The 57,052-nt window shown below is 70.1% G+C and carries 51 protein-coding genes and 1 riboswitch; of the genes, 28 read left to right on the top strand and 23 right to left on the bottom strand.

Going from position 1 to position 57,052, the window contains the following annotated elements; translation table 11 throughout:
* The first annotated feature begins 55 nt into the window (after positions 1-55).
* Together NQ151_RS13320 and NQ151_RS13315 are read left to right on the top strand one after the other, a co-directional pair.
* A complete protein-coding gene (locus tag NQ151_RS13320) occupies positions 56-1,645 on the top strand; it encodes an acyl-CoA carboxylase subunit beta (protein ID WP_257509360.1) in 1,590 nt (529 codons plus the stop codon).
* Positions 1,642-1,872 carry an acyl-CoA carboxylase epsilon subunit gene (locus NQ151_RS13315; protein WP_257528383.1) on the top strand — a complete coding sequence of 77 codons (231 nt, stop codon included), beginning with the start codon at positions 1,642-1,644 and terminating at the stop codon, positions 1,870-1,872. The genes NQ151_RS13320 and NQ151_RS13315 overlap by 4 nt, the downstream gene beginning before the upstream one ends.
* Before the next feature lie 204 nt (positions 1,873-2,076).
* On the opposite strand, the gene NQ151_RS13310 is transcribed toward NQ151_RS13315, so the two are convergent.
* Genes NQ151_RS13310 through NQ151_RS13295 form a run of 4 tightly spaced genes read right to left on the bottom strand, consistent with a single transcriptional unit; the run spans position 2,077 to position 6,427 of the window.
* Positions 2,077-3,153 carry a hypothetical protein gene (locus tag NQ151_RS13310; RefSeq protein ID WP_257528382.1) on the bottom strand — a complete coding sequence of 359 codons (1,077 nt, stop codon included), beginning with the start codon at positions 3,151-3,153 and terminating at the stop codon, positions 2,077-2,079.
* Entirely contained in the window at positions 3,150-4,400 is a 1,251-nt protein-coding gene (locus NQ151_RS13305; protein ID WP_257509357.1) for an ATP-binding protein, read from the bottom strand. The genes NQ151_RS13310 and NQ151_RS13305 overlap by 4 nt, the downstream gene beginning before the upstream one ends.
* Positions 4,390-5,055 (bottom strand): response regulator transcription factor, encoded by a 666-nt coding sequence (locus NQ151_RS13300; protein WP_257509356.1) that lies wholly within the window; start codon positions 5,053-5,055, stop codon positions 4,390-4,392. The genes NQ151_RS13305 and NQ151_RS13300 overlap by 11 nt, the downstream gene beginning before the upstream one ends.
* A 10-nt stretch (positions 5,056-5,065) precedes the next feature.
* Positions 5,066-6,427, bottom strand: coding sequence for a class I SAM-dependent RNA methyltransferase (locus NQ151_RS13295; protein WP_257528381.1), 1,362 nt, complete (start codon positions 6,425-6,427; stop codon positions 5,066-5,068).
* A gap of 47 nt (positions 6,428-6,474) precedes the next feature.
* Between NQ151_RS13295 and NQ151_RS13290 the strand changes: the two genes are divergently transcribed.
* Positions 6,475-7,116, top strand: a complete 642-nt coding sequence (locus NQ151_RS13290) for a Maf family protein (RefSeq protein ID WP_257528380.1) — start codon at positions 6,475-6,477, stop codon at positions 7,114-7,116.
* 78 nt (positions 7,117-7,194) lie between these two features.
* Positions 7,195-8,958: an acetyl/propionyl/methylcrotonyl-CoA carboxylase subunit alpha gene (locus tag NQ151_RS13285; protein ID WP_257528379.1), complete on the top strand. Its 1,764-nt coding sequence runs from the start codon at positions 7,195-7,197 to the stop codon at positions 8,956-8,958.
* A 181-nt stretch (positions 8,959-9,139) separates the two neighbouring features.
* On the opposite strand, the gene NQ151_RS13280 is transcribed toward NQ151_RS13285, so the two are convergent.
* Complete coding sequence (locus NQ151_RS13280) at positions 9,140-10,591, bottom strand: NAD(P)H-quinone dehydrogenase (protein WP_257528378.1); 1,452 nt, start codon at positions 10,589-10,591, stop codon at positions 9,140-9,142.
* Positions 10,592-10,671: 80 nt separating this feature from the next.
* Here NQ151_RS13280 and NQ151_RS13275 point away from each other — a divergent pair, with 80 nt between their 5' ends.
* The 3 genes from NQ151_RS13275 to NQ151_RS13265 all read left to right on the top strand — a co-directional run bounded on the left by NQ151_RS13275 (position 10,672) and on the right by NQ151_RS13265 (position 14,637).
* Positions 10,672-11,505: a purine-nucleoside phosphorylase gene (locus NQ151_RS13275; protein WP_257528377.1), complete on the top strand. Its 834-nt coding sequence runs from the start codon at positions 10,672-10,674 to the stop codon at positions 11,503-11,505.
* Positions 11,502-13,178, top strand: a complete 1,677-nt coding sequence (locus NQ151_RS13270) for a phospho-sugar mutase (protein WP_257509350.1) — start codon at positions 11,502-11,504, stop codon at positions 13,176-13,178. The genes NQ151_RS13275 and NQ151_RS13270 overlap by 4 nt, the downstream gene beginning before the upstream one ends.
* 61 nt (positions 13,179-13,239) lie before the next feature.
* Positions 13,240-14,637 (top strand): MFS transporter, encoded by a 1,398-nt coding sequence (locus NQ151_RS13265; protein WP_257528376.1) that lies wholly within the window; start codon positions 13,240-13,242, stop codon positions 14,635-14,637.
* Between the two features lie 3 nt (positions 14,638-14,640).
* Here the strand turns inward: NQ151_RS13265 and NQ151_RS13260 are convergent, their stop codons facing one another.
* From NQ151_RS13260 to NQ151_RS13240, 5 genes are all read right to left on the bottom strand, one after another.
* On the bottom strand, positions 14,641-15,534 hold the full coding sequence (locus NQ151_RS13260; RefSeq protein ID WP_257528375.1) for an ATP-binding cassette domain-containing protein: 894 nt from the start codon (positions 15,532-15,534) through the stop codon (positions 14,641-14,643).
* Positions 15,527-16,339, bottom strand: a complete 813-nt coding sequence (locus NQ151_RS13255) for an ABC transporter ATP-binding protein (protein WP_257528374.1) — start codon at positions 16,337-16,339, stop codon at positions 15,527-15,529. Before NQ151_RS13255 ends, NQ151_RS13260 begins: the two co-directional genes overlap by 8 nt.
* Entirely contained in the window at positions 16,336-17,181 is an 846-nt protein-coding gene (locus NQ151_RS13250) for an ABC transporter permease (protein ID WP_257528373.1), read from the bottom strand. Before NQ151_RS13250 ends, NQ151_RS13255 begins: the two co-directional genes overlap by 4 nt.
* Positions 17,178-18,137, bottom strand: a complete 960-nt coding sequence (locus tag NQ151_RS13245) for an ABC transporter permease (protein ID WP_257509345.1) — start codon at positions 18,135-18,137, stop codon at positions 17,178-17,180. Before NQ151_RS13245 ends, NQ151_RS13250 begins: the two co-directional genes overlap by 4 nt.
* An 86-nt stretch (positions 18,138-18,223) precedes the next feature.
* Positions 18,224-19,792, bottom strand: a complete 1,569-nt coding sequence (locus NQ151_RS13240) for an ABC transporter substrate-binding protein (RefSeq protein WP_257528372.1) — start codon at positions 19,790-19,792, stop codon at positions 18,224-18,226.
* Positions 19,793-19,925: 133 nt separating this feature from the next.
* On the opposite strand from NQ151_RS13240, the gene NQ151_RS13235 reads away from it, so the two are divergent.
* Positions 19,926-20,504, top strand: a complete 579-nt coding sequence (locus tag NQ151_RS13235; RefSeq protein ID WP_257509343.1) for a GNAT family N-acetyltransferase — start codon at positions 19,926-19,928, stop codon at positions 20,502-20,504.
* Between the two features lie 281 nt (positions 20,505-20,785).
* On the top strand, positions 20,786-21,739 hold the full coding sequence (locus NQ151_RS13230; RefSeq protein ID WP_257509342.1) for a hypothetical protein: 954 nt from the start codon (positions 20,786-20,788) through the stop codon (positions 21,737-21,739).
* A 131-nt stretch (positions 21,740-21,870) separates the two neighbouring features.
* Here the strand turns inward: NQ151_RS13230 and NQ151_RS13225 are convergent, their stop codons facing one another.
* Positions 21,871-23,784 (bottom strand): BglG family transcription antiterminator, encoded by a 1,914-nt coding sequence (locus NQ151_RS13225; RefSeq protein ID WP_257509341.1) that lies wholly within the window; start codon positions 23,782-23,784, stop codon positions 21,871-21,873.
* Between the two features lie 143 nt (positions 23,785-23,927).
* Here NQ151_RS13225 and NQ151_RS13220 point away from each other — a divergent pair, with 143 nt between their 5' ends.
* The 9 genes from NQ151_RS13220 (at position 23,928) to NQ151_RS13180 (ending at position 32,930) form a co-directional block, all read left to right on the top strand.
* On the top strand, positions 23,928-24,245 hold the full coding sequence (locus NQ151_RS13220) for a PTS sugar transporter subunit IIB (RefSeq protein WP_257509340.1): 318 nt from the start codon (positions 23,928-23,930) through the stop codon (positions 24,243-24,245).
* Positions 24,242-24,517 (top strand): HPr family phosphocarrier protein, encoded by a 276-nt coding sequence (locus NQ151_RS13215; RefSeq protein WP_257509339.1) that lies wholly within the window; start codon positions 24,242-24,244, stop codon positions 24,515-24,517. Before NQ151_RS13220 ends, NQ151_RS13215 begins: the two co-directional genes overlap by 4 nt.
* Positions 24,518-24,534: 17 nt before the next feature.
* On the top strand, positions 24,535-26,208 hold the full coding sequence (gene ptsP, locus NQ151_RS13210) for a phosphoenolpyruvate--protein phosphotransferase (protein WP_257509338.1): 1,674 nt from the start codon (positions 24,535-24,537) through the stop codon (positions 26,206-26,208).
* Positions 26,205-27,764 carry a PTS mannitol transporter subunit IIBC gene (locus NQ151_RS13205; RefSeq protein WP_257509337.1) on the top strand — a complete coding sequence of 520 codons (1,560 nt, stop codon included), beginning with the start codon at positions 26,205-26,207 and terminating at the stop codon, positions 27,762-27,764. Before ptsP ends, NQ151_RS13205 begins: the two co-directional genes overlap by 4 nt.
* Before the next feature lie 169 nt (positions 27,765-27,933).
* Complete coding sequence (locus NQ151_RS13200) at positions 27,934-28,374, top strand: PTS mannitol transporter subunit IIA (protein ID WP_257509336.1); 441 nt, start codon at positions 27,934-27,936, stop codon at positions 28,372-28,374.
* The gene (locus NQ151_RS13195) at positions 28,371-29,522 is read left to right on the top strand and encodes a mannitol-1-phosphate 5-dehydrogenase (RefSeq protein ID WP_257528371.1); all 1,152 of its coding nucleotides are present in this window, start codon (positions 28,371-28,373) and stop codon (positions 29,520-29,522) included. The genes NQ151_RS13200 and NQ151_RS13195 overlap by 4 nt, the downstream gene beginning before the upstream one ends.
* A 134-nt stretch (positions 29,523-29,656) precedes the next feature.
* Entirely contained in the window at positions 29,657-30,997 is a 1,341-nt protein-coding gene (locus tag NQ151_RS13190) for a flavin-containing monooxygenase (protein ID WP_257528370.1), read from the top strand.
* Positions 30,994-31,959, top strand: coding sequence for a bile acid:sodium symporter family protein (locus tag NQ151_RS13185; protein ID WP_257509333.1), 966 nt, complete (start codon positions 30,994-30,996; stop codon positions 31,957-31,959). Before NQ151_RS13190 ends, NQ151_RS13185 begins: the two co-directional genes overlap by 4 nt.
* The gene (locus NQ151_RS13180) at positions 31,956-32,930 is read left to right on the top strand and encodes an SDR family oxidoreductase (RefSeq protein ID WP_257528369.1); all 975 of its coding nucleotides are present in this window, start codon (positions 31,956-31,958) and stop codon (positions 32,928-32,930) included. Before NQ151_RS13185 ends, NQ151_RS13180 begins: the two co-directional genes overlap by 4 nt.
* Before the next feature lie 27 nt (positions 32,931-32,957).
* Here the strand turns inward: NQ151_RS13180 and NQ151_RS13175 are convergent, their stop codons facing one another.
* The 9 genes from NQ151_RS13175 to NQ151_RS13135 all read right to left on the bottom strand — a co-directional run bounded on the left by NQ151_RS13175 (position 32,958) and on the right by NQ151_RS13135 (position 43,196).
* Positions 32,958-33,398: a hypothetical protein gene (locus NQ151_RS13175; protein WP_257509331.1), complete on the bottom strand. Its 441-nt coding sequence runs from the start codon at positions 33,396-33,398 to the stop codon at positions 32,958-32,960.
* Positions 33,399-33,758: 360 nt separating this feature from the next.
* Entirely contained in the window at positions 33,759-34,874 is a 1,116-nt protein-coding gene (locus NQ151_RS13170; RefSeq protein WP_257509330.1) for an adenosine deaminase, read from the bottom strand.
* A 27-nt stretch (positions 34,875-34,901) separates the two neighbouring features.
* The gene (locus NQ151_RS13165; protein ID WP_257528368.1) at positions 34,902-36,200 is read right to left on the bottom strand and encodes a thymidine phosphorylase; all 1,299 of its coding nucleotides are present in this window, start codon (positions 36,198-36,200) and stop codon (positions 34,902-34,904) included.
* The gene (locus tag NQ151_RS13160) at positions 36,197-36,598 is read right to left on the bottom strand and encodes a cytidine deaminase (RefSeq protein WP_257509328.1); all 402 of its coding nucleotides are present in this window, start codon (positions 36,596-36,598) and stop codon (positions 36,197-36,199) included. Before NQ151_RS13160 ends, NQ151_RS13165 begins: the two co-directional genes overlap by 4 nt.
* A gap of 2 nt (positions 36,599-36,600) precedes the next feature.
* Entirely contained in the window at positions 36,601-37,884 is a 1,284-nt protein-coding gene (locus NQ151_RS13155; RefSeq protein WP_257509327.1) for an ABC transporter permease, read from the bottom strand.
* On the bottom strand, positions 37,881-39,197 hold the full coding sequence (locus NQ151_RS13150) for an ABC transporter permease (RefSeq protein WP_257509326.1): 1,317 nt from the start codon (positions 39,195-39,197) through the stop codon (positions 37,881-37,883). The genes NQ151_RS13155 and NQ151_RS13150 overlap by 4 nt, the downstream gene beginning before the upstream one ends.
* Positions 39,194-40,708: an ABC transporter ATP-binding protein gene (locus tag NQ151_RS13145; protein ID WP_257509325.1), complete on the bottom strand. Its 1,515-nt coding sequence runs from the start codon at positions 40,706-40,708 to the stop codon at positions 39,194-39,196. Before NQ151_RS13145 ends, NQ151_RS13150 begins: the two co-directional genes overlap by 4 nt.
* A 118-nt stretch (positions 40,709-40,826) precedes the next feature.
* Positions 40,827-41,942, bottom strand: coding sequence for a BMP family lipoprotein (locus tag NQ151_RS13140; RefSeq protein ID WP_257509324.1), 1,116 nt, complete (start codon positions 41,940-41,942; stop codon positions 40,827-40,829).
* Between the two features lie 138 nt (positions 41,943-42,080).
* Entirely contained in the window at positions 42,081-43,196 is a 1,116-nt protein-coding gene (locus NQ151_RS13135; RefSeq protein WP_257509323.1) for a mannose-1-phosphate guanylyltransferase, read from the bottom strand.
* Positions 43,197-43,378: 182 nt separating this feature from the next.
* On the opposite strand from NQ151_RS13135, the gene sdhC reads away from it, so the two are divergent.
* The 7 genes from sdhC to trpS all read left to right on the top strand — a co-directional run bounded on the left by sdhC (position 43,379) and on the right by trpS (position 50,131).
* Positions 43,379-43,813 (top strand): succinate dehydrogenase, cytochrome b556 subunit, encoded by a 435-nt coding sequence (gene sdhC / locus NQ151_RS13130; RefSeq protein ID WP_257509322.1) that lies wholly within the window; start codon positions 43,379-43,381, stop codon positions 43,811-43,813.
* A complete protein-coding gene (locus tag NQ151_RS13125) occupies positions 43,813-44,268 on the top strand; it encodes a succinate dehydrogenase hydrophobic membrane anchor subunit (protein WP_257509321.1) in 456 nt (151 codons plus the stop codon). The genes sdhC and NQ151_RS13125 overlap by 1 nt, the downstream gene beginning before the upstream one ends.
* A 41-nt stretch (positions 44,269-44,309) precedes the next feature.
* Entirely contained in the window at positions 44,310-46,115 is a 1,806-nt protein-coding gene (gene sdhA / locus NQ151_RS13120; RefSeq protein ID WP_257509320.1) for a succinate dehydrogenase flavoprotein subunit, read from the top strand.
* 2 nt (positions 46,116-46,117) lie between these two features.
* Positions 46,118-46,888 (top strand): succinate dehydrogenase iron-sulfur subunit, encoded by a 771-nt coding sequence (locus tag NQ151_RS13115; protein WP_257509319.1) that lies wholly within the window; start codon positions 46,118-46,120, stop codon positions 46,886-46,888.
* A gap of 65 nt (positions 46,889-46,953) precedes the next feature.
* Positions 46,954-48,177 carry a YihY/virulence factor BrkB family protein gene (locus NQ151_RS13110; protein ID WP_257509318.1) on the top strand — a complete coding sequence of 408 codons (1,224 nt, stop codon included), beginning with the start codon at positions 46,954-46,956 and terminating at the stop codon, positions 48,175-48,177.
* Between the two features lie 54 nt (positions 48,178-48,231).
* On the top strand, positions 48,232-49,080 hold the full coding sequence (locus NQ151_RS13105; protein ID WP_257528367.1) for an exodeoxyribonuclease III: 849 nt from the start codon (positions 48,232-48,234) through the stop codon (positions 49,078-49,080).
* Between the two features lie 46 nt (positions 49,081-49,126).
* A complete protein-coding gene (trpS, locus tag NQ151_RS13100; protein WP_257509316.1) occupies positions 49,127-50,131 on the top strand; it encodes a tryptophan--tRNA ligase in 1,005 nt (334 codons plus the stop codon).
* Between the two features lie 69 nt (positions 50,132-50,200).
* On the opposite strand, the gene NQ151_RS13095 is transcribed toward trpS, so the two are convergent.
* Positions 50,201-51,055 (bottom strand): type IV toxin-antitoxin system AbiEi family antitoxin domain-containing protein, encoded by an 855-nt coding sequence (locus tag NQ151_RS13095; protein WP_257528366.1) that lies wholly within the window; start codon positions 51,053-51,055, stop codon positions 50,201-50,203.
* Between the two features lie 310 nt (positions 51,056-51,365).
* On the opposite strand from NQ151_RS13095, the gene NQ151_RS13090 reads away from it, so the two are divergent.
* Together NQ151_RS13090 and NQ151_RS13085 are read left to right on the top strand one after the other, a co-directional pair.
* Entirely contained in the window at positions 51,366-51,932 is a 567-nt protein-coding gene (locus NQ151_RS13090; RefSeq protein ID WP_257509314.1) for a GNAT family N-acetyltransferase, read from the top strand.
* A 39-nt stretch (positions 51,933-51,971) separates the two neighbouring features.
* Positions 51,972-52,847, top strand: coding sequence for an Fpg/Nei family DNA glycosylase (locus NQ151_RS13085; RefSeq protein WP_257509313.1), 876 nt, complete (start codon positions 51,972-51,974; stop codon positions 52,845-52,847).
* 5 nt (positions 52,848-52,852) lie between these two features.
* Here the strand turns inward: NQ151_RS13085 and glpK are convergent, their stop codons facing one another.
* Together glpK and NQ151_RS13075 are read right to left on the bottom strand one after the other, a co-directional pair.
* The gene (gene glpK / locus NQ151_RS13080) at positions 52,853-54,391 is read right to left on the bottom strand and encodes a glycerol kinase GlpK (RefSeq protein WP_257509312.1); all 1,539 of its coding nucleotides are present in this window, start codon (positions 54,389-54,391) and stop codon (positions 52,853-52,855) included.
* Positions 54,376-56,100: a glycerol-3-phosphate dehydrogenase/oxidase gene (locus NQ151_RS13075; protein WP_257509311.1), complete on the bottom strand. Its 1,725-nt coding sequence runs from the start codon at positions 56,098-56,100 to the stop codon at positions 54,376-54,378. The genes glpK and NQ151_RS13075 overlap by 16 nt, the downstream gene beginning before the upstream one ends.
* Positions 56,101-56,227: 127 nt before the next feature.
* Positions 56,228-56,370: riboswitch (FMN riboswitch) on the top strand.
* A 60-nt stretch (positions 56,371-56,430) separates the two neighbouring features.
* On the opposite strand from NQ151_RS13075, the gene ribD reads away from it, so the two are divergent.
* A partial coding sequence (gene ribD / locus NQ151_RS13070) for a bifunctional diaminohydroxyphosphoribosylaminopyrimidine deaminase/5-amino-6-(5-phosphoribosylamino)uracil reductase RibD (protein ID WP_257528365.1) occupies positions 56,431-57,052 on the top strand: 622 nt, incomplete at its 3' end.

Genomic DNA, 57,052 nt, shown 5'->3' with positions numbered 1-57,052 from the left:
ACCCCTTGTGCGCACCCTCCAAGGCCCGCGGGGGTGTGGTCGCTAGGGTGGAACAGTGACGGATCAACCCGACCTATCGACGACCGCCGGCAAAATCGCCGACCTGCGCAATCGCTACCAGGAGGCGGTCCTCGACGCGGAATCCGCCGCGCGCGAGAAGCAGCACGCCAAGGGCAAGCTGACCGCGCGGGAGCGCATCGAACTGCTGGTGGACCCCGGCTCCTTCGTCGAGCTCGATGAGTACGTGCGCCACCGCACCACGGCGTTCGGCATGGACCGCTCGCGGCCGTACGGCGACTCCGTCGTCACCGGCACCGGCACGATCCACGGCCGCACCGTCGCGGTGTACGCGCAGGACTTCTCGACCTTCGGCGGGTCGCTGGGCGAGGTGGCCGGCGACAAGATCATCAAGGTGATGCAGTTCGCCCTCCGCGGCGGCATGCCCATCATCGGCATGCTCGATTCCGGCGGCGCGCGCATTCAGGAGGGCGTCGTGGCCCTGGGCAAGTACGGCGAGATCTTCCGCCTGAACACCGCGGCATCCGGAGTCATCCCGCAGATCTCCCTCATCATGGGCCCGGCCGCCGGTGGTGCGGTGTACTCCCCCGCCCTGACCGACTTCGTCATCATGGTCGACAAGACCAGCCAGATGTTCGTCACCGGCCCCGACGTGATCAAGACCGTCACCGGCGAAGACGTCGGAATGGAAGAGCTCGGCGGCGCCTACACCCACAACACCCGCTCGGGCGTGGCGCACTACCTCGCCGAAGACGAGGACGACGCCCTCGACTACGCCCGGACGCTCATCGGCTACCTCCCCGACAACAACATGGCCGAGCTCCCGGTGTACGAGAACGGGTTCGAGTGGGAGACGACGGATGCCGACCGGTCGCTGAACACGATCATCCCGGATTCCGCGAACCAGCCCTACGACATCCACCAGGTCATCTCCCACCTGGTCGACGGCGGCGACTTCCTCGAGGTGCAGCCGCTGTTCGCCCCCAACATCGTCATCGGCTTCGGCCGGATGGAGGGGCGCACCGTCGGCATCATCGCCAACCAGCCGTCGCAGATGGCCGGGACGCTGAACATCGAGGCGGGTGAGAAGGCGAGCCGCTTCGTACGGTTCTGCGACGCGTTCTCGATCCCGATCGTGACCCTCGTGGACGTGCCAGGGTACCTCCCCGGCACCGATCAGGAGTGGACCGGCGTCATCCGCCGCGGCGCGAAGCTGCTGTACGCGTATGCCGAAGCGACGGTGCCGCTGGTGACCGTGATCCTGCGCAAGGCCTACGGCGGGGCATACATCGTGATGGGCTCCAAGCAGCTGGGCGCCGACGTGAACCTGGCCTGGCCCACCGCCGAGATCGCGGTGATGGGCGGTCAGGGCGCGGTGAACATCCTCTACCGAGGCGAGATCAAGCGTGCCGAGCAAGCAGGCGAAGACGTCGCCGCGGTGCGCACGCGCCTGGCCACGGAATACACCTACAACGTCGCCTCCCCCTTCCTCGCGGCCGAACGCGGCGAGCTGGACGGCATCATCGAGCCGGCCCAGACCCGGGTGTCGATCGCGAAGGCGCTGCGGTCGCTCCGCGGCAAACGTGCGAGCCTGCCGCCCAAGAAGCACGGGAACATCCCGCTATGAGCGCCCCGGCCATCGAACCGGCGGGGATCCGCGTCGACCTGTCGCGCGGCGCTCCCAGCGACCTGGAGCTGGCTGCAGTGGTCGCCGTCGTCTCCGAGGCGTACGAACGTGAAGCGGCCGCTGCGGTCGTCGAGGACGCGCCGGTGCGTCACGGGTGGGAGCTGGCCGCTCGCGGCCTGCGGCGGCCGCTGGATCGCGAAACCGGCTGGGGAAACTCCTACCGCTGACCACTGCCCGCCGGCGTGTCCCCCAAAATACCTACAGACAGCCGCGGCGGCGCCGGCGGATACTGAGTGTGCTGAACGCAATTCTGCGTCGGTCGACCCGCTTCGTTCTTCGAACCCGGGAATCGACCCACCCGCGGAGAGGTTTTCGGGTAACCACTCCGCACGGCGAGGGGTGGGCGGCTTCGCCGCCCCTCGCCCACCTTCTCAGCGTTCGGCTGCGGCGGGCAGGGCGATCTCCTGCCACAGATCCACGGTGTCCTCGCCGTCGGTGCGACTGCGCCCGACGACGGTGACGGCGATCGTGTCGTGGGGTGCGGTGCGGATGTAGATGCGTTCGGACCGCGCATTGCGCAGCACGTCCGCAAGTTCCGCGCGCACGACGCGCAGCCCCGCCTCGCCGACGCCGTCCAGACCGCCCTCGTCGAGCACGGTCACGTTCGCGCCCCGCTGGCGGGCAGCCTCCAGGACGGCGCGCACGTCGTCGTCGAGCAGTCGGCGCCCTCGCAATTCGTCGCGCAGCCGGCCTTCTGCCAGCCTGGCCATCTCACGCTCGTGGGGAGGCAGATCCCCGCCGGCGGCGATCGTGCGGGTCAGCACCGGGCCGGCGACCGCGAGAGCGCGCTGCACCTGGATGCGCCGCTCGCGCTGACGTCCGGCCTGCGAAGCCAGCCATTCGGATGCCGCGCGCTGCAGTCGTGCCAGCTGCGCGCTTTCGCGGGACGCGCGGTCGGTCGACCACATCAGCAGCTGCGCCATGGCCGTCCACATGACCGAGCCGACGAGCCCCAGCGACAGCGTGGGCAGCAGACCGATCCACAGCACCCCCTGCACGGTGAGCGCCACGATCCCGATGCACGCGAAGATGGGCCTGCGGCGCACCACCACGATCACCATGAGCGCGCCGATGGCCCCGATGGTCCAGGTCGCGTAGGGCTCCTGCCGTGCTGCGGCATCCACGCTCGCCCACATCACGGTGGGCACGATCACCGCGGTCGCCAGCGCCAGGGCGGCCGCCCATGCCGGCAGGAAGGTCGGCCCGCTGGCACCGCCGGTCATGAACGAACCGCCGGTGCCGTCGCCTTCGTCGGGAACCGCGACGGGGACCGCGCGCGGCTCCCAGAAGATGCACAGCCACGACGTGGCCAGGTACAGCCCCACGACACCGGCGGTGGTCGCCCAGTGCTGCGAGACGCCGTCCTCCCACCAGGGCCACCCCAGCCCGAGGTAGGCGGTGAACGCCACCCCGAGCGAGGACAGCACGATGCGTGGATTCAGTCTCATGCCGACGGGCTCCACTCGAGTGTGACGCTGGTGCCGTCCGCGGTCGGGACGACACGTGCCTGGCCGCCCACGGCCGCCACCCGCGCGTTGATGGAGGCGCGGATTCCCAGCCGGTCGTCGGGGACGGTGGCGAGGTCGAACCCGGGACCGTGGTCGTGCACGACGATGACCATGCCACCGGGCTGCGCGGTGTCGGTGAGGGTGACTTCCAAGCCGGCCGCCGCGGCGTGCTCGACGGCGTTGGCCACCGCCTGGGTCGCTGCCAGCACCAGCGCGCGTCCGACGCGGCCGGGGACGGTGAGGTTCTCGTCGGCGAGCGAGCGAGCCACGTGCAATTCGACGCCCACTTCGCGCGAACCCCGTTCCAGGGCGTCCACGAGCTCGCGCATCCCCACGGGGGCGTCGGGGCCCTCCCCGACGTCCTGCTCGGCGTTGGCCAGTCGCGTCAGGGCTTCCCGCGCCATCGCGACGGCGAGGGCGTGTTCGCGCGGCGAGTCAGCGCGTTCGGCGGCGATCAGGGCGGCCAGCACGCTGTCGTGCATGAGCGCGGCCACGGCCACGCGTTCGCGCTCCGCGGCGTCCGCGGCGGCGGCAGCGGCATAGGACGCGACGGCTTCGACCCGGGCCTGGTCGACGCGGGTCGCCACGGCACGGTACACCCGGTCCAGCGTCAGCAGCACCGCGCCGAGGATGATCGCGTAGATGACGTCCAGGATGACGGGGCCCCAGAACTCCCCGGCGAACCCGGCCTGAGCCAGCCGCACCACGCCGTACTGCACGGGGACCAGCACGATCCAGGCCACCTGCAGCGGCAGCGGGAACGACAGGACAGCGGCCACCGTCGCCACATTCAGCAGCAGCCAGATCCACGGGCCGCTGTCCGGGGAGGGCGGCGAGCCCGCGGTGGCCAGCGGCCACGCCAGGAGGGCGAGGGGGTACGCCACGGCGAACACGCCCGCCGCCAGGTGCACGCCGCGCCCGATGAGACACGCGATGATCATGGCCGCCAGCGGAACGAACACCACGATCATCAGCGCGGTGTGCCAGTCGGGCTGCTCCTCGGTCGACGCGAGGGCCGTCAGCAGCGCGTGGGCGCCGAGCATGATGCAGCCGGCCCCGACCGCGAGGGTGGTGAAGCGGGCGACGCGGGCGCGCGTGAAGGTGGCCATCCCGGCTGCGGTGTCCGCCGTATGCCCGAACGTGCCGTGCGCCTCGGCGAGCACACGGCGACTGGTCTCAGTGGGCACCGGGAGTCTCGGTGGGTCTCGTGAGCAGTCCGTCTTCCATCGCGCGGCGCGCGAGATCCACCTTCGTCGGGGCGGGACGACCCACCTCGACGTACTTGTAGCGCACCCGGGTGATGTTCTCCTTGGCCGTCGAGTACGCCACGCCGAGGCGGTCGGCGACGACCTTCAACGGCAGGCCCGCGGCGTACAGCCGCAGCACATCGCGTTCCCGCGCCGACAGCTGCGCGTCGGCGAAGGCGCGGTCGCCTTCCACCGCGCTTGCCCATTCGACGTTGTCCAGCGGATGGCCGCTGGCGACCGTGTGGATCGCGTCGACGACCTCATCGATGCGGCTGGCTTTGCTGATCACGCCTGCCGCCCCCGCCGACAGCGCTTCGCGCACGATCGCCGGCCGGTCCGCGACGCTGTGGATGATCACGCTGGAGCCGTCGCTGACCAGGCGCGAGACATTCTCGGTCACCGTGGTCCCGTCACCGAGGGTCAGATCCAGCACGACCACGTCGGCCGGTGCGCCGCGGCTGTACATCCGCCAGTCCAGGTACTCCGTGACGGTGCTTCCGGAGAAGACGACGTCCTTGGTCTCGGTGCGTAGGCACGCCGCTTCCAGCCCGAGTCGCACGGACTCGTGGTCGTCGATGAGTGCCACCCGGATCATGGTGGTCATGCTATCGCTGCGGCTGATCACGGTTGAGCGTGGCGACCGCCTCGACGTGGTGCGAGTGGGGGAACAGGTCCAGACCGTCGATGCGGGATGCCGTGTAGCCGGCTTCCCGGAAGGTCGCCAGGTCCCGGGCGAGCGCGACCGGGTCGCAGGCGACGTAGACGATCGTCTGCGGCGCGAGTGCGGCGATGGCCGAGACGACCTCGCCGCCTGCTCCCGAGCGGGGCGGATCGAGGACGACCGCGCCCTGTGCCAGGCGGGCCAGGTCCTTGGCCGATGCGTCCTTGCCCCAGTGCGCGAGCCAGCGGTCCACGCGACCGGTCTCGGCGCGGGCACCGGCCCACTCGGCGAGGTTCTCGCCGGCGTGCTCAGTGGCGCGCGAGTCGGACTCGACGCTGATCACGCGGGTGCGAGGCCCGCCGATGTCGCCCAGCGCGGCGGCGAACAGACCGACGCCGCCGTACAGGTCCAGGTGCAGCGCCTCGGGGTCCAGGCCATCGGGATACGCCTGACCGAGGTGCTCGGTGACCAGCTGGGTCAGCGCGTTCGCGGCGAACCGGTGCACCTGCCAGAACCCGCCGGCGTCGACGCGGAACTCCCGCTCCCCGACCCGCTCGGTGACGACCTCGCGCATCGGGTTGGAGTTCTTCGCCGCGGGGTGCTTCGCGGCGCTGCCACCGCGCAGGCGACGTCCGCCGGCACGGTGGTGGTGCTCCGGACGCGGCAGGATCCGCACGCGGCCGTCGGCCGGGAGCACGAGGTCGATCCTGCCCGGCTCGCCGCTGGGCAGCTCGAGGGCCACCCGCTCGATGTCTGGTGCGGCGAGGGGGTGATCCTCCACTGTGACGACGCGGTGACTGCGGGCGGCATACGGGCCGACGCGTCCCTCGGCATCCACGTGCAGGCTCAGCCGGGTGCGCCACCCGGTGCCGTCGTCATCGGTCGGCGCGGCGGAGCGGTCCACGCCGTCAGCGCCCACCGGTGCGACCGTCACCGGCATCGTGATGCCGCCGAACCGCTGCAGGGCGTCGGTGAGGACGTGCAGCTTGAGGGCGCGCTGGTGGGAGAGCTCGATGTGACCGAAGTCGGCGCCGCCGGGGCGCTGCTCGGGGGCGACGTCGACATCAGCCTGCCGCCAGACGTGCCGGCGCCGGTGCGGCGATGCGTCGAGGACCTCGAGGACTTCACCGCGCCAGAACGAGGCCTTGCCGACGTCGGTCAGCCGCACGCGCACCCGCTCTCCGGGCAAAGCGTCGGGGACGAAGACGACGCGCCCCTCGTGACGGCCGACGAACACGCCGCCGTGGGCGACATCGGTGACGTCGAGATCGATGAGGGCGTCTGAAGAGCCCAAGGGTATAGCCATCCTTTGATGCTCGCACACCCGGCTGTGCGCACCCTTACGCTTAGGCGATGCGCGTGTGCCTGGCATCCACCTCCCCCGCCCGTCTGATGCTGCTGCGGCAAGCCGGCATCGAGCCGGAGACGGCCTCCCCCGACGTCGATGAGGACGCCGTCATCGCCGCCGTGCAGCAGGCTGAGGCGCGCACACTGGATGCCGCGGAGCACGTGCTGCTGCTGGCGCGCCGCAAGGCCGCCGACATCGCCGAGCGGGTCGCCTCGGTCGGATTCGACGGCCTCGTGATCGGGGGCGACTCGATGTTCGAGATCGACGGTGAGATTCTCGGGAAGCCCTACACCCCCGAGGCTGCCACGGCCCGGTGGCAGTCGATGCGGGGGCGCACCGGCATCCTGCACTCCGGCCACAGCGTCGTGCGGGTGGAGCAGGGAGAGCCGCCGCGCGAGGCTCACGCGGTGGCGGAGGCCGCCGTGACCTTCGCCGCCGACATCACCGACGACGAGATCGCCGCGTACGTCGCCACCGGCGAACCGCTGCACGTGGCGGGGGCGTTCACCATCGACAGCCTCGGCGGCCCGTTCATCGACAGCGTCCACGGGGATCCGTCCACGGTGGTCGGAATGTCGCTGCCGACGGTGCGCCGTCTGGCGCGGGAGCTGGGCGTCAGCTGGCCCTCGCTGTGGAACCGCTCGTAGACATCTACAGACGATCGCCGGAGTTTCTTGTGCGGGAGATCCAAAGAAGCCGCTCGCAGCCTCGATAGGCTGACACCCATGCCCGCAATCGCCAAGGTTCTCATCGCAAACCGCGGCGAGATCGCCGTTCGCATCATCCGCGCGGCGCGCGACAGCGGCAAAGCGTCGGTGGCCGTGTACGCCGACCAGGACCGCGACTGCCTCCACGCCCGCCTCGCCGACGAGGCCTACGCGCTGGAAGGCACCACCAGCGCCGAGACCTACCTCTCGATCGACAAGATCCTCTCCGTCGCCCGTCGCAGCGGCGCCGACGCGGTGCACCCCGGCTACGGCTTCCTCGCCGAGAACGCCGAGTTCGCCCGCGCCGTGATCGCCGCGGGGCTGGTCTGGATCGGGCCGTCGCCCGAGGCCATCGAGGCGCTGGGCGACAAGGTCACCGCGCGCCACGTCGCGGACAAGGTGGGCGCGCCACTGGCCCCCGGCACCCCCGGCCCGGTCTCCAGCGCCGACGAGGTCATCGCGTTCGCCCAGGAGCACGGGCTGCCCATCGCCATCAAGGCCGCGTACGGCGGCGGCGGCCGGGGCCTGAAGGTCGCCCGGGAGTACGACGAGATCGCCGAACAGTTCGAATCGGCCACCCGCGAGGCGATCACGGCGTTCGGCCGGGGCGAGTGCTTCGTGGAGAAGTACCTCGACAAGCCGCGTCACGTCGAGACGCAGTGCCTGGCCGATGCCGCCGGCACCGTGATCGTCGTATCCACCCGTGACTGCTCGCTGCAGCGCCGTCACCAGAAACTCGTCGAGGAGGCGCCGGCGCCTTTCCTCACCCCGGAGCAGAACGAGGTGCTGTACACCTCGTCCAAGGCGATCCTCAAGGACGTCGGCTACGTCGGGGCGGGGACGTGCGAGTTCCTCATCGGCGCGGACGGGACCATCTCCTTCCTCGAGGTCAACACCCGCCTGCAGGTCGAGCACCCGGTGTCGGAGGAAGTCACCGGTATCGACCTGGTACGCGAGCAGTTCCGCCTCGCCGAGGGCGGCCTGCTCGACGACGTGGACCCGCAGCCGGTCGGCCACTCGATCGAGTTCCGCATCAACGGCGAGGATCCCGGTCGCGGGTTCCTCCCCCAGCCGGGACGCATCCACGTGTTCAAGACGTTCGGCGGACCCGGCATCCGGCTCGACTCCGGCGTCACCGCCGGCGACGCCGTCTCGGGCGCGTTCGACTCGCTGCTGGGCAAGATCATCGTCACCGGCCGCGACCGCGCCGAGGCGCTGGAGCGGGCACGCCGGGCGCTGGACGAGTTCGAGGTCGCCGGCATGCCCACCGTGCTGCCGTTTCACCGTCGCGTCGTGCGGGACCCCGCCTTCACCGCCGAGGACGGCCGGTTCGGCGTGCACACGCGGTGGATCGAGACCGAGTTCGACAACGACATCCCGCCGTGGGACGGCGAAGCACACGTCCCCGAGCCCGACGAGAGCCGCCACACCGTCGTGGTGGAGGTGGCCGGGCGGCGCCTGGAAGTGAGCCTGCCCGACCGTATCGTCGCGGCGACGAAGGTGGGCCGGCCGGTGGCCGTGCCGCCGTCGCGCCGCACGCACGCGCCGACGGTCATGGCCGGCGCATCGGGTGACGCGGTGACCTCGCCGATGCAGGCGACGATCGTGAAGGTCGCCGTGATCGACGGCCAGCAGGTCGTCAAGGGCGACCTCGTGGTCGTGCTCGAGGCGATGAAGATGGAGCAGCCCATCCAGGCGCACAAGGACGGCGTCATCGGCGGCATCGACGCTCAGCCGGGCAACACCGTCTCGGCCGGTCACCTGCTGCTGACCATCACCTGACCCGGGCCCTCGCCCCGCGGCATCCGGACCACGCGCTCGGTCGTCGCGAACGGCCCCGCAACGCGCCCCCGCCGGGACGGATGCGTCGACCGAAGGATGCCGCGCCGCGCTCGGTCGTCACGAACGGCCCCGCAACGCGCCCCCGCGGGGACGGATGCGACGACCGAACGCGCCCGGCGGACTACGCCTCGACGTCGGTCGTGCGGTCGACGATGTGCATCGCGCGGGCGGCATCGGTGATCGAGCCCGACAGTGACGGGTACACCGCGAAGACGCGCGAGACCTGGTCGACGGTCAGCCGCCGCTCGGCGGCGATCGCGATGGGGTAGATCAGCTCCGAGGCGCGCGGGGCCACGATGACGCCGCCGAGCACTTCGCCGCTGCCCTGACGCGCGATGAGCTTGACGAACCCGTCGCGCACGCCCATCATCTTCGCGCGCGGGTTCGCCGCCAGCGGCAGCGTGTGCACGACGCCGTTGATACGCCCGGCCTCGATGTCGGCCTGCTGCCAGCCGACGGTCGCGATCTCGGGGGCGGTGAAGATGTTCGCCGTGATGCGGCGGCGCTCCAGCGGGATCACGACGTCACCGAGAGCGTGGAACACCGCCATGCGTCCCTGCATCGAGGCGACCGAGGCCAGCGGCATGAAGCTCGTGCAGTCGCCGGCGGCGTAGATGTTGGGCACCGACGTGCGGGCGACGCGGTTCACGCGGATGTGACCGGAGTCCGTCAGCTGAACCCCCGCCTCCTCCAGGCCCACGCCGGAGGTGTTGGGGACCGAGCCGACCGCCATGAGGCAGTGGCTGCCTTCCACCGTGCGACCGTCGGCGAGGGTGACCACGACGCCGTCGCCGGAGCGCTCCACCTTCTGCGCGCGGGCCTTGTTCAGCACCTGCATGCCGCCTCGTTTGAACACCCGCTCCAGCACCGCCGCGGCATCCGGGTCCTCACCGGGCAGCACGTGGTCACGGCTGGAGACGAGGGTCACCTTCGCGCCGAGGTTCATGTAGGCCCCGGCGAACTCCGCACCGGTGACCCCAGACCCGACCACGATGAGGTGCTCGGGGAGGGAGGGCATGTCGTACAGCTGCGTCCAGGTGAGGATGCGCTTGCCGTCGGGCTTGGCGCTGGGCAGCTCCCGCGGCGACGCACCGACGGAGACCACGAGGGTGTCCGCCTCGATGCGGTCGAAGTCCGTGCCGTCGGGTCCGGTGGACACGATGACGGCGTGGTGGCCCTCCAGGCGTCCATGGCCGGAGACGATGCGCACTCCGGCTTCCACCAGCGTCGCCCGCATGTCATCGGACTGCTGCCGGGCAAGGGCGAGCAGCCGCTTGTTCACGGCGGCGAGGTTGATGGCGATCTCGGGCTTGAGCGGCTTGCCGTCGCCGCCCCGGGCGAACAGCTGCACGCCCAGGTCACCGGCCTGCGAGATGGCGACGGCGGCGTCGGCCGTCGCGATGAGGCTCTTGGACGGCACGACGTCGGTCATCACCGCTGCCCCGCCCACGCCGGCGCGTTCGATGAGGGTGACTTCGGCGCCGAGCTGCACTCCGGCGAGCGCTGCTTCATAGCCGCCGGGGCCTCCGCCGAGGATGGCAACGGACTGAGTGCGCTCGAAACTCAAGGACATTCCCCCATTCTCTCAGGGCGCGCTCGGGAGTCGGTGCCGCGTTGCTGGCCGGGAGGCATCCGAGTTCCTAAAGTAGGGACATGTCCCACACGACCTCCCATCCCCTCGACGACCCCGCTGCCGACCCGTTCGGCGTGGCCGCCGAAGCCGCCGCCGACATCGCCCGCATCACGGGAGTGCCGCGTCACGACATCGCCCTCACCCTCGGCAGCGGCTGGGGCAAGGCCGCGGAGCTGATCGGCGAGACCACCGCCGTGTTCCCGGCGACGGAAGTGACCGGGTTCAGTAAGCCCGCCCTGGAGGGACACGTCGGGACGCTGCGCAGCGTCCGCACCGAGCAGGGCAAGAACGTGCTGGTCATCGGCGCCCGCACGCACTTCTACGAGGGCCACGGCGTGCGCCGCGTGGTGCACAGCGTGCGCACCGCCGCCGCGACCGGCGCCCGCATCATGGTGCTGACCAACGGCGCCGGCGGCATCCGCCCCACCTGGAAGCCCGGTCAGCCGGTGCTCATCAGCGACCACATCAACCTCACCGGTGCGTCGCCGCTCGAAGGCGCCACGTTCATCGACCTGACCGACCTGTACTCCGAGCGGCTGCGCGGCCTCGCCCGGCAGATCGACCCGTCGCTGGACGAGGGCGTGTACTGCCAGTTCCGCGGCCCGCAGTACGAGACCCCCGCCGAGGTGCGCATGGCCGCCACCATCGGCGGCGACATCGTCGGCATGTCCACCGCGCTCGAGGCCATCGCCGCCCGCCAGGCGGGCATGGAGATCCTCGGCTTCTCACTCATCACCAACATGGCCGCCGGCATCCAGACCACCCCGCTCAGCCACACCGAGGTTCTCGAGGCGGGGAAGACCGCCGAGCCGGTCATCTCGTCGCTGCTGGCCCGTGTGATCGGGTCGCTGTGATCGACGCGACCGCGGCCGCCCGCACCTGGCTCGCCCAGGACCCCGACCCGGTCACCCGCGCCGAGCTCGAGCAGCTGCTCGCCGCCGCCGACGCCGGCGACGCCGCGGCAGCCGCCGACCTCACCGACCGCTTCGCCACCCGGCTCGCTTTCGGCACCGCCGGGCTGCGCGGGCGCCTGGGCGCCGGCAGCAACCGCATGAACCGGATGCTGGTCATGCAGGCCGCCGCCGGCCTTGCCGCCTACCTGCTGGAAAAGCCCGGCCCCGACGGTCCGCCCACCGTCGTGATCGGCTACGACGGCAGGCGCAACTCCGACGTGTTCGCCCGCGACAGCGCCGAGGTGTTCGCCGGTGCCGGGCTGCGCGCCATCCTGCTGCCGCGGCTGCTGCCCACCCCGGTGCTGGCCTTCGCGGTGCGCCATCTCGGCGCGGATGCCGGGGTCATGGTCACCGCCAGCCACAACCCGCCCGATGACAACGGCTACAAGGTGTATCTCGGCGGCGCCGACGACGGCGCGCAGATCGTGCCACCGGCGGATGCCGAGATCGCCGCGCACATCCAGCGGGTGGCCGATGCCGGTGACCTCGGCTCCCTGCCCCGGTCGCCGGGCTACGAGACCGCCTCGGAGGCTGTCGTCGAGGCGTACATCGCCGCGACGGCCGCCGTCTCGCCCGCCCCGGACGGCACCCCGGACATGACCTGGGTGTACACCGCGATGCACGGCGTGGGTTGGGAGACGCTCTCGCGCATCCTGCAGCGCGCGGGCTACCCCGCCCCCGCCGTGGTGACGGCGCAGATCGAGCCCGATGGCACCTTCCCCACGGTCGCCTTCCCCAACCCGGAAGAGCCCGGTGCGATGGACCTGGCGTTCCAGACCGCGCGCGAGGTCGGTGCGGAGTTCATCCTCGCCAACGACCCGGACGCCGACCGCCTGGCCGTCGCCGTGCCCGACGCCGACGTCGCCGGCGGCTGGCGCGCGCTGACCGGCAACGAGGTCGGCCTGCTGCTCGGCTGGCGCGCGGCACGGCTGGCGGCGGACGCCCGCGCCGGCCGGGAGGCGTCGCTCGCCTGCTCGCTGGTCTCGTCACCGGGGCTCGCGGTGGTCGCCGAGCGGTACGGGCTGAGCTCGCACGCCACCCTGACCGGTTTCAAGTGGATCTCCCGCGCCCCCGGCATCGTCTACGGGTTCGAGGAGGCGCTGGGCTACCTCGTCAATCCCGAGACGGTCCGCGACAAGGACGGCATCTCGGCGGCCGTGGCCATGCTCGGCCTCGTCGCCGAGGCCCGGCGGCGCGGGGCGACGGCCGCGCAGCTGCTGACCGAGTTCCAGGCGGAGTTCGGCTTCTTCACCAGCGCGCAGGTGTCGCTGCGGGTGCAGGATGTCGCCGTCATCGGCCGCATCATGGCGCGGCTGCGCGCGGAACCGCCGCTCACGGTCGGCGCTGTCGCGGTGGAGCGCATCGACGACCTGCAGGGCGGCATCGACGACCTGCCGCCCGCCGACGTGCTGCGCCTGTGGCTGGTCGACGGCTCGCGTGTGATCGTGCGCCCGAGCGGCACCGAACCCAAGCTCAAGGCGTACCTCGACGTGCGGGGCGAGTCCGCCGCCGACGCGCGCGCGCGGCTGACCGCGCTCGAGGCCGGGGCGCGGGAGCTCGTCGCGGCACCCTGAGCGTCCGAGGGGCGTGCTAATCTCCGGGCCGCGACGAATGCGGTGATCAGAGGGTAGGACGATGCGCGACGACGACGAAACGACGGCCGAGACGACGGCCGAGACGGATGCCGCGGTGACGGCCGCGGCATCCGATCCGCCGCACTGGCTGCGCCACGTGATCCTGTTCCTCAGCGGACAGACGGCGAGCCTGTTCGGGTCGATGCTCGTGCAGTACACGGTGTTCTGGTACCTGACGCTGACCTACCAGCGCGGCGACATCATGGCCCTCGCCGCGGTGTTCGGCTTTCTCCCGCAGGCGATCGTGTCGATCTTCGGCGGGGTGTGGGCGGATCGCCACAACCGCAAGTACCTCATCATCGCCGCGGATGCCGGCATCGCCCTCACGACCCTGACCCTCGCGCTGGTCATGATGACCGGGTATGACGGGGTGTGGCTCATCTTCCTGACCCTCGCGATCCGCTCCGCCGGTGCCGGCATCCAGACCCCGGCGGTGTCGGCGCTGATCCCGCAGATCACCCCGATGCGCAACCTGATGCGCGTCAACGGCATCAACGGCTCGATCCAGTCCGCCATGGCGCTGCTGGCCCCGGCGGCCGCCGGCGCGCTGTTCGCATGGGCGGCGACGGTCTGGGGCGGGTCGGCGGCGGCGCTCATCCCGATCTTCTTCATCGACGTGGTCACCGCGGTGATCGGCATCGCGCTGCTCGCGCTCGTTCCGGTCACGACGGTGCAGCGCACCGACACGACGACGGGCTACTTCGCCGACCTCGTCGAGGGGGTGCGCTATGTGACCGGCCACGCATTCCTGCGCTGGCTGCTGGCACTGTTCGCGATCGTGTTCCTGCTGACCGTCGCCCCCTCCAACCTCACCCCGCTCATGCTGGTGCGCTCGTTCGACGCCGGTGAGCAGCAGAACATCGTCAACCTCGCGGTGCTGGAGGTCGCCTTCAGCGTGGGGATGATGCTGGGCGGCATCGTGGTGGCGTCGTTGTTCGCGCGGCGCAGCCGCATCGGCATGATCATCGCCTCGTCGCTGGTCTTCGGCCTGCTGACGCTGGGCATGGGCCTGTCCCCCACCGTCTGGATCTTCTTCGGTTTCATGTTCCTGGTCGGGCTCGCCGTGCCGTTCTTCTCCACGCCGGCGTTCACCCTGCTGCAGGAGACGGTCGAGCCGGAGCGTCAGGGACGCGTGTTCGGGTTCGTGGGGATCGTCATGGCCGTGGCGATGCCGCTGGGCATGGCGGTGCTCGGGCCGCTGGCCGACATCATCGCGATCGAGGTGCTGCTGATCGCCACCGGCATCCTCACCTTCGTCGTGGTGGGAGCAGCGGTGTGGCTGCCCGTCGGCCGTCGCGCGGTGCACGCCGCGCGGGAGGCGTCGCGCGTGAGCGATCCTGCCGCCGCCGCGGCGGCAGCCGACGCGGCGATGCACGAGAAGGCGCTGCGGGAGGGCTGAGCCTCAGCGGCGGACGAAGTGCCCGCTCGTCTGCTCGACCAGGGCGCCCTCGGACTCGGGATCGGCCTCGTGGCCGTCGGCAGCCACCCGGGCGAGGCGGCGGCGGGCGACGGCGGGATCGGCCACGAGAGCGGCATCCAGCAGCGTGCGGGTGTAGGGGTGTTGGGGAGAGTCGAAGACGGATGCCGTCGGCCCGATCTCCAGGATCCGCCCGGCGCGCATGACGGCGGTACGGGTGGCGATCTCGCGCACGACGCCGAGGTCGTGCGAGATGAACAGGTAGGTCAGGTCGTGATCGCGCTGCAGACGCGCGAGCAGTGCCGTCACCTGCGCCTGGATGGACACATCCAGAGCGGAGACGGGTTCGTCGCACACGATGAATTTCGGCCGCACGCCGATGGCCCGGGCGATCCCGATGCGCTGCCGCTGCCCGCCGCTGAAGGCGCGGGGACGCTTGTGCACGTCGTCGCCGGTGATGCCGACCTCCTCGAGCGCCTCGCGTGCCGCCGCGTCCGCATCGCGGTCGGGGGTGAGCACGCGGATCGGCTCCGCGACGTTCTGCAGCGCGGTGCGGTGCGGATTGAGCGATGTGAAGGGATCCTGGAAGACCACCTGCATGAAGCGGTGGAACGGCAGCCGCTGCCGGCGGGAGAGGGCGGTCAGGTCGGTGTCCTCGTAGCGGATCGTGCCGCTGGAGGGCTGCTGCATCTGCAGCAGGCAGCGGCCGAGCGTCGACTTGCCGCTGCCGGATTCGCCCACCACAGCGAGGGTCTCGCCGCGACGGATCTCCAGATCGACGCCGTCCAGGGCGCGCACGTCGGCCAGGCGCCTGCCCCAGGCGTTGCGCACCTGGAAGGTCTTCGTGAGCGCTTCGGCGCGCAGGAGCACGTCAGGCATCCGCCACCTCGTCCCTCGACACCCGGCCGCCGGGCGCATCGGCCAGCAGCGCCCGCGTATAGGCGTGGCCGGGACGGGCGAACAGGTCGACGGCGGGGGCGCGCTCCACGATCCGGCCGTCCTTCATCACCACGACGTCGTCGCACAGCGCCGCCACGACCCCCAGGTCGTGCGTGACGATCAGCACGGTGAGGTCGCGCTCGGCCTGCAGCCGGCGCAGCAGCGCCAGCAGTTCGATCTGGATGGTGGCATCCAGTGCCGTCGTCGGCTCGTCGGCGACGAGCAGCTGCGGGTCCGCCAGCAGCGCCATCGCCACCATCGCGCGCTGCCGCATGCCGCCGGAAAGTTCGTGCGGATACTGATCGAACACGCGCTCCGGGCGGGGCAGTCGCACCGCGGCGAGCGCGTCCAGCGCGCGCGCACGACCCTCACGGCGGCCGACGCCCTGGGAGCGGCGGGCCACCTCGACCAGGTGTGCGCCGATGCGGGTGAGCGGGTCGAACGAGGTCATCGGGTCTTGGAAGACCATCGCCACCGGCAGGCGCGGCCTGCCGAACCCCGCCGTGACGTCGCGGCCGTCGAAGGAGATCGACCAGGTGCGGCTGGTGCGCTCCGGGAGGATGTCCATGAGGGCGCGCAGCAGCATCGTCTTGCCCGAGCCTGATTCCCCCACGATCCCCACGATCCCGCCGCGGGGCACGTCGAGGTCGATGTCGTGCAGCACGCGCACCGGGGCGGTCTTGGCGCCTGGGCTCCCGATGTCGACGGTGAGACCGCGGATACTCAGCAGCGGCGGCGGGGTCATGACGCCCGCTCCACGACCAGCTCGCGCAGGGCATTGCCGAGGGCGTTGAACGACAGCACCGTCGCGGTGATGAGCAGCCCCGGGATGAGGGCGAGGTGGGGTGCGGTCTGCAGGCTCCCCTGCGCAGTTTCCAGCAGGCTCCCCCACGAGGCCATCGGCGGCTGGATGCCCAGCCCCAGAAAGCTCAGCGACGACTCGGTGAGGATCGCCACCGAGATGCTCGCGGTGGCCGCGACGATGATGGTGGGCGCCGCGTCCGGCAGGATGTGGCGCGCGATGATGCGCGGCATCCGCTCCCCGATATAGCCCGCGTAGCCGACGTACACCCGCTCCCGCAGCGACAGCGTCTCGGCGCGGACCAGGCGCGCGGTGGCCATCCAGGAGAAGGCACCGATCACGATGATGATCGTCCACAGCCCCGGTTTGAGGAAGACGCTCGCGACGATCACCAGCACCATCCAGGGGATGGACGAGAGGAAGTCGACGAAACGCATGAGCGCGTCGTCGAGCCGTCCGCCGACGTAGCCGGACAGCACTCCGACGACCACGCCGATGATGGTGGCGGCGACCATCGCGAGGACGCCGACGGTGAGCGAGACGCGCCCACCGTAGACCACGCGCGCCAGGTAGTCGCGTCCCAGTTCGTCCGTTCCCAGCAGATGCGCCGGCCCAGGCGGCTGCCACCGTGCGGCCAGGTCGGTCGTCGTCGGATCCAGCGGGAGCAGCGGGGTGAGCACCGCGATGAGGGCCGCCGCCGCGAGGAAGGCGACGGCCAGCCAGGTGGTGACGGAGGCGAAGCTGCGGCGCCGGGCCTGCGTGATCGCGACCTCGAGGGCGGTCATCGGGCGGCTCCGATCCGGATGCGGGGGTCGGCGAGGACGTAGAGGATGTCGGCGATGAGGTTGCCGATGATGACGAGGGTCGCCGACAGCAGCAGCACCGCGAGGATGACGGGGTAATCGAGGCTGCGGGTGGCGGTGAGGAAGTACGGCCCGACGCCCGGCCACCCGAAGATGGATTCCGTGACGATGGCGCCGGTGACCAGCAGCGGCAGGGCCAGCCCCAGCTGCGTGATGATCGGCAGCAGCACGTTGCGGCTGACGTGGCGGGCGAAGACCTCGCCGCGGGTGGCGCCGAAGGCGCGCTGCACGAGGACGTAGTCCTGATCCAGTTGCGAGATGGCCGCCGAGCGCACGTAACGGGCGATGTCAGGGAAGAATGCGACCGTGAGCACCAGGAACGGCATGACGAAGTGCAGTAGGAAGTCGACCGGGTCGCCCTGCTTGCCCACCGAATGCATGCCGATGATCGGGAACCAGCGCAAGTGATATCCGAAGACGTAGATCACCAGCAGCGCGAACCAGAACGAGGGGGTGGCGATGCCGATGCCGCACAGCGCGTCGATGGCGCGGTCGGTCCAGGTGCCGCGCCGGGCGGCCGCCACCAGACCCAGCACCATCGCCAGGAGGAGCGCGGCGATGTAGGCCGGTGCCACCAGCAGGACCGTGGCGGGGATGCGCGCGGCGAGGTCGTCGGCGATCGCGTGACGGCTCACCAGCGAGTAGCCGAGGTCCCCCTGCAGCACGTTGGACAGCCACAGCCCGTACTGCACGAGGAAGGGCTGGTCCAGGCCGTACCGCTCGCGGATCAGCGCGACCGTCTCCGCCGACATCTGCGGCGTGGTCACCGCGTCGACGACGTCGTAGGGGGCCAGGTGCAGCAGTGCGAACACGACGAACGACAGCAGGAGCAGCATCGGCACGACCTGCGCCAGTCGACGCCCGACGTAGGCCAGCATCCGTCATTCCTTCCCGCGAGCGCACCCGCGCACCCACCCAACGATGTCACGGGCGCGCCCTGCGGCGCGCCCGCGACATGGGTGGATCAGCGCTCGGTGAGCAGCCCGAAGTTCTCCAGCGTGTAGATCGGCACCGGGGTGGCGTCCTCGACGCCGCCGATGCGGCTGTTGACCGCCAGGATCTTCAGGTTGTCGGCGAGCGGGTAGATGACGGCATCCTCCGCGATCTGAGCCTGCAGGCGGGCGTAGACCTCGGCGCGCGCATCGGGATCGAGCTGTGCCGCGCCTTCGTCGAACAGCGCGTCGGCGGTGGGGCTGGCGTAGTGGAAGTAGTTCGCCGAGGCGCCGGAGCGGAAGAGCAGGCTGTACGCGTCGGGGTCCTGGCCCATGATGTAGCCGCCGAGGAACGCGTGGTAGGCGGACTCGGCGCCCTTCTCGATCTCGGTGTACACCGCGGCCGGCTCCACCCCTGCCAGCTCCACCGTGATGCCGGCATCCTGCAGCTGCTGCTGGATGAGGGTGGCCTGCGTCGTCTGCGCCGGGTCCGCCGCGGCGTAGGCGATCGTGAGGGTGAGGTCCTCTGCTCCCGCCTCGGCCAGCAGCGCCTTAGCGGCGTCCACGTCGGTGTCGTACGTCTCCACGTCGTCCGTTGCGAACGGGTTGCCCGGCGGAAGGAACGTGTAGGCGCTGTCGTAGTACTCGTCGCTCAGCCAGGTGGCGGTGTTGATCTCCTCGCGGTCCAGCGCAGAGAAGATCGCCTGCCGCACCCGCTGGTCGGTCAACTCCGGGGTCGCCAGGTTGAGTCCCAGGTAGGCGACCCGGCCCTCGGCGTACGGGTAGATGTCCAGGCCGGATGCCTCCAGCTGGTCGATCTGTTCGGGCGTCGCGAAGGAGGCGTCGGCCTCGCCGGTCTGCAGCGCCGTGTTGACGGTGTCGGCGTTGGCCACGATCCGCAACGTGACGTCCTCGATGTTCGGCGCCTCGCCGTAGAACTCCGGGTTGGCCTCGAAGGTCAAGTACTGGCCACGCTCGTACTCGGTGAGGACGTAGGGCCCTGACCCGACGGCGACGGGGTCCAGCTCCGCGCCGGAGAAGTCCGTCACGTCGCCGTAGACGTGCTCGGGGATGATGTAGGTCTCGGTGGCGATGTTGCTCAGCGCGGCGGCGCTGACCGACGGCAGCGTGAACACGACGGTGCGCTCATCCGCGGCCGCGGCGGTGATCGGGGCGTCGCCGATCCACAGCAGGTCGGCGTTGCCGTTTTCGCGGATCGCCTTCTGCGTGTAGGTGAAGACGACGTCGTCGGCGGTGAGCGGCTCGCCGTCGGACCAGGTGAGTCCCTCCTTGAGGGTCACTGTGACCGACAGGCCGTCTGCGGCGGGCTCGATCGATTCGGCGAGCTCGTTGCGCACGGAACCGTCGGCTTCGACGCGCGCAAGCGGCGAGTAGACCAGGTTCGTCACCGTCAGCCCCCAGCGGTCGCTGACGTTGATCGGGTTCAGCGAGGTGGGGTCGCCGGCGATGATGTAGCTGAACTCGCCGGTCGCCTCGGACCCGCCGGACTCGGGGGCGTCGCCGCCGGCAGGCGCGCAGGCGGCGAGAGCGAACGCTCCGGTGAGAAGGAGTGCCGCGGCGGCGGTCGATCGTCTGGTCATGTGAGCGCTGTCTTCCCTCGATGGTGGTGAACGCCGATGATGGTGGGCATCGCACAGCCTATGGGCGCGGGAAACCGGCACGGCGCGGCCGCCGCCGTTCATGTCCTACTGTTGCGCCCGATAGCCTCGTGCTGTGCTGCTGACCGACCCCGTCACCCTGGAAAACGCCCACGTCCGCCTGGAGCCGCTGGACGTCAAGCACGCGTTCGACCTCGCCGCGGCATCCGTCGGGATGGACCACGTCTGGTACACCTCGGTGCCCGCGCCGGGGGACGTGCCGGCCGAGATCGCGCGGCGGCTGGCGATGCGCGATGCCGGGACGATGAACCCCTGGGCGGTGCTGCGCGACGGCGTCGCGGTGGGGATGACGACGTTCTGCGCCATCGACCAGCCGAACCGGCACGTCGAGATCGGCTACACCTGGCTGGGCCTGTCGGCCCAGCGCACCGAGGTGAACACCGCGGCGAAGCTGCTGCTGCTGGGTCACGCGTTCGAGGAGTGCGACGCGATCGCGGTGGAGCTGCGCACCCACTGGCACAACCAGCAGTCGCGCACGGCGATCGCACGGCTGGGCGCGAAACAGGACGGCGTGCTGCGCAACCACCGGCTGGGACCGGACGGCACCCTGCGCGACACCGTCGTGTTCTCGATCCTCCCGCACGAGTGGCCGGCGGTCCGGCTCGGGCTGCAAGAGCGGTTGCGGCGCGGCTGAGCCGGGGGGTCGCGTTCGTCGCGCGCGTCGCGGGATTCGGGGACCGATACGCGCCCCAAACCCTCCGAATCCCGGGTTCGGGGACCGATACGCGCCCCAAACCCCCCGAATGCCGGGTTCGGGGACCGATACGCGCCCCAAACGCGGTGGGGTGGACGCGCGGCGCGGACACCGGGCCCGTCCGACGGGGCACCCTCCACAGGTGAGGCGGGGCGGCGTGTCATCCCCAGATGCGCCTATTCGCGCCCCACTGCCGGCGCCGGTACCCCGATGCTCGGAGCATGGCCGAGCCGGTCCGACTCCTGACCCTCGAACAGCTGCGCGCTCAAGGCAGGGCGGGGCGTCAGATCGCGGCGGCCGCGGCGGGTGGTGAACTCGTGCGCCTGCGACGCGGGATCTACGTCAACGCCAACGACTGGCGCGACGCTCGTGCCGAGGGGCGCATCGTGGCCCGAGCCCACGCGCTGGCAGCGGTGTCCGCGACGCGACCCGTGTTCGCCTACGAGACGGCGTTGGCGCTGCAGCGCCAGCCGCTGTATCGGGCGCGCGACGATCGCGTGCACGTCATCGCGGACGCCGGTCGGCCCGGCCCCGCGCACGGAGTCGTGCGTCACCGCGGCGAGGTGACCGGCGATGTGATCGAGATCGACGGCTTGCTGTGCACCAGCCTGGCGCGCTCGGTGGCTGACATGGCCCGCACCGGCACCTTCGAGCAGGCGGTCACGTCGGCCGATGCGGCCCTGCACACGCTGTTCGCCCCTCGCGATGGCATGTACGACCTCGTGGGCGCGCAGGAATTCCGTGAAACCGTGCGCCGGATCGTGCGCGTGAGCGCTCACGGCATCAGCCGCGCGGACCGCGTGCTGGACTTCGCCGACGGGCGGGCGCATCTGCCCGGCGAGACGATCAGCCGCATTCGGCTCGTCCAAGTCGGGTTCCGCCGGATCCGGCTGCAGGTGGCTGTCCCCGCGCCATCGGGGGGTTACTTCTTCCTCGACTTCGGGCTCGATGACGCCGATGCCTTCGGAGAATTCGACGGCTCGATCAAGTACTTCGACGGCCGGATGCTGGACGGCCGCTCCCGCGCGGACGTCTTCGATGCCGAGAAGCAACGGGAGGACTGGATCCGCGGCACGACGCAACGCCGCCACGGGCGATGGGGCTGGCCGCACCTGCACACAGCACCCGCGCTCGGCGAGCGGCTCGCGGCGTTCGGCATCCATCCCCCGCGGTGATCCCCTTCCGATACGCGCCCCAAACCCACTGGAACCGGGGTTCGGGGACCGATACGCGCCCCAAACCCACCGAATGCGGGGTTCGGGGACCGATACGCGCCCCAAACCCGGGAGAAGAGACGGGGTGGGGGTCAGCCGTCGATGACGGCGACCAGCTCGTCCAGGAACGCGGCGAAGTCGGTGCCGCGGCGGACGATCCGCTGCACGCTCTCCCGCTCGCTGAACACCTCGACGAACTGCTCGAACACGGTCTGGAACGCGGCGCGGTCGCTCTCCGAGAACGCCGTGAACGCGACGACCTGTACGCGCCCCTCCCCCCACGCGATGGAGGGTTCGGCGATGCCGATCGCGATGGCAGTGCGCGTCGCGGTCATCCCGATGGCGTGTGGCACCGCCAGCGCGTCGGTGAACGCCGTCGACGACAACCGCTCCCGCTCGATCGTGCGCTGCACGTAGTCCTCGTCGATGACCCCTTCGGCCACCAGCAGCCCGCCGAGCCTGCGGATGACGGCTTCCTCGTCACCGCCGTCCAGGCCGCGGATGAACGCCGCCGGTGAGAAGTAGCGCTCCAGCTCCGCGCGCAGCCGCGCCAGCCTGCGACCGCGACGCACCCGCCCCGCCGCGGCCTGCACGCGCTCCACGTCGCCGTCGGTGAGGAACGGCTGGATGCGCACGAAGCGGTCGTTCGGCGTGGGCGGGTCGATCGTGGTGAGCACGAGGTCGGTCTGGATGCCGGCCCAATCGGGGTCCGCCCGCGTCTCGACACCCACGACCTCCACGGCCTGCCCGAGTGAGCGGTCGATGCTCGAGCGCAGCAGTTCATGCAGCTCGTAGTAGCCGGGGCACACGATCGTCGCCGTCAGCAGCTGATCGGCGCGGCGGCTGCGCTCCAGGCGCCCGCCGACGTGCATCGCGATGTAGGCGATCTCGTCGTCCATGAGCGGGATGCCGAGCCGGTCGGCCAGACCGCTGGCGATGAACACGGCGACTTCGAAGATCATCGGGTAGGTCGACTTGAGCGAGCGGGTCAGGGGATTGCGCGACCAGGCCTGTTCACGGGCACGGTGCATCAGGTTCTGCACGTGCAGCGCCAGGCGCAGCACGAAGTCCTCGTGGGCGATGTCGACGAGGAATTCGGATGCCGCCGACTCCACCATCTCGCGCACGACCCGCTCCACCTCGGGGTCGAGTCGGTCCCGCGCCCGATCGGCGGGCCCCTCACCGGGGGCCACGATGCGGGTGAGGATGAGCGTCGCGAGGTGCGCGAGGTCGCCCGCGCCGAGGCTGACCCCCAGGTGCGCGACGCTCAGCCGGTCGATCAGCGCACTGATCTCGGCGCGCGCCGGGTCGTCGTCGGTGCCGCCGCCGTCCAGTGCGCGGTCCCGTGAGACGCGGTCGGCGGCGATGGCGATGTGCATGACGACGTCGGCGATGCCGAGCTCGTTGACGAAGTAGCCGAGCTCTCCCAGCCCCGCCACCAGCTCGGTCTTGAACGGCCCGAACGCCTGCGCCCCGACCGACTGCGTGCCCAGCGTCCGGCGCAGCGCCTCGAGGTCGAACGACCCGGCTTCCATCTCGTCGTGGGCGAGGCGGCTGAGCAGCCGCCGCTGGGCGGCTTCGGTGCCGCGCAGGCGCGCTCGCGCGGCGGAGCGCTCCAGCGTCAGCTCGGTGCCGCCGAGCAGCCCTCGTACGCGCGCGAGGTCCGCGTCGATCGTGGCGGGACTGACGTACAGGCGCTCGGCGGTCTCGAACACGTCGATGCCGTCGTCTTCGTCCAGGAGCGTCCGCACGAGGGTGTGCAGGCGGTCGCGGGGGGTGGCCGCCTCGTTTCCGGCGCGGAGCGCCGCCGTGGCGTCCGGTCCCGCCCGGTAGCCCTGCGGACCGGATTCGATCGCGGTGCCGGGCACGCGCGCGTTGACCGCGGTGACGTAGCTGCGGACGCTGCGGGGGGTCACCCCCAGCGCGTCGGCCATCGTGGCGGCCGTCAGCCAGTCGCCTTCGCGGGTGAGCAGCGTCAGGAGGCGGTCCTGCCTGGCTCTGGTCACATGATCCCCTGGTGGCGCGAATGTTGCGCCCAGTCAACCATGCGTGGCTGAAGGTCGGCTTATCGCTTCCGCCCCCGCGGAAGCAACCCTGGTTGTCCGGTCCCAGTGATGTCGGAAGAATAGAAACAGCAGGGAGGAAGTCGATGAGGATCCTCGTCGTGTGCGGAGCTGGTGCATCCAGCACGTTCGTCGCGCAACGCGTGCGCCATGCAGCACACGACCGGGGCCTTCCGTACGCCGCCTTCGCCGGCACCGAACAGTCGCTTCCCATCGACCTGGACGGTGCCGACATCGTGCTGGTCGGCCCGCACCTGACTCATGCGCTGGATCGCATCCGGTATGAGGCCCAGTTGCGGGGAACTGCGGTGGTGCTCCTTCCCGCCGACATCTTCAGCGACCGCGACGGCACGCGGACTCTCGACTTCGTCCAGACCGCTCTGAAGGAAAGGGAAGCCTCATGACCCAGCTCACCCGCACGGTCCGCGTCGGCTCGTCACACGGCCTCCACGCCCGCCCCGCGAAACTGTTCGCGCAGGCGGCCAAGAACGCCGGCATCCCCATCACGATCTCCAAGGATGCCGGAACGCCCACGAATGCGGCGAGCATCCTCGGCGTCATCGCGCTCGGCGTCGAGCGTGGCGACTACGTGACACTGACCGCCGACGGCGACGGCGCCGAAGCAGCACTCGATGCCCTTGCCGAACTGCTGGCGACCGACTTCGACTCCGAATGACCGACGAAGGAGACATGATGACTGAACTGCGCGGAGTGGGAATCGGCCTGGGCGTTGCCCAAGGACCGGTCGCGCGCATGTCCGAGCCCCTGCCCGCGCCCGCCGATACGGCCAGCGAGCAGGAGCCCGAACAGGAGCGCGAGCGCGCCCGCGCGGCAGTGACCGCCGTCGCCCGTGAGCTCGAACAGCGCGGCGCCAAGGCCGGCGGCGCGGCGCGGGATGTGCTGGAAGCGCAGGCCATGATGGCCGAGGACCCGTCGCTGCTGGACGAGGTCGACGGGCGGATCGCCCAGGGCAAGACCGCGGAGTTCGCCGTGTTCGACGCGTTCGTACGGTTCCGCGAGCAGCTGACGGCCATGGGCGGATACCTCGGCGAGCGTGCCGCCGACCTCGACGATGTCGCACAGCGCGTCATCGCGCACCTGCGCGGCGTCCCGGCCCCCGGCGTGCCCGACCCCGGCCACCCGTTCGTGCTGGTCGCCAAGGACCTCGCCCCCGCCGATACGGCACTGCTGGATCTGGACAAGGTGCTGGCGCTGGTCACCACGGAAGGCGGACCCACCTCGCACACCGCGATCCTCGCGCGCGAGAAGTCGATCGTCGCCGTCGTGGGCGCCGTCGGCGCGAAGGACCTCCTCGAGGGTGAGACCGTGATCGTCGACGCCGCTGCCGGTGTCGTGACCACCTCCCCCAGCCAGGAGGACCTGTCCCGCGCCGAGAATCGCGCGGCCGCCCGGGCATCGGCGGCAACCGCCCCGATCACCCCGGGCGCCCTCGCCGACGGCACCCGCGTGCCACTGCTGGCCAACCTCGGCAAGCCGGAGGGCGCCGCCGAGGCCGTCGAACTGGGCGCGGAGGGCGTAGGACTCTTCCGTACCGAGTTCCTGTTCCTCAGCTCCGCCTCGGCGCCCACCGTCGAGCAGCAGCGCGAGGCGTATACCAAGCTGCTGGCCGCGTTCCCGGGTCAGAAAGTGGTCGTACGAGTGCTGGACGCCGGCGCCGACAAGCCGCTGGCGTTCCTCAACGACGCCCACGAGGAGAACCCGGCACTGGGCCTGCGGGGCCTGCGCGCCCTGCGCGCGAGCGAGGACATCCTGCGTGAGCAGCTGACCGCGCTGGCGCAGGCGGATGACGCCACCGAGGCGGACCTGTGGGTCATGGCGCCGATGGTGTCCACCGTCGAGGAGACCCGGTACTTCACCGAGATCGCCCGCGACTACGGCGTCAAGACCGCCGGAGTCATGGTCGAGGTGCCCTCCTCAGCGCTGCTCGCCGACAAGGTGCTCGCCATCGCCGACTTCGCCTCGATCGGCACGAACGACCTGACGCAGTACACCCTCGCCGCCGACCGGCTGCTGGGCTCGGTCGCCGCCTTCCAGGACCCGTGGCACCCCGCCGTGCTGCGCCTCATCCGCGAGGTGGGCGCCGCCGGCATCGCCAACGGCAAACCGGTCGGCATCTGCGGCGAGGCGGCAGCAGACCCGCTGCTGGCCGTCGTGCTCGTCGGGCTCGGCGCCACCACGCTGTCGATGGCGCCGACGGCGATCGCCGATGTGCGCGCCAGTTTGCTCATGTACACCCTCGACGATGCCAAGCGCATCGCCGAAGCCGCCCTCACCGCGGATGACGCGGGGGGAGCCCGTATCGCGGCCCAGCAGGCCGCAACCCGAGAGAAGGAGACACAATCATGACATCGACGTCAGCAACCTCAAAGCAGGGGGGGAACAAAGCGCGCGTCGGGGTTCAGCGCTTCGGCACCTACCTCTCCGGCATGATCATGCCCAACATCCCGGCGCTCATCGCCTGGGGCATCTTCACGGCGTTCTTCATCGCGGCGGGGTTCACCCCCAACGCCGACCTTGAGACGATCGTCGGCCCGTTCATCCACTACCTGCTCCCCCTGCTGATCGCCTACACCGGTGGAAACATCGTCTACGGCGTGCGCGGCGGTGTCGTCGCCGCCATCGCGACGATGGGTGCGATCGCCGGTTCCGACCTGCTCATCGCCAACTTCAACGCGGGCCTGCCGGAGGGCGCCGACCAGCTCGGCCAGGTGCACATGTTCATCGGCGCGATGATCATGGCGCCGCTGGCGGCCTACACGATGAAGTGGCTCGACAGCCTGTGGGAGGGCAAGATCAAGGCGGGCTTCGAGATGCTCGTCAACATGTTCTCCGCCGGCATCTGGGGCTTCGTCATGGCCATCGTCGGGTTCTACCCGATCGCCTGGCTCGTGAACGGCCTGATGAGCACGCTCAGCAACGCGGTGGAGTGGCTGGTCGAGCTGAACCTGCTGCCGCTGACGAGCATCCTGATCGAGCCCGCCAAGGTGCTGTTCCTCAACAACGCCATCAACCACGGCGTGCTCACCCCGCTGGGCATCCAGCAGGCAGCCGATGAGGGCTCGTCGATCCTGTTCCTCCTCGAGGCCAACCCCGGCCCCGGCCTGGGCCTGCTGCTGGCGTTCGCGTTCTTCGGTCTCGGCGCCGCGCGCGCCTCGGCCCCGGGCGCTGCGCTCATCCAGTTCGTCGGTGGCATCCACGAGGTGTACTTCCCGTACGCCCTCATGAAGCCGGTCCTCATCGTCGCCCTCATCGGTGGCGGCATGACCGGTGTCACCACCAACATGCTCCTCGGCGGCGCGCTGCGTGCCCCGGCAGCACCGGGCAGCATCATCGCGGTGCTGGCGCAGACAGCGGTCGGCTCCTACTTCGCCGTGATCCTCTCGGTGATCCTCTCGGCCGCGGTCACGTTCCTCATCGCCTCGGTGATCCTGCGAGCCTCGCGCAAGCGGGACCTCGCGGCGATGGCGGCGACCGACGACGCGTTCGGCGCGGCGATCACGCAGACCGAGGCGGCCAAGGGCAAGTCGTCCGACGCGCTCAGCGGCCTGCGCGGCGGCGCGGCGACCGAAGCCGGCGGCGGCATCGAGCCGGCCGTCATGACCGAGCGCGAGATCAAGAACATCGTGTTCGCGTGCGACGCGGGCATGGGTTCCTCGGCGATGGGCGCCAGCGTCCTGCGCAACAAGATCAAGAAGGCAGGCATCGAGGATGTCACGGTCGTCAACAAGGCGATCGCGAACCTCGACTCCAGCGCCGACCTGGTCATCACGCAGAACCAGCTGACCGACCGGGCACGGCAGAAGACGCCGAACGCGGTTCACGTGTCGGTGGACAACTTCATGAACTCTCCGAAGTACGAAGAGGTCGTGGACCTGGTGCGCGCGCAGCACGACGGGGCCTGACCGACCGCTGCGGGGCCGGGCGGCGTGATGCCCCCGGCCCCGCGGCCTTTCTCGGCGCACGGCCGTTACCCCGGCCGAGGCGCAGTGCGCAAGCCCCGCCGGGGCTGCGCACGACCTGCAACAGTGAACGGCGGATGCTGCGGCATCCGTCCGATGAAAGGGGAAAGACATGGCACGTGACGTCCTCAACGTGGGACAGGTCCGCATCCACTCCGGCTCGGTGAGCCGTGAGGACGCGATGAGGGAGGCCGCTGACATCCTGCAGGCCGCCGGGGCCGTCACGAACGCGTACTTCGACGCGATGCAGCAGCGCGAGGAGACGGTCTCGACCTACATGGGCAACGAGCTGGCGATCCCGCACGGCACGAACGAGACGAAGGCGACCATCCTCGACTCGGCGCTGTCGTTCGTGCGCTATGACGGCGGCGTGGACTGGGACGGCAACCCGGTGACGTTCGTGGTGGGCATCGCCGGCAAGGGCGACGAGCACCTCGAGATCCTGTCGCAGATCGCCCTGCTGTTCTCCGACGACGACGAGGTGGCCAAGCTCAAGCAGGCCCAGACCCCCGAAGAGCTGTACGCCCTGCTGTCCGCGGTCAACGCATCATGAAGGCCGTCCACTTCGGCGCCGGCAACATCGGGCGCGGGTTCGTCGGGCTGCTGCTGCACGAAGGCGGCTACGAACTCGTCTTCTCCGACGTTGCCGCTCCCCTTGTCGATGCGATCAACGCCGCCGACGAGTACACCGTGCACGAGGTCGGCGAGGGCGGTGTCGACAAGGTCGTCACCGGCTTCCGCGCGATCAACAGCCAGACCGACCCGCAGGCCGTCATCGACGAGATCGCCACGGCCGACATCGTCACCACGGCCGTCGGGCCCACCATCCTGCGTTTCGTCGCCCCGCACATCGTCGCCGGTCTCGCCACGCGTGACCCCTCGCTGCCGCCGCTGACGATCATGGCGTGCGAGAACGCCATCAACGCCACCGACCTGCTGCGCGACGAGATCCGCGCGCAGGCCGAGGGCGCGTGGGATGCGATCGCCGGCAGCGCGATCTTCGCCAACACCGCCGTCGACCGCATCGTGCCGGCCCAGGCGCCGGGCGAGGGTGTCGACGTCACGGTGGAGCCGTTCTTCGAGTGGGCGATCGAGGCTCCCCCGTTCAGCGGCAACCTGCCCTCGATCCCGGGTGCCCACTTCGTCGAGGACCTCGCGCCGTACATCGAGCGCAAGCTCTTCACGGTCAACACCGGCCACGCCGCCACGGCGTACTTCGGTGCCCGCGCCGGGGTCGACACCATCGCCGCGGCGCTGTCGGATCCGACCATCGCCGCCGACGTCGCGACCGCGCTGGAGGAGACCTCCGCGCTGCTGGTGGCCAAGCACGCGCTGGACCCGGCGGACATGGCCGAGTACCGCGCCACGATCCTGCGCCGCTTCGCCAACCCCGCCCTGCCCGACACGGTGTGGCGGGTGGGACGCCAGCCGCTGCGCAAGCTCTCGCGTCACGAGCGCTTCGTCGGCCCCGCGGCCGAAGCAGCCGAACGCGGTCTGCCGGTCGCGGGACTGGTGGCGGCCATGGGCGCGGCGCTGGAATTCGACGACGCCGAAGACCCGCAGTCGGTCGACCTGCAGCGGCTGCTGCGCGAACAGGATGCCGCGACGTTCACGGCATCCGTCACCGGGCTCGAGTCCGACCACCCGCTGTTCCCGGCCGTCCTGGCCGTCGTGCAGACACGCCAGGGCGCGCTGGCCTGAGCACTGTGGCAGAGGCGGGCGGGGGGTCGGATCGGTCCCCCGCCCGCCTCTTTCGCGCCCCGCGCCGGACGCCGACGCGGGCCTCGGTTAACAAGCGCTAACATCGAGCCTGGACAACGACGTCTGGGGAGAACATGCACGCGCAGTATGCCGTCATCGGTGCGGGTCCATCCGGCCTGGCCGCGGCCCGTGCCCTGTCACGGGCGGGGCTGGAGTTCGTCGGCTACGAAGCCGCCGCGGGCGTCGGCGGGCTCTGGGACATCGACAATCCGCGCTCGACGATGTACGAGTCGGCGCACCTCATCTCCTCGCGCACGACGACGCAGTTCGCCGAGTTCCCGATGGCGACCGATGTCGACTACCCGGGGCACCGCACGCTGCTGCAGTATTTCCGCGCCTACGCCGAGCGGTTCGGGCTGACCGCGAGGTTCCAGTTCGACACCAGGGTCACCGGGATCGAGCGCCGGGGCGACGGGTCGTGGACGGTGACGGCGACGGGGCCGCACGGCAGAACGACCGAGACCTATGCCGGGGTGATCCTCGCCAACGGCACCCTCGCCGAGCCGAACGTCCCCCGCTTCCCCGGCACGTTCGACGGCGACCTGCTGCACACCAGCGCCTACAAGCGCGCGAACTCGCTCGCCGGCAAGCGCGTGCTGATCATCGGCGCCGGCAACTCCGGCTGCGACATCGCCGTGGATGCCGTGCACCACGCGGCATCCGTCGACATGAGCGTGCGCCGCGGGTACTACTTCGTCCCCCGCTACCTGTTCGGCCGGCCCGCCGACACCCTCAACCAGGGGCGGCCGCTGCCGGCGCGAATCAAGCAGTTCATCGACACCCGGGTGCTGCGCGCGTTCACCGGTGACCCGTCCCGGTTCGGGTTTCCGAAGGCCGACTACCGCATCTACGAATCACACCCCATCGTCAACACGCTGCTGCTGAACCACGTGGGCCAGGGGGACCTGCGGATCCGGCCCGACGTCGCGCGCTTCGATGGGAGCACGGTGCACTTCCGCGACGGCACGACGGGCGAGTACGACACCGTGCTGCTGGCCACCGGCTACACGCTGGACTACCCGTTCGTCGACCGGGCGGAGCTGAACTGGACAGGCTGGTCGCCCCACCTGTTCCTCAACATCTTCCCGCCGCAGATCCGGGGCCTGTTTGTGATGGGGATGATCGAGGCGTCCGGCATCGGCTGGCAGGGCCGGTACGAGCAGGCCGAGCTCATCGCGGCGTATCTGTCGGCACCCGCCGAGCGACAGCTGGAGTTTCGCCGCCGGGTGGCCGCGGACCCCTGGCCCGACCTCACCGGCGGCTACCGGTACCTGGGGTTGGAGCGGATGTCGTACTACGTCAACAAGGACGCCTACCGCCGCGCCGTGCGCGAGGCGGTCGAATCACTGCAGGCCACCCAGCCCGGCGCGCGTCGCGGCGGCGGGCGCTCGTCGCGGAAGGCAGGGTCGGCATGAATCCCGACGAAGTGGTGCTCAACTTCACCCCAGGCACGCTCATGATCCTCAACGTCGTGCTGGCGCTCATCATGCTCGGCATCGCGCTGGACACCTCGCTCGACGACTTCCGCGTGGTGGCCCGCAAGCCGAAGCCCTTCGCCATCGCGATCCTCGCGCAGCTGCTCGTGCTGCCCGCCGTCACGCTCGGGCTCACGCTGCTGCTGCCGGTGAGCGCCTCGATGGCGCTCGGCATGATCCTGGTGGCGTGCTGCCCGCCCGGCAACATCTCGCAGGTGCTCACGCACCGCTCCGGCGGCAACGTCGCCCTGTCGGTGTCGATGACCGCCGTCGGCAACCTGCTCTACATCGTGGCGCTGCCCTTCAGCATCGCGTTCTGGGGGTCGCTGCGGACCGACACCCGCGACCTGCTGTCGGCGGTGTCGCTCAACGGCTGGCAAATGCTGCTGGAGATCCTCCTGATCATCGGGGTGCCCTTCGTCGTGGGCCTCGCGGTGCGCGAGAAGCTTCCCCGTGTCGCCGCGCGGGTGCAGCCCTTCGTGAAGTGGTTCTCGCTGCTGGCGCTGGTGGGATTCATCGTCGCGGCGCTCGCGGGCAACTGGGCGTATTTCGTGGCGTTCCTCGGGGTCATCGTCGTGGTCGTGACGATCCACGACGCCGTCGCCCTCGGGATCGGCTACGGCACCGCGGTCGTGGGGGGCCTGGGCACCCGGGAGCGCAAGGCGATGACGTTCGAGGTCGGCATCCGCAACGCCGGTCTCGGGCTGGGACTGGTGTTCACCTTCTTCGGGGGCCTGGGCGGCATGGCGATCGTCGCGGGCTGGTGGGGCATCTGGGACATCATCGCGGGGCTGCTGGTCGCCGCCCTCTGGGCACGGCACACCCGGCGGCGCACCGGGTCGGCCACGGGAGACGCGTCGCGGCATGCGGTTGCGGCGGACGGTGCCGGGGGCACGGCATGAGCGGGGCGGATGCCGGCGGCGCGCGGGTGCTGGTCACGGGCGGCGGCGGATTCCTCGGCACGCACGTCGCGCGGGCGCTGGTGGCCAAGCCGGATGTCGCGCTGGTTGTCGCCGGCGACGTCCGCTCACCGGCGGAGCCCGTTCCCGGCGTCGTGTACGAGTCGCTCGATGTCACCCTGCCCGATGGCGTGGCCCCGATCCTCGAACGTCACGGCATCGACGTCGTGGTGCATCTCGCGGCGATCGTGAGTCCCGGCCGCGACCACGCGATGGAATACCGCGTCGACGTCGACGGCTCGCGCCACGTCCTGGAGGCGTGCGTCGCGACCGGGGTGCGCCGCTTCGTGGTCTCGTCTTCGGGCGCGGCGTACGGGTACCACGCAGACAGCCCCGAGTGGCTGCGCGAGAGCGACCCTGTGCGCGGCAGCGACGAATTCGCCTACTCGCTGCACAAGCGCCTCGTCGAGGAGATGCTCGCGTCATACCGAGCGGAGCATCCCGAATTGCAGCAGGTCGTGTTCCGCATCGGCACGATTCTCGGACCGACCGTCTCGAATCAGATCACCGCCCTGTGGGACGGGCGCCGCGTCCTCGCGGTGCGCGGTTCGGAATCGCCGTTCGTCTTCGTCTGGGTCGACGACATCGCCGCGGCCATGGCCCGGGCCGCGACCGACGGGCCCGCCGGCATCTACAACGTCGCGGGCGACGGGCGGCTCACGGTGCACGAGATCGCCGCGCGCCTCGGCAAGCCCGTGCTGACGATCCCCGCGTGGGCGCTGGCGCTGGCCCTGCGCGTCGGCCGCGCCCTGCGGCTGACCGTGCACGGGCCCGAGCAGGTCGGGTTCCTGCAGTATCGGCCCGTGCTCGCCAACGACGCGCTGAAGAAGGACTTCGGGTTCGTTCCGTCGAAAACCAGTGCCGAAGCCTTCGACGCGTATCTCGCGACGCACCCGGGCGTGGCGCGCCGCTGACTCGTCGCGGCATCGCCTCGCGGCTCGTCAGCCAGTGGGCGCCGACACCGGTCCGGTGGCCGCGACGACGACCCATGCATTCGGGTCCTTCTGCGAGGCTACCCAGGTCTCGACATCGCGGAGGACCGCGTTCCGGTCGGTCCCCGACACCGTCGTCAGGCCGAAACCGGCGACCGCGTGCCAGGTGAAGACCCCCGCTGTCGCCGTGGCCCGCAGTCTGACTGTGATCAGCTGCTTGCCGATGTGGCCCAGCCGGTACCGAAGGTCGTTCGACGGCGTGATCCCATTGCCGTCGACCATCTCTGGACGGCCGTCATCGGGACCCATCGCGTCGAGCCGCACCTGCAGGTCGGATCGGACAGCATCCGGCACCGGCAGCGCCGGGTCCACGACGACGACGCGGTTGTCCAAGGTCTGGTAATCACGGTAGACCGACCAGTCGACGCCCGGGGTATACCGGCTGTCCACGACATCGCCGTGAGCGTATGTCCTGGCGGGCGGCACGACGGGCTGCGGCGCAACGCTGTCGGTGAGGGGCGCTCCACTGTCGGATACCGCCCCGGGCTCGGTGGTCGGGGTGGGGGAAACGGTCGCCTGAGGGTTCGCGGGCGCACTCTCCAGGTCCGAGTGTGGACTTCCCGTGCCACTGGATGCGTTGCCTACGGGGGAGGTCGTCCCGGCGCACCCCGCCAGGGAGAGCAGAGAGACCAGGAGCACGCTGAGGGGGAGGACCCCCGCGCGATATGTACGGTGCCGCATGCTCCTATGATGGCCATTCCAGGAGCGTTATGGTGCATGTTGCCATCACGATCCGGCAACGCGGCAGGGTCAGCGGGCGAAGCCCTCCGCGATCAGCTCGATGAGCTCCTCGCGCTCCTCAACCGAGAGGAAGGCCGCCGCCGCCGCGTTCAGCTGGAACGCTTCGAGGTCGCCGAGGTCGTACTCGAACGTCTCCGCCAGCAGCGCGAGCTCGCGGGTGAGCGACGTGCGGCTCTGCGTGCGGTTGTCCACGTTGACCGTGACGGCGAACCCGAGCTGGTAGAGCAGGTCGAACGGGTGGTCGACCAGCTCCTTGCCCCACGCCTGAATGGCGCCGGTCTGCAGGTTCGACGACGGCGACAGCTCCAGCGGGATCTCGCGGTCGCGCACCCAGCGGGCGAGGTCGCCCATCTGCACGTAGACCTCTTCGCCCTCGCGCGAGACGACCTCGAGGTCCTCGGCGATGCGCACGCCGTGACCGAGGCGCAGCGCGCGGCCGTCGATGAGGGCGGAGCGGATCGAGTCGAGCCCGGCCGCCTCGCCGGCGTGCACGGTGACGGGGAAGAACTGCGACGCGAGGTAGTCGAACGCCACGCGGTGGTGGGATGCCGGGAAGCCGTCCTCGGGCCCGGCGATGTCGAATCCGACGGCGCCGCGGCTGCGGAATGCGACCGCCAGCTCCGCGATCTGCAGCGAACGGTCGGTGTGGCGCATCGCGGTGATCAGCTGGCCGACGCGGATATCGCGACCGGCGGCCTCGACGGCGTCCTCCCCCTCTTCGATGCCCTCCTGTACGGCTTCGACCGCTTCTTCCAGCGACAGCCCGCCCTGCAGGTGCTGCTCGGGCGCCCAGCGCACCTCGCCGTAGACGACGCCGTCGGCGGCGATGTCCTCGACGAACTCCCGCGCCACCCGGGTCAGGCCCTCGCGGGTCTGCATGACCGCGGTGGTCAGGTCGAAGGTCTTCAGGTACTCCACGAGCGACCCGGAGTCGCTGCGGTCCTCGAACCAGTCGGCGAGGGCTTCGGGGTCGGTCTCGGGGACGTCGACACCGGCCGCGTCGGCCAGTTCGATGATGGTCGCCGGGCGCAACGCGCCGTCGAGGTGGTCGTGCAGCGAGACCTTGGGCAGCTCGCGAACGGACACTCCCTGCACTCGGGCGTCGTCGTACTGATCGATGGCCATGGGGGTTCCTTCGTTTGGTGCGGTCGGTCAGGCGGTGATGCGCTCGAGCACGAGCGGCGTAGTGGCCGGAGCCGTGTCGCCGATCTCCCACGAATCGTGGAGGGCATCGAGGGCGCGGCCGAACCGCTTGTCATCATCTGCGAGCAAGGTGAACAGCGGCTGACCTTCGGTGACGGCATCGCCGGGTTTGACGTGCAGATCGATGCCGGCGGCGTGCAGCACGGGGTCCTGCGCGCGGGCGCGGCCGGCTCCAAGGCGCCACGCGGCGATGCCGAAGGGCAGCGCGTCCAGGCGGGTGAGGACTCCGGCAGTGGGAGCCGTGACGGTGTGCGTTTCGCGGGGAACCGGCAATGCGGCATCCGGGTCGCCGTCCTGCGCGATGATCATGGCGCGCCAGGTGTCCATGGCACGGCCGTCGCGCAGCGCCGCTTCGACGTCGGCATCGGGGTGACCGGCCAGTGCGAGCATCTCGCGCGCGAGGGCGATGGTGAGTTCGACCACGTCGGCGGGTCCGCCGCCGGCGAGCACCTCGACCGATTCGCGCACCTCGTTGGCGTTGCCGATCGCCAGGCCAAGTGGGGTGTTCATGTCGGTCAGCAGCGCCGTGGTGGCCACCCCCGAGTCGGTGCCGAGCGCGACCATCGTGCGCGCCAGCTCCCGGGCCTTGTCGACGTCGCGCATGAACGCGCCGGCGCCGAACTTCACGTCGAGCACGAGCGCATCGGTGCCCTCCGCGATCTTCTTGGACATGATGCTCGAGGCGATGAGCGGGATCGCCTCGACGGTGCCGGTGACATCGCGCAGGGCATAGAGCTTCTTGTCGGCCGGGGCAAGTCCCGACCCGGCCGCGCAGATGACGGCGCCGATGTCGCGCAGCTGCGCGAACAGCTCCTCGTTGGTCAGCGCGGCGCGCCAGCCGGGGATCGACTCGAGCTTGTCCAGCGTCCCGCCGGTGTGCCCGAGGCCGCGACCGGACAGCTGGGGCACGGCAACGCCGAAGGATGCCACCAGCGGCGCGAGCGGCAGCGTGATCTTGTCGCCGACACCCCCGGTGGAGTGCTTGTCGACGGTGGGCTTGCCCAGCTTCGCGAAGCTCATCCGCTCGCCCGAGGCGATCATCGCGTCGGTGAGGACGCGGATCTCACGGCGTTCCATGCCGTTGAGCAGCACCGCCATGGCGAACGAGGCCATCTGCGCGTCGGCGACGTAGCCGCGCGTATACGCGTCGACCATCCACCGGAGGGCCTCGTCGGGGACGACGCCGCCGTCGCGTTTGGCGCGGATGACGTCTACGGCGTCGAAGGGCTCCATGTTGTCGGTGCTCATCGGGCGGCCTCCTCGAGGTCGCGGGGACCGAACGCGTCGGGCAGCACCTCATCGATCGTGCGGATGCCGGAGACGGTCTCCAGCAGCATGCCCGGCAGGGCGAATTCGTTGAGCAGTTGGCGGCAGCGGCCGCACGGCATGATCGTCTGGCCGTCGTTGTTGACGCACACGAAGGCGACCAGCTGCCCGCCTCCGGACATCTGCAGGTCGCCGACCAGCGCACACTCCGCGCACAGTCCAACCCCGTACGAGGCGTTCTCCACGTTGCAGCCGGCCACGATGCGCCCGTCGGTCACGAGCGCGGCGGCACCCACCCGGTAACGGGAGTAGGGGGCATACGCCCGCTGCATGGCCTCCGTCGCGACGGCGCGGAGCTGATCCCAATCGATGTCTGTCATTGTCAACCCTTGATATACGGCTTGCCGGCTGCCGCGGGGCCGCGTATCTGGCCCACGAATCCGGCGACGGCGATGATGGTGACCAGGTACGGCAGCATCAGCATGAATTCACTGGGGATCGGCGTCTGCAGCACCGTCAGCAGGTTCTGCAGGTTCGTGGCGAATCCGAACAGCAGCGCCGCCAGAGCCGCGCGCAGCGGATCCCACCGACCCAAGATCACGGCGGCCAGGGCGATGAAGCCGAGTCCGGCGGTCATCTCCTTGGTGAACTGCGGCACCGAGACCAGTGTGAAGTACGCCCCGCCGATACCCGCGATCGCGCCGGCCAGCGACACGTTCCAGAACCGGGACATGTTCACCTTGATGCCGACGGTGTCCGCAGCCTGCGGGTGCTCGCCGACCGCGCGCAGGCGCAGCCCCCACCGGGTGCGGTACAGCGCCCACGCGACGACGGCGACGGTGATGTACATCAGGTACACCAGGAACGTCTGGTTGAACAGCACCGGGCCGATGAGGGGGATGTCGCTGAGCAGCGGGATCTCCAGCCGAGTGAAGCGGACGGGGCGGTTCAGCTGCTCCTCGTTGGGCACCAGCAGCGCCCCGTACAGGAAGCCGGTCAGTCCGGTGACAAGCACGTTCAGCACGACGCCGACGATGACCTGGTCGACGAGGTACTTGATCGCGAATGCCGCCAGCACGAACGCCACCAGCACGCCGCCGATCATCGCGCCGATCAGCCCGATGAAGGGGTTCCCGGTGATGGAGGACAACAGGGCCGCGGAGAAGGCACCCAGCAGCAGCTGACCCTCGATGGCGACGTTGACCACGCCCACGCGTTCGCCGATGACGCCACCCAACGCGCCGAATACGAGCGGCACCGACAGTGAGATCGCGCCGAACAGCAGTCCGGTGACCGGTACGAGGCCGCCCGCTGCCGCCCACACGAGGAAAGCGAACACCCCGAGCACGCTGAAGACGATCACGAGCCACAGCGGGGGGCGACGGTATGACCAGGCATCCCATGCCGCCCATGCCGTGATCAGCACGAGCAAAACCAGGAGGAGCCAACTCGTGGTCGCGGTGGGAAGCTCCACGGTCGGCAGCACGATCGCCGAGGCGGCGTCGCCGAGGCGGAAGGTGCTGATGCCGTCGCGGGGCGCGAAGAAGAACAGCAGGGCCAGCAGCACCGTCACCCCGGCCAGCACGATCGGCACCTTCAGGTGCCGCTCCTTGACCGTGCCGAGCTGGATGGGAGCAGCGGGTGCCGAGGGGGCGAGCGCGCTCATGCCGTCACCGCCTTCTTGGCGGCTTTGGCTCGCGCCTTCGCCGCCCTCTCCGCATCGGTCTTGGGCAGGAAGAAGATCGTGCGCAGCAGCGGCGGCGCCGCGATGAACAGCACGATCAGCGCCTGGACGACCAGCACGATATCCACGGGGATCCCCTGCGCCTGCATCGAGAACGACCCGGCCTTGAGTGCGCCGAACAGGATGCCGGCGGCGAACGTTCCCCACGCGCGGCTGCGGCCGAGCAGCGCCACCGTGATGGCATCGAAGCCGATGCCGGCGTCGATCGTGCCGGTGAAGCCGGTGGTGACCGACCCCTGGATCTGATTCATGGCCGCCAGGCCCGCCAGGCCCCCGGCGAAGAGCATCGCGTAGACGTAGATGCGCTTCACGCTGATGCCCGCCGCACGGGCGGCGAAGGGGTTTTCCCCGACGGCGCGCATGCGCATGCCGAGGCTGGAGAACTCCACGACCCACCACACCGCTACCGTCGCGAGGATCACGACGATGAAGCCCCAGTCCAGCAGCGGGAACGAGGGGCCGAACAGTTCGGGGAACTGTGCGGTCTCGGGCGTCGCGGCCGTGACCGGCTGGTTGGTGCCCGGCTTCTGCAGCAGACCCGGGGTGCGGATCATCCACAGCAGCAGGTAGTACGCCACGTAGTTGAGCATGATCGTCAGGATCACCTCGTGCGCGCCGGTGCGTGCCTTCAGGATGCCGACGATGCCGCCCCAGATCGCTCCGCCGATGATGCCGGCCAGCAGCGTCAACGGCAGGTGCGCCCACATCGGCATGTCGAGGTTGAAGGCGAAGAACGCCGCGAAGATCGCGCCGACGAGCATCTGGCCGCGGGCACCGATGTTGAACAGGCCGACGCGGAACGCCAGCGCGACGCCGAGACCGGCGGCGATCAGCGGGGCGGCGAATCCGAGGGAGTTGGTTAGCGGGCGGATCTGCGCCGCGAAATCCGCGCCGCGCGGGTTGAACACCGCACCGCGGAACAGCGCCTCGTACCCGCCGTACACCGAGCTCCAGATGGCCGCGAACGTGTCGCCGGGGCGCGCGAAGAAGTAAACGGCTGATTCCTGCACGTCGTCGTCGGTCAGGGCGATGAGGATGCCGCCCACGACCATCGCGAGCACAATCGCGAGGATCGTGGTCACCGCGCTGCCGCGCATCAGTTCCTTGACGAGGACGTTGGCGCGCGGGGGCGGTGGAACGGCCGGCTCACCGGTGAGCGGTCCCTTGACGGGAGGGAGCTGCTCGGGCGGCAGCCCCGTCCTGGCATCGTCGGCACCGGGCGTCGTGCCGGTCATGCTGCTACCTCCGGGTCGCTGGCTCCGGCCATCATGAGGCCGAGGATGTCACGTGGGGTGTTGCCGGGGACGACCCCGACGATCGATCCGCGATACATGACCGCGATGCGATCGGCGAGGGCGGTGACCTCGTCGAGCTCGGTCGAGACGACGACCACCGGCACGCCGGCATCCCGTGTCTCGATGATCCGCTTGTGGATGAACTCGATGGAGCCGACATCGACGCCACGGGTCGGCTGGGCGGCCACGAGCAGCCGCAGCTCGCGGCTGAGTTCGCGCGCGATGACGACCTTCTGCTGGTTACCGCCGGAGAGGGTGGCCGCCACCGACTCGGGACCGCGCGTGCGGATGTCGTACTCTTCGATGCGCTCACGGGCGAACGCATCGAGGGTCTGCCGCATGATGGTGCCCATCCGCACGAACTGCCGGTCGCTGGAACGGTCCAGGATGAGGTTCTCGGCGACGGAGAACCCGCCGACCAGGCCGTCCTCGGTGCGGTCCTCGGGGACGAAACCGACGCCTTCGTCGAGGATGCCGCGGACGCTCTTGCCGACCAGTTCGGTACCGCCCAGGCGAATGGAGCCCTCCACCCGTGCGGCCAGGCCCACGATCGCCTCGACGAGTTCGGTCTGGCCGTTGCCCTGGACTCCGGCGATCGCCACGACCTCCCCGGGCCGCACGTCGAAGTTGACGCTGTCGACGACGATGGCCCCGGCGGGAGTGAGCACGCGCAGGTCACGCACCTCGAGCCCGCCCGCACCGACGCGAGGCGACTGCTTCTGCACGGTGAGTTCGACCGCGCGCCCCACCATGAGAGAGGCGAGCTCGGCGTTGGTGGCTGTGGGCGATGCTTCGCCGACCACGGCGCCCAGGCGGATGACGGTGATCCGGTCGGCCACTTCGCGCACTTCGCGCAGCTTGTGGGTGATGAAGACGATGGACGTGCCTTCATCGCGCAGCTGGCGCATGATGGCCATCAGCTCGTCGGTCTCCTGCGGCGTCAGCACCGCGGTGGGCTCGTCGAAGACGAGCACCTGCGCGTCGCGGGACAGCGCCTTGATGATCTCCACGCGCTGCTGCACCCCCACCGGCAGTTCGCCGACGATGGCATCCGGGTCGATGTCGAAGCCGAACCGGTCGGCGACGGCCCGCACGTGAGTGCGGGCTGCGGCCAGGTCCAGCACGCCGAGCCCCTTCGTCGACTCGTGACCGAGCATGACGTTTTCTGCCACCGTGAAGACCGGGATCAGCATGAAGTGCTGGTGCACCATGCCGATGCCTGCGGCCATCGCATCCCCCGGGCCACGGAAGTGCTGCACGGCACCGTCGAGAACGATCTCGCCTTCATCGGCCTGATACAGCCCGTAGAGGACGTTCATCAGCGTCGATTTGCCGGCGCCGTTCTCCCCCAGGAGAGCGTGAATCTCCCCTGCCTCGACCGTGAGGTCGATGTTGTTGTTTGCAGTGAGGCTGCCGAATCGTTTTGTGATCCCGCGGAGCTCGAGCTTCATAACTGCACCCTAATCCAGCACCCCGGCGCTGGTGGGCCGCGCGGGGGCTAGGTGTGGGCACGGGCTGGGGGCGGGCACCGGTGAACCGTGCCCCGCCCCGAGCGTGACTGCCTTCAGATCACGGGGAGTTCGGGGACTCCACCACGATGTCACCGGCGATGATCTGCTCCTGCAGTGCGGCCAGCTCGTCGGCCAGGCCCTCCGGAAGCTGCGACTCGAAGTCGTGGAACTCCGAGAGCTTGACGCCCTCGTTCTCCAGCGTGCCGACGTACGGGGCGACATCGAAGTCACCGGCAGCGGCCTCGAGCGTCGCTTCGTAGACGGCGACGTCGATCGCCTTCATGATCGACACCAGCGTGATGTCGGTGACGGTGTCGTCGGCGACCGCGAGGTCCTTGTCGACACCGAGCATGACCACCTCGGCACCGCTGTCGGCGATGGCCGCCGCGGCGCTCTGGTAGATGGGACCGCCCACGGGGAGGATGACGTCCACACCCTGGTCGAGCACGCTCTGCGCGGTCTGCTTGGCGGTGTCGTTCGCGGTGAAGCCACCGGTGAACAGCCCCTCCTGAGAGGCGGAATCCCAACCGAAGACCTCGACGGCGGCGCCCTTGTCCTCGTTGAACTTCTCAACGCCGAGCTGGAAGCCGTCCATGAACACGGCGACGGACGGGATCTGCATGCCGCCGAAGGTGCCGACCTTGTTCACACCGCTCTGGTCGGACCAGGCGGCGGCCGCGTAGCCACCGAGGAAGGCCGCGCCGGCGGTGTCGAACACGAGGGGCTTGATGTTCGGCGCGTCGGTGGCGCCGTCGAAGTCATTGTCGGCCCAGTCGTCGATGATCGCGTAGTCGATCTCAGGGTTTGCCAGAGCCGACTCCACCGTCGCCGGCGACAGGTTGAAGCCGACGGAGACGATGAACGTGCAACCCTCCGAGACGAGCGTCTCCAGGTTCGGGGCGTAGTCGTTCGGAGTCGTCGACTCCATTTCGATGCCCTCGATGTCGAGCTCTTCGAGCGCGCGGTCCATGCCCTCCTTGGCCGCCTGGTTGAACGAGCGGTCGTTCCAGCCGCCTTCGTCCGAGATCAGGCAGGGCAGGAAGTCGTCAGCGGGTTCGGGGGCCGCGCTGCCGGCTGTGTCTTCCTCGGGTGCCGAACCGCAGCCGGCGAGTGCCACGAGCAGCGCCGCTGCCCCGGTGACGCCGAGGACCTTCTTGGTGGTCGAGATGGGCAATGCAGCCTCCACGTTGATGACCTCGCGAATTTCGCGATATAAGACCGACGTTACCGATGATGACGACGGCTGTGCACGCTCCCAGGGTCCCCACGCGGGAATGGTTACAAAGACGCAATCAACCCGTCACGCAGCAGGTCACAACACGTCGCCGCGCCCGTTGAGCTTCAGCGCGTCCACGACGCCCTTCACCCGCTGGGCGTGCTCGCTCGTGGTCACCAGGAGCGCATCCTCGGTGTCGACGACGACGATGTCCTTCACGCCGATGAGGCTGATGACCCGCTTGGTCTGACTCACCACGATGCCGCTGGCGGCATCCGACAGCACTCGTGCATTCTCGCCGAGGATCGCCAGATCGTTCTTGCGGCCGTGCGAGTTGAGCTTGGCCAGGCTCGCGAAATCGCCCACGTCGTCCCAGTCGAAGTGGCCCGGGATCACGGCCAGACGGCCCTTCTCGGCCGCAGGCTCGGCCACCACGTAGTCGATGGCGATCTTCGGCAGACCCGGCCACACGCGGTCAACGACCGGCCCGCGGCGATCGCGGTCGTCCCACGCCTCGGCCAGTTCGATGAGCCCGGCGTGCAGCTCGGGGGCGTTCTCGGCGATCTCGGCCAGCAGCACGTCGGCGCGCGAGATGAACATGCCCGCGTTCCACAGATACGACCGGTCGGCGAAGTACTCCTTCGCGGTTTCGAGATCGGGCTTCTCCACGAACCGCTCGACCAGGGCCGCCTCCGGGGCGCCGTCGACGATCAGCTCGCCGTCCTTCTTCATGTAGCCGAAGCCCACCGACGGCTCCGACGGCTGGATGCCGATCGTGCAGATGTACCCGGCTCGCGCCACGGCGACGGCCTGCTGCACCGCGAACTCGAACGTGCGGGTGCCGCGGATGACGTGGTCGGCCGCGAACGACCCGATGATCACGTCCGGTTCGCGGCGCACCAGGATCGCGGCGGCCAGACCGATCGCGGCGGCGGATTCACGCGGCTCCGACTCGAGGATGACGTTGCGGTCGGGGATGGCCGGCAGCTGCTCCTCCACCGCAGACCGGTGCGCGCGGCCGGTGACCACGGCGATCCGATCCGCGCCGGCGAGCGTCTCCAGTCGGTCCCAGGTGTCGCGCAGCAGGGTCTGACCGGATCCGGTCAGGTCGTGCAGGAACTTCGGCGCATCGGCCCGCGACAGCGGCCACAGACGGCTGCCAATGCCCCCCGCGGGGATGACGGCGTAGAAATCCGGGAGGGTATCGTCCATGCCCCCAGGCTATCCACTCGCGACAGCCCTCCCCCGACGCCCCCGCCGACGGGTCGACGGGTGCTCGTGTCGCCCACCTCCGATTCGCCGGAATAGGATGGAGGCTGCGCCCCTGTGACGCACTGCGGATGCCGCCCCTCGTGTGTGCGGTCCGCCTGACGATTCGACCATGGAGGACGATAGTGGCAGCCGCTGCACGCGTCACGCCCTCGGCGACCGAAACCACTTCCAAGACCCCGCGCGGCACGCTGTACCGCGGCAACGAGGGTATGTGGTCGTGGGTTCTGCATCGCATCACCGGCGTTGCGATCTTTTTCTTCCTGCTGGTGCACGTGCTCGACACGGCACTCATCCGCGTGGCCCCCGAGGCCTACGACGCGGTGATGAGCACCTACAAGAACCCGATCATGGGGCTCGGTGAGGTGGTGCTGGTCGCCGCGATCGCCTACCACGCCTACAACGGGCTGCGCATCATCCTCGTGGACTTCTGGGCCAAGGGCGCCCGCTACCAGCGACAGCTGTGGTGGGGGGTCATTGGCCTGTGGGCCGTGACGATGCTCGGCTTCACACCGCGCCACCTCATGAACGTCTTCTCCGAGATGGGAGGGGGCCACTGATGACCGCCGACACCCTCGCCGCCCCCCGCACTCCCCACACCACGCCCCGCAAGCGCGGCGCGAACCTGGAGAAGTGGGGCTGGATCTACATGCGCGCCTCCGGCGTGCTGCTGGTCGTCCTGATCTTCGGTCACCTCTTCGTCAACCTCATGCTGGGCGACGGCATCCACGGCATCGACTTCGCGTTCGTCGCCGGCAAGTTCGCCTCGCCGTTCTGGCAGTGGTGGGACGTGCTGATGCTGTGGCTGGCCTTCATCCACGGCGCCAACGGCATGCGCACGATCGTCAACGACTACGTCGCCGGCGCCACCGCGCGCCGCGTGCTGGTGTGGGCGCTGTGGCTGTCGGCCGGGTTGATGATCGTCCTCGGCACACTGGTCGTGTTCACCTTCGATCCCTGCCTCGGGATCGAGAACAGCACGACCGAGTGGCTGATCGAAAAGTGCGCGGCGTAGTGACGTCGCGCGACGGCGCAGAGAACGAAGGCATCTGACACGTGAGTACCGACACCACAGGCACCGTCGTCAAGGACGGCGTCCACTACCACCAGTTCGACATCGTGATCGTCGGCGCCGGTGGCGCCGGCATGCGGGCGGCGATCGAAGCCGGACCCGGCGCGCGGACCGCCGTGATCACGAAGCTGTACCCCACCCGGTCGCACACCGGTGCGGCGCAGGGCGGGATGGCGGCGGCGCTGGCCAACGTCGAAGAGGACTCGTGGGAGTGGCACACGTTCGACACCGTCAAGGGCGGCGACTACCTCGTCGATCAGGATGCCGCGGAGATCCTCGCCCGCGAAGCGATCGACGCCGTCATCGACCTCGAGAACATGGGGCTGCCGTTCAACCGCACCCCTGAGGGCAAGATCGACCAGCGGCGTTTCGGCGGCCACACCGCCGATCACGGCAAGACCCCGGTGCGTCGCGCCTGCTACGCCGCCGACCGCACCGGCCACATGATCCTGCAGACACTGTTCCAGAACTGCGTCCGACTCGGCATCAACTTCTTCAACGAGTTCTACGTGCTGGACCTCGTCACGGTCACCGCCGAGGACGGCTCCACCCAGGTCGCCGGCGTCGTGGCGTACGAGCTGGCCACCGGTGACCTGCACGTGTTCCAGTCCAAGGCGGTCATCTTCGCCACGGGTGGCTTCGGCAAGATCTTCAAGACCACCTCCAACGCCCACACCCTCACCGGTGACGGCGTCGGCGTCATCTGGCGCAAGGGGCTGCCGCTGGAGGACATGGAGTTCTTCCAGTTCCACCCCACCGGCCTGGCCGGTCTCGGCATCCTGCTCACCGAAGGCGCCCGAGGCGAAGGCGCGATCCTGCGCAACGCCTCCGGCGAGCGGTTCATGGAGCGCTACGCGCCCACGATCAAGGACCTCGCCCCGCGCGACATCGTCAGCCGCTGCATGGTGCAGGAAGTGGCCGAGGGTCGCGGCGGCGGACCCGACAAGGACTACGTCTTCCTCGACTGCACGCACCTGGGCGCCGAGGTGCTGGAGACCAAGCTCCCCGACATCACCGAGTTCGCCCGCACCTACCTGGGCGTGGACCCGGTGGTGGAGCCGGTGCCGGTCATGCCCACCGCGCACTACGCGATGGGCGGCATCCCCACCAACGTCAACGCCGAGGTCCTCAGCGACAACACCACCGTCGTGCCGGGACTGTACGCCGCCGGCGAATGCGCGTGCGTGTCGGTGCACGGCTCGAACCGCCTCGGCACCAACTCGCTGCTGGACATCAACGTGTTCGGCAAGCGCGCCGGCCGCAACGCCGTCGAGTACGTGCAGACCGCCGACTTCGTGCCGCTGCCGGAGGACCCCGCAAAGGATGTGCGGGACATGCTCGAGACGCTGCGCCACAACCCCGGCACCGAGCGCATCGCGGTGCTGCGCAAGACGCTGCAGGACGAGATGGACCGCAAGGCCCAGGTCTTCCGCACCGACGAGTCGCTCTCCGAAGTGATGGACGTCATCGCGGACCTGCGCGAGCGCTACCGCAACGTCCACGTCGACGACAAGGGCAAGCGGTTCAACACCGACCTGCTCGAGGCGGTCGAGCTCGGCTTCCTGCTGGACCTGGCCGAGGTCGTCGTCGTCACCGCCCGCAACCGCAAGGAGAGCCGCGGCGGCCACATGCGCGACGACTACCCCAAGCGCGACGATGAGAACTACATGAAGCACACGATGGCCTACCTGTCGGGTGACGCGCAGTCCTCGCACCCCGAGGACCACATCCGGCTGGACTGGAAGCCCGTCGTCATCACCCGGTACCAGCCGATGGAGAGGAAGTACTAGGCATGGCCACTGCGATCGCCCCGGCCGAGGCTCTCGCCGCCGCGCCGAGCAACGACACCGGCATCCAGTCGTTCCTCGTCACGTTCATCATCCGGCGCTTCGATCCCGAACAGGATGCCGAGCCGCGCTGGGTCGACTACGACGTGGAGCTGTACTCCACCGACCGTGTGCTCGATGCCCTCCACAAGATCAAGTGGGAGGTCGACGGGTCACTGACCTTCCGCCGCTCCTGCGCGCACGGCATCTGCGGGTCCGACGCGATGCGCATCAACGGCCGCAACCGGCTCGCGTGCAAGACCCTCATCAAGGACCTCGACATCTCGAAGCCCATCTACGTGGAGGCCATCAAGGGCCTGCCGCTGGAGAAGGACCTCGTCGTCGACATGGAGCCGTTCTTCGCCTCCTACCGCGAGGTGCAGCCGTTCCTGATCGCCGGTTCCAAGCCGGAGCCGGGCAAAGAGCGCATCCAGTCGATCGCCAAGCGGGAGATCTTCGACGACACCACCAAGTGCATCCTGTGTGCCGCGTGCACCTCGTCGTGCCCGGTGTTCTGGACCGACGGGCAGTACTTCGGCCCCGCCGCGATCGTCAACGCGCACCGGTTCATCTTCGACTCCCGCGACGACGCCGGCGACGCGCGTCTGGACATCCTCAACGACAAGGAAGGCGTGTGGCGCTGCCGCACCACCTTCAACTGCACCGAGGCGTGCCCTCGTGGCATCGAGGTCACCAAGGCCATCGCCGAGGTCAAGCAGGCGATCCTGCGCAAGTAGCACCCGAGTGACAGTGTGACGGGGGATGCCGCCAGTCGCGGCATCCCCCTCGCTACTGTTGACGCGTGAGCGTCGACCGTCCCGATCCGCCTCCGGGCGCCGCGCGCGAGCCGGACGAGAACTGGCGCGCACGCTGGGAGAGCACGCAGTCATCGCTGCGGCAACGCTTCGACGAGCCGATCGAGCACGCCACGGCGCTGACCCGGCGCACGATGGCGTGGTTCCCGGTGCGGGTGTGGCGGCACTTCCTGCGCAGCAACGGATTCCTGCTGGCGGCGAGCATCAGCTACCAGTCGCTGTTCGCGATGTTCGCGGTGGTGTACGTCGCGTTCGCGATCGCCGGGGTCTGGCTCGGCGGCAGCACCGAGGCTGTCCAGGCCGTCATCTCGGTCGTCAACTCCTACATCCCCGACCTCATCTCCGACACCGGCCCGATCTCACCGAAGGAGGTCACCGACGTCGCCCAGTCCAGCACCGGCGCGCTGGCCGTCACCGGCGCAGCGGCATTCCTGGTCGCGGTGTGGACGGCGATCGGGTTCGTGACCTTCACCCGCCGGGCCGTGCGCGATATCTTCGGGCTCCCCTTCGACGGCCGCGGGTACGTGCTGCTGAAGGCGCGTGACTTCGTCGCGGCGGTGCTGTTCGGCATCGCACTGCTGCTGGGCGCGGGGCTGGGCGCGGTGGCATCCGGCGCCGTCGACCTGCTGTTCCACCTGCTCGGCTGGGCCGACTCGTCGGAGTGGCTGTACGTGCTGGGGCGGGTGCTGTCGATCCTCGTCGCGTTCGCGATCAACTCCACCGCGCTGGCGCTGCTGTTCCGCTTCCTCGCCGGTGCGGCCGCTCCGTGGCCGACAATCTGGCCCGGCGCCCTGCTGGGCGGGGCGGCCATCGGCGTGTTGCAGATCAGCGCCGGGCTGCTGCTGGTGTACACCCCGTCCAACCCACTGCTGGCGACGTTCTCGGTGTTCATCGCGTTCCTGGTGTGGTTCCGTCTGATTGCGATCGTGATCCTGGTGGCGGCGTCGTGGATCGCCGTCGTCGCCGCCGATCGCGACATTCCGCTGGGCCCCGCCTCGGAGCACGAACGCCGCGTCGCCGAGGCCCACGCCCTCGTGGTGGGGGCGGAGCAGCGACTGCGCGCGGCCCTGGCCGAACGCGAACGGGCGCGGTGGTGGCAGGTGTGGCGCGCCTGGCGCGCCGAGCGGGAGGTGCGCGAGGCGGAGCAGGCGCTGGACGACGCGCAGGCGGGGCTTACTGCGGCGCGCGCGGGCGGGCGGCGGCTGGGCTGACGCCGGGGGTCGGTCGCGCGTTCGGCGTCGGCGGCGCTGGTTAGGCTTTTCGTCGTGCCCCGAACGCTCCGCATCGCCTCCGTCAACGTCAACGGCATCCGTGCCGCCGCCCGAAAGGGCATGCAACCCTGGCTCGAATCGGCCGGCGTCGACATCCTCACGCTGCAGGAAGTGCGTGCCGAGGCATCCGATCTCGCCGCTGCCCTGCCCGGCTGGCATGTTGTGAACGATGAGGCGCTCGCCAAGGGCCGCGCGGGCGTGGCCATCGCCGCCCGCTCCCCGCTGGAGGTGTGGCGCACCGCCCTCGGCGACGACACGCTGGATTCCCAGGGACGCTGGGTCGAGGCGGAGATCGACGTCGACGGCGAGCAGATCACCGTGGTCAGCGCGTACGTCTTCACCGGCGCGGTCGACACCGACAAGCAGGTGGCCAAGTACGCCTTCCTCGACGCGATGGAGGCTCGTATGCCGCAGCTGGCATCCGATGGATCGCTCGCTGTCATCACCGGGGACCTCAACGTCGGGCACCGCGAGCTGGACATCCGCAACTGGAAGGGCAACGTCAAGAAGGCCGGGTTCCTCCCCCGCGAGCGGGCGTACTTCGACCGGTTCACCGCAGGGGCGGGTCAGGCCGTGACGTGCGTCGACGGCTCCACCGGCACGGGGCTCGGCTGGGTCGACGTGGGGCGCACGTTCCACGGCGACGTCGACGGGCCCTACACGTGGTGGTCCAACCGCGGCAAGGCTTTCGACACCGACACCGGCTGGCGCATCGACTACCACCTCGCCTCCCCCGCCCTGGGCAAGCGGGTCGTGGACTACCGGGTGGTGCGGGCACCGTCGTGGGACACGCGCTGGAGCGACCACGCGCCGGTCATCGCGGACTACACGGTCGGAGCCTGATCCGGGCGCGGCGGGGGCCGCGGCATCCGCTCAATAGACTGGACGGGTGACCAGACCCCGTCTCTACTCCGGAATGCAGCCCTCCGCCGACTCCCTCCAGATCGGCAACTACATCGGGGCGCTCATGCAGTGGCGCGACCTGCAGGAGTCGTACGAGGCGTTCTTCTCCGTCGTGGACCTGCACGCGCTGACCCAGCCGAACGACCCCGCGGAGCTGCGCGAGAAGACCCGTCGCACCGCGGCGCAGTACATCGCCGCCGGCATCGAGCCGTCGCGATCGACGCTGTACGTGCAGTCGCACGTGCGGGCGCACACCGAGCTGGCGTGGATCCTGTCCACGATCACCGGGTTCGGCGAGGCCGGTCGCATGACGCAGTTCAAAGACAAGTCGCAGCGCTACGGCGCCGATGCGACCTCGGTCGGCCTGTTCACCTACCCGGTGCTGATGGCCGCGGACATCCTGCTGTACCAGACCAACATCGTGCCGGTCGGCGACGACCAGAAGCAGCACGTCGAGCTGACGCGCGATCTCGCGGAGCGGTTCAATTCGCGCTACGGCCAGACGTTCCAGGTGCCGATGCCGGTCATCCAGAAGGACACCGCGCGCATCTTCGATCTGCAGAACCCGACCGCCAAGATGTCGAAGTCGGCGGAGTCCGATGCCGGTGTGCTGTGGCTGCTGGATGACCCGGCGGTCACCGTGAAGAAGGTCATGCGCGCCGTCACCGACAGTGAGGGCTCGGTGCGCTTCGACCGCGAAAGCAAGCCGGGAGTGTCGAACCTGCTGGTCATCTACGCCGCCGTGACCGGTCGCCAGATCCCCTCGATCGAGGACGAGTACGCGGGACGCGGGTACGGCGACTTCAAGAAGGGTCTCGCCGAGGCCGTGGTCGCCGAGTTCGCGCCGGTGCGCGAGCGCGCCCTGGAGCTGCTGGACGACCCGGCCGAGCTGGACCGCGTTCTCGCCGCCAACGCCGCGCGTGCTGACGAGGTCGCCGACCGCACCCTCGGCGACGTGTACGACAAGATGGGCCTGCTCCGCCGCGTCTGACCCCGCGCGCCCGGCGCCTGGCGCCGCCGCGAGCGTGCACAACGTCGCCAATCGGCGCGGTAGTGAGCCTCAGCGGATGCCGTTGCCGCCGCGGCGCAGCGGATTGGCGACGTTGTGCACGCGCTGGTCATGGTGGGCAACGGCGTCGCGGATGGCCGCGAGCACCTCGTCGGTTCGGAACAGGATGTCCTCAGCGATGGGGCGCAGCGTGACATAGCCCTGTCGCGCTGCCTGCAGATCGCGTCGACGATCCCGCTTTCCCGTCTCCCAGTCGCCGTGGAATGCTTCGCTGTCGCACTCGATGATGAGCCACCCGTTGACGACGAGGTCCACCCGCCCCACCCCGCGGATCTGGACCTGCACATCCACATGCCAACCCTGTGCACGCAGCAGCAGGCGCATGAACGTCTCCGGGCCCGACTCGGAACGTCGGTCCACCAGCGCACGCAGGACGGCGAACCGATGCGGCAGAAGTCGGAAGACCTCAGCGATCCCCGCTTCGTCCACGAACCCCAAGTGCCAGGCACTGTCGAGTGTGGCGATGGCCGCCCTCGGCGATTGGCACCGGCACGCCTGAGCCAGCGCCTCGATCATCGGGGCCATGAGCGCGGCCGGGTGCGCGACGGTGGAGCGCCAGTGCCGCACGACACGATCGCTACGCGCGGGGACACGCGTGGATCCGTAGTCCATCTGCACGTGGAGGACCCGGTTCGCCAGGACGAAGATTCGCAGACTCGCCAACAGCGTGAGGCAGTCGACCCGTCCGCCGTGGCGCGCAGCGGCCAGGGCGGCGGGTGGGCAGAGCGCGCCGACGTAGACCCCGCGACGCACGCGGATCAAGTCGCCGGCGGCGACGGCGGCTTCGATCCGGCGGCGCGTGGCGCCCTGCGCGCGCAGTTCCGCGTATCGGATGGTGACAGCCACATCTGACGGTGGGGCGGGTGGGGACTCTGCGGCTGCAAGACGGTGGTTGTACATCGTCCCGATGGTGGACCGGTCCGGGCGACGATGGGCGTGCCGAACTGCCGGATCGGGGACAATCCCCGCGTGTCCCTGGCTGGGGAGGAGGCGCCGGGATGCTGGGGTCTCCCGCCCGGCGCGTGCACAACGTCGCTAAACCGGCCCTGAGACTCTCCGGAACGGCATGCTCGAGGCGGGGACGGGGTGAATTGCCGACGTTGTGCACGGCGGGGGTGGGGCGGGGGTAGGGACGGGGCGCGGTTAGGCTCGAGGGATGCAAACTGTGACCCTCCGCACGGCTCGGCTCGAGCTGTCGATCCCGACGGAGGCGGATGCCGACGCGATCACGGCCGCCGCGCAGGACCCTGAGGTCCCGCGGTGGACGACGCTGCCCTTCCCGTACGAGCGCGCGCACGCCGACGACTTCATCGCCAAGGCCGCGCAGTGGTGGGCTGCCGAGACCGAGCTGACCTGGGCCATCCGACTCGACGGCGCGTGGATCGGGATGATCGGCCTGCAGCACCTGCACGTCGGCGGCGACGCCGAGATCGGGTTCTGGCTGGCCGCGCACGCACGCGCGAACGGCTACCTGACTGAGGCAGCCCGCGCCGTGATCGACTTCGCGTTCGCCGCGGAACCGCTGGATCTCAAGCGCATCGAGTGGCAGGCGATTGTCGGCAACATCCCCTCGGCCCGCACGGCGCGCACCCTCGGCTTCCGCTACGAGGGCACGATGCGCCAGAAGCTGGTGAACCCGCGCGGGCGGGACGACGGCTGGGTCGCCGGTCTGCTGCCCACCGACGACCGCTCCCCCGCGGATTGGCCGATCCTCTCGGTCTGACCTGACCCCGAGGTCGCCGGTTCGTGCCAGGATGCCGGTATGCCGGAGATGCCCGAGGTACAGGGACTCGTCGACTTCCTCGATGCGCGCGCCGCGGCGCTGCACATCACCCGTGCGACGGTCGCGAACATCGCTGCCCTGAAGACGTACGACCCGCCGGTGGAGGCGCTCAAGGGCGCTCAGATCCTCGACGCCCGCCGCCACGGCAAGTTCGTCGACCTCACCGCCCGCACCGAGGCCGGCGACCCGCTGCACCTGGTGTTCCACCTGGCCAAGGCCGGCTGGTTGCGCTGGTACGACGCGCTGCCGGCGACCGTCATCAAGCCCGGCCGCACCCCGATCGCGCTGCGCGTCGCCTTCGATGACGGCTCCGGTTTCGACCTCACCGAGGCCGGCACCAAGAAGTCCCTCGCGGTGTACGTCGTCCGCACCCCCGACGATGTTCCCGGCATCGCCCGGCTGGGGCCCGACCCGCTCGGCCGCGGTTTCGACCGCGACGCGTTCGCCGCCCTGCTCGCCGGCCGGCGCACCCAGATCAAGGGCGTGCTGCGCGACCAGTCGATCATCGCGGGCGTGGGCAACGCCTACTCCGACGAGATCCTGCACGCCGCTCACATCTCGCCGTACGCCCTGGCCGCAGGCCTCGACGACGCCGAGATCGACCGGCTCTACACTGCGCTGCGGGAGACGATCGCGGATGCCGTCGCGACGGCATCCGGCAAGCCCCCCGCCGATCTGAAGGACGCCAAACGCCGCGGCATGCAGGTGCACGGCCGGCGGGGCGAAGCCTGCCCGGTGTGCGGCGACGAGGTGCGGTCGGTGTTCTTCGCCGACAACTCGCTGGAGTACTGCCCCACCTGCCAGACCGGCGGCAAGATCCTCGCCGATCGCCGGCTCTCCCGACTGCTGAAGTAGCGCCGCTACACGGTGTCCATGAGGATGCGCGCGTCGTCGTCGACCCAGTCGAACGACTTCGTCACCGCTTTGCGCCAGAGCCGATAGCGGCGCTCGCGCTCGTCGGGCTCCATCCGCGGCTCGAAGCGCACGTCTTCGCGCCAGTGCTCCCGCAGCCGGTCGCGCCCCGTCCACACGCCGGTGGCGAGCCCTGCCGCGTACGCCGCACCCAGCGCGGTGGTCTCCACGACCCGCGGACGCACCACCGGGATGCCCAGGATGTCGGCCTGGAACTGCATCAGCAAGTCGTTGCGGGTCATGCCGCCGTCCACCCGCAACTCGTCCGGGGCGACCCCGGTGTCGGCGGCGACGGCCTCGACGATGTCACGGGTCTGGAACGCGGTGGATTCCAGCGCGGCCCGGGCGATGTGCCCTCGCGTGACGTAGCGGGTCATTCCGACCAGGGCGCCGCGCGCGTCGGGCCGCCAATACGGGGCGAACAGCCCCGAGAAGGCGGGCACGAAATACGCCCCGCCGTTGTCGTCGACGGATGCCGCGAGCGCCTCGATGTCCTTGGACCGCTGGATGAGGCCGAGGTTGTCGCGCAGCCACTGCACGAGCGACCCCGTCACCGCGATGGAGCCCTCCAGCGCGTACCGCGCGGGTTCCTCCCCGCACCGGTAGGCGACGGTGGTGATGAGGCCGTGCTGCGATCGGACCAGCTCGGTGCCGGTGTTCACCAGCAGGAAGTTGCCGGTGCCGTAGGTGTTCTTCGACTCCCCCGCGTCGAACGCGGCCTGCCCGAAGGTCGCCGCCTGCTGGTCGCCGAGGATGCCGGCGATGCGCACGCCACGGGCGATCCCGGGCACCGAGACCTCGCCGACCACTTCGGACGACGAGCGGATCTCGGGGAGGATGCCACGCGGGATGTCCCACACCGCCAGCAGTTCGTCGGACCAGTCGAGCGTGCGCAGGTCCATCAGCAGGGTGCGGCTGGCGTTGGTGACGTCGGTGACGTGGATGCCGCCCCGGCTGCCGCCGGTGAGGTTCCAGATGAGCCAGGTGTCCGGGGTGCCGAACATCACGTCGCCGGCTTCCGCGGCGGCGCGCACCCCGGGGACGTTGTCGAGGATCCAGGCGATCTTCGACGCCGAGAAATAGGTCGCCAGCGGCAGCCCGGTCTGCTCCGCGAAGCGCTGGCTGCCGGCGTCCGACTGCGCCGCCAGCTGGTCGATGCGCGGCTGTGTGCGGGTGTCCTGCCACACGATCGCGTTGGCGACGGGGCGGCCGGTGCGGCGATCCCACAGCATCGCGGTCTCGCGCTGATTCGTGATGCCGATCGCGGCGATGTCCCCGGCGCTCAGGCCGGCACGCGACATCGTCGAAGACAGCACCCACTCGGTGTTGGTCCAGATCTCCATCGGGTCGTGCTCGACCCACCCGGCACGCGGGAAGATCTGCGCGTGTTCGCGCTGCGCTGTCGTGACGATGCTGCCCGTCGAGTCGAACACGATGGCCCGGGTGGACGTCGTTCCCTGGTCGATCGCGATCACGTGGTCGGCCACGGCGTCTCCTCGTTCTCGGGTGCCGGCTCTGCCGCGCGCACGGCGCGCAGTCCCCGGTCGATCTCGTGCCGCACACGTGCATCGTCCCACCCGAGGACCGGGGCGATGACCTCGGCCACTTCGCGCGCCGCGTCCGGTGTGACGGCGCCGATGAACGCCAGGCTCGTGCGGCGCATCAGCACGTCGTCCAGGTGACGCACGTGCTCGGTGGCGGCCACATGGCGCAGTTCCGCCGAACTGTACTGCGGCGCCAAGGTGAGCGGTGCGTCGCCCGGGTCGCCGACGATGGCGGCGATCACCTCCGTCGCGACGGTGCCGTAGCGGGAGAGCAGCCTATCCACCCGCGCGGTCGGCAGCGCCCCGGTGTGGTCGGCGACCCACTGCACGCGGGCGCGCTGGGTCGCCGGGAACCCCTGGCCACCCCCGATCGCAACGCTCTTGGTGGAGCGCCGCCGCGGGACGCCGAGGTGGGTCAGCACGGTGTCGGCGAGGCGCTCGGCGGAGGCGCGGAATGTGGTCCACTTGCCGCCGACGAGGCTGAGCACCACTGCCGGGGTCCCGTCGATGCGAGTGGCGTCGATGCGGTAGTCGCGGGAGACGAATCCGGGCGCGACTTCGTCGTGGCGGGGCAGCGGTCGCACGCCGGAGAAGCGGTAGACGATGTGCGAGCGGTCGACGCGGACGCTCGGGAGCACCTGGGCCACGAGATCGATGAAGTAGTCCACCTCCGCCTCGGTACACACGGCAGGTTCGCGCATGTCGTGCTCGAGGTCGGTGGTGCCGATGAGCACCCGACCCTGCAACGGGTAGATCAGGACGATGCGGCCGTCCTCGTTCTCGAAGAAAAGCTCCCGGCCGCCGGTGGCCGCCAGCAACTCGGGGCTGTCGACGACGATGTGCGAGCCCTTGGTACCGCCCATCCGCGGTGCCCGGTCCCCCAGCGCGGCGTTCGTGAGATCCACCCAGGGGCCGGTGGCGTTGACGACGACGGATGCCGTGAAGACCGTCTCCGCCCCGCTCCCCTCGTCGCGCAGCACGATGCCGCCGCCGGCGGCTCCCACCGCGGCGGTGTAATTGGCCGCGCGGGCACGGTCACCGCCGGCGCTGATGCCGTCGCGCAGCACGTCGATCGCGAGTCGTTCCGGGTCGTGCACCGAGGCATCCCAGTACGTGGCGGTGTACTTCACCCGCGGGTTCAGCTCGGGCAGCTGTCGAAGTGACCGCTTGCGACCGTAGAAGGTGTGCCGGGGAACCTGCCCCCCGCCACGCGAGAACGAGTCGTAGATGACCAGGCCGATCTTGATCAGCGCGGCCCCGCGCTCCCGCGGCTTGCCCTTGCCGTGGCGCAGGAAACGCAGCGGCGCCGAGAGGAGCCCCGAGAAGGTGGAGAAGATCGGGATCGTCGTCTGCAGCGGTCGCACGTAGTGCGGTGCATCCTTCAGCAGCGCGTTGCGCTCGGTGACCGCCTCATGCACCAGGCGGAACTCCCCGTTCTCGAGGTAGCGCACCCCGCCATGGATCATGTGCGAGGAGGCCGCCGAGGCGCCGCTGACATAGTCGGCGCGCTCGACCAGGGCGACATCGACGCCCTGCATCGCGAGGTCCCGGAACGCCGCGAGGCCGTTGATGCCACCGCCCAGGATGAGGACATCCGCATGTGCTCGGGCGGCGAGCGCCGCAAATCCGGGGTTCTCGTCGGCAGTCGGCATCCGTGCGGCTCTCCCTCGCGTTCGCTGATTCCACCCTGTCATGCTCCGGCCGCAGACACGACTCAAGCGAGAAATATGCACGGGAATGATCCACCGGATGCCGCGTTTGACTAGACTCGAGAGCAATTACGTGCTCCGGGGTCGGTGAGAATCCGAACCGGCGGTGACAGTCCGCGAGCCCGCGCCTTACGGCAAGGGTTGACCCGGTGAAATTCCGGGACCGACGGTGATGCGACAGATGTCGCTAGTCCGGATGGGAGGCAGCACGAACGACGCCACGCGCGTCGTCGACGGCAGTCCACCCCCGGAGTTCTTACCGGAGGACGACGGATGACCGCGACAGACCGCGAACGCGACGCCATGCGCCGTGCGCTGGCGCTGGCCGTGCGCGGCCCCCGCGGGGTGAACCCGCAGGTGGGCGCCGTGCTGCTGTCCCCCGACGGGACGGTGCTGGCCGAAGGCTGGCACCGCGGCGCCGGCACAGACCACGCCGAGGTGGATGCGCTGCGCAAACTCGCCCCCGGCGCCGCCCGGGGCGCGACCGCCGTGGTCACGCTGGAGCCCTGCAACCACACCGGTCGCACCGGGCCGTGCGCCGCGGCCCTCATCGCCGCGGGCGTCGCCCGCGTCGTCTACGCCGTCGCCGACCCCGGCGAGGCATCCTCCGGTGGCGCCGCGCGCCTGGCCGCGGCCGGCGTCGAGGTCGAAGCCGGCGTGCTTTCCGACGAGGGCCGGGCGCTGCTGGATTCCTGGCTCACGGTACAGCGGCTGGGCAGGCCCCACGTGACGGTCAAGTGGGCGCAGTCCCTCGACGGCCGCGCCGCCGCCGCCGACGGCACGAGCCAGTGGATCACCGGACCGGCCGCACGCGAAGACGTGCACCGCCGGGGGGGGGGGGGGGGCGCCCCCCCCCCCGAGCCGCGCCCGAGCCGAGGAGAGCGGCAACCACCCC

The sequence above is a fragment of the Microbacterium sp. zg-YB36 genome (genome assembly GCF_024623575.2).
GTDB lineage: Bacteria > Actinomycetota > Actinomycetes > Actinomycetales > Microbacteriaceae > Microbacterium.
The sequence above is the reverse complement of the archived record's forward strand: the minus strand, read 5'-3'. Positions and strand labels throughout refer to the sequence as shown.

What these genes read in the sequence shown, in the direction of transcription:
- NQ151_RS13250 (WP_257528373.1), bottom strand. Translation starts at nt 17,181, where the DNA reads ATGACCGCCCTCGAGGTCGCGATCACGCAGGCCCGGCGCCGCAGCTTC.
- NQ151_RS13230 (WP_257509342.1), top strand. Translation starts at nt 20,786, where the DNA reads ATGGCCGAGCCGGTCCGACTCCTGACCCTCGAACAGCTGCGCGCTCAA.
- NQ151_RS13180 (WP_257528369.1), top strand. Translation starts at nt 31,956, where the DNA reads ATGAGCGGGGCGGATGCCGGCGGCGCGCGGGTGCTGGTCACGGGCGGC.
- NQ151_RS13290 (WP_257528380.1), top strand. Translation starts at nt 6,475, where the DNA reads ATGCGCGTGTGCCTGGCATCCACCTCCCCCGCCCGTCTGATGCTGCTG.
- NQ151_RS13165 (WP_257528368.1), bottom strand. Translation starts at nt 36,200, where the DNA reads ATGAGCACCGACAACATGGAGCCCTTCGACGCCGTAGACGTCATCCGC.
- NQ151_RS13275 (WP_257528377.1), top strand. Translation starts at nt 10,672, where the DNA reads ATGTCCCACACGACCTCCCATCCCCTCGACGACCCCGCTGCCGACCCG.
- NQ151_RS13265 (WP_257528376.1), top strand. Translation starts at nt 13,240, where the DNA reads ATGCGCGACGACGACGAAACGACGGCCGAGACGACGGCCGAGACGGAT.
- NQ151_RS13260 (WP_257528375.1), bottom strand. Translation starts at nt 15,534, where the DNA reads ATGCCTGACGTGCTCCTGCGCGCCGAAGCGCTCACGAAGACCTTCCAG.
- NQ151_RS13085 (WP_257509313.1), top strand. Translation starts at nt 51,972, where the DNA reads ATGCCGGAGATGCCCGAGGTACAGGGACTCGTCGACTTCCTCGATGCG.
- NQ151_RS13125 (WP_257509321.1), top strand. Translation starts at nt 43,813, where the DNA reads ATGACCGCCGACACCCTCGCCGCCCCCCGCACTCCCCACACCACGCCC.
- NQ151_RS13280 (WP_257528378.1), bottom strand. Translation starts at nt 10,591, where the DNA reads ATGTCCTTGAGTTTCGAGCGCACTCAGTCCGTTGCCATCCTCGGCGGA.
- NQ151_RS13090 (WP_257509314.1), top strand. Translation starts at nt 51,366, where the DNA reads ATGCAAACTGTGACCCTCCGCACGGCTCGGCTCGAGCTGTCGATCCCG.
- NQ151_RS13215 (WP_257509339.1), top strand. Translation starts at nt 24,242, where the DNA reads ATGACCCAGCTCACCCGCACGGTCCGCGTCGGCTCGTCACACGGCCTC.
- NQ151_RS13245 (WP_257509345.1), bottom strand. Translation starts at nt 18,137, where the DNA reads ATGCTGGCCTACGTCGGGCGTCGACTGGCGCAGGTCGTGCCGATGCTG.
- NQ151_RS13220 (WP_257509340.1), top strand. Translation starts at nt 23,928, where the DNA reads ATGAGGATCCTCGTCGTGTGCGGAGCTGGTGCATCCAGCACGTTCGTC.
- NQ151_RS13075 (WP_257509311.1), bottom strand. Translation starts at nt 56,100, where the DNA reads ATGCCGACTGCCGACGAGAACCCCGGATTTGCGGCGCTCGCCGCCCGA.
- NQ151_RS13310 (WP_257528382.1), bottom strand. Translation starts at nt 3,153, where the DNA reads ATGAGACTGAATCCACGCATCGTGCTGTCCTCGCTCGGGGTGGCGTTC.
- NQ151_RS13315 (WP_257528383.1), top strand. Translation starts at nt 1,642, where the DNA reads ATGAGCGCCCCGGCCATCGAACCGGCGGGGATCCGCGTCGACCTGTCG.
- NQ151_RS13155 (WP_257509327.1), bottom strand. Translation starts at nt 37,884, where the DNA reads ATGAGCGCGCTCGCCCCCTCGGCACCCGCTGCTCCCATCCAGCTCGGC.
- NQ151_RS13295 (WP_257528381.1), bottom strand. Translation starts at nt 6,427, where the DNA reads ATGGCTATACCCTTGGGCTCTTCAGACGCCCTCATCGATCTCGACGTC.
- NQ151_RS13185 (WP_257509333.1), top strand. Translation starts at nt 30,994, where the DNA reads ATGAATCCCGACGAAGTGGTGCTCAACTTCACCCCAGGCACGCTCATG.
- NQ151_RS13240 (WP_257528372.1), bottom strand. Translation starts at nt 19,792, where the DNA reads ATGACCAGACGATCGACCGCCGCCGCGGCACTCCTTCTCACCGGAGCG.
- NQ151_RS13285 (WP_257528379.1), top strand. Translation starts at nt 7,195, where the DNA reads ATGCCCGCAATCGCCAAGGTTCTCATCGCAAACCGCGGCGAGATCGCC.
- NQ151_RS13150 (WP_257509326.1), bottom strand. Translation starts at nt 39,197, where the DNA reads ATGACCGGCACGACGCCCGGTGCCGACGATGCCAGGACGGGGCTGCCG.
- NQ151_RS13255 (WP_257528374.1), bottom strand. Translation starts at nt 16,339, where the DNA reads ATGACCCCGCCGCCGCTGCTGAGTATCCGCGGTCTCACCGTCGACATC.
- NQ151_RS13205 (WP_257509337.1), top strand. Translation starts at nt 26,205, where the DNA reads ATGACATCGACGTCAGCAACCTCAAAGCAGGGGGGGAACAAAGCGCGC.
- NQ151_RS13145 (WP_257509325.1), bottom strand. Translation starts at nt 40,708, where the DNA reads ATGAAGCTCGAGCTCCGCGGGATCACAAAACGATTCGGCAGCCTCACT.
- NQ151_RS13115 (WP_257509319.1), top strand. Translation starts at nt 46,118, where the DNA reads ATGGCCACTGCGATCGCCCCGGCCGAGGCTCTCGCCGCCGCGCCGAGC.
- NQ151_RS13135 (WP_257509323.1), bottom strand. Translation starts at nt 43,196, where the DNA reads ATGGACGATACCCTCCCGGATTTCTACGCCGTCATCCCCGCGGGGGGC.
- NQ151_RS13200 (WP_257509336.1), top strand. Translation starts at nt 27,934, where the DNA reads ATGGCACGTGACGTCCTCAACGTGGGACAGGTCCGCATCCACTCCGGC.
- NQ151_RS13300 (WP_257509356.1), bottom strand. Translation starts at nt 5,055, where the DNA reads ATGATCCGGGTGGCACTCATCGACGACCACGAGTCCGTGCGACTCGGG.
- NQ151_RS13170 (WP_257509330.1), bottom strand. Translation starts at nt 34,874, where the DNA reads ATGGCCATCGATCAGTACGACGACGCCCGAGTGCAGGGAGTGTCCGTT.
- NQ151_RS13195 (WP_257528371.1), top strand. Translation starts at nt 28,371, where the DNA reads ATGAAGGCCGTCCACTTCGGCGCCGGCAACATCGGGCGCGGGTTCGTC.
- NQ151_RS13190 (WP_257528370.1), top strand. Translation starts at nt 29,657, where the DNA reads ATGCACGCGCAGTATGCCGTCATCGGTGCGGGTCCATCCGGCCTGGCC.
- ptsP (WP_257509338.1), top strand. Translation starts at nt 24,535, where the DNA reads ATGACTGAACTGCGCGGAGTGGGAATCGGCCTGGGCGTTGCCCAAGGA.
- NQ151_RS13160 (WP_257509328.1), bottom strand. Translation starts at nt 36,598, where the DNA reads ATGACAGACATCGATTGGGATCAGCTCCGCGCCGTCGCGACGGAGGCC.